Here is a 57,671-nt window from a genome sequence, read left to right as displayed (position 1 = left end):
GGCCTCATGGAGCTTCTCGCGATGGCCCTGGGCCGTGAGGTTCCCCAGCTCAAAAAGGATGGCGTGCAGTTGCACTTTGTCGGCAGCCGCGAAGGTCTGTCTGCCAAAGTGAGTGAGGGCCTGGCCCAGGCGGAGGCGGCCACGGCTGACAACCACCGCCTCATCCTGAACGTGTGCTTCAACTACGGTGGCCGCTGGGACATCGCGCAAGCAGCAGCTGGCTTGGCCGCGAAGGGTATGCCGATTACCGAAGCAAGCCTGCACGCCGCCATGGGCATGTCCCACGTGCCTGACCCTGATCTGATCATCCGTACCGGCGGCGAGATGCGCATCAGCAATTTTCTGCTGTGGCAGGCCGCATACTCCGAGCTGTTTTTCAGTGACCGTCTGTGGCCCGACTTCGATGAAGCCGCCTTGGACGAGGCATTGGACTCCTTCCAATCGCGTGAGCGCCGTTTTGGCAAAACCTCTGAACAAATAGCGTCCGCGCATCGTGATCCGATGCCGGGCTGAAAGGCCCCATGCTGCTACAGCGCGTCATCACTGCCCTGGTCCTGCTGGCCATCCTGCTGCCAGCGTTGTTCTATCCCTCCATCACCCCCTTTGCCCTGGTGGTTCTGGTCTTCATGGCGGCTGGCGCCTGGGAGTGGGGGCGATTGAATGGGCGCGGCAATGCAGCCGCCTTGAGCTTGTCGGCTGTGTGCTTGGTCCTGTGTGCTGGCAGTTGGTGGGCTGGCTGGCTGGATCGCCCGTTGCCGCTGTTGTGGACGCTGGGCGGCGGGCTTTGGGTGGCATGCACCGCTTGGTTGTTGCGCGCCGGTGTACCCGGCTGGCCGCTCATTCCGGCGCCTGTGCGCATCGTTTTGGGTGTGCTGGCGCTATGGCTGGCGTGGCTTGCCGTGGTGCAGGCACGCATCCTCGGTATCAATTTCTTGTTGTCGGTGCTCACCCTGGTGTGGGTGGCTGACATCTTTGCGTATTTTGCCGGCCGGGCTTTTGGCCTGCGCTTTACCCGCAACAAGCTGGCACCCTCCATCAGTCCTGGCAAAAGCTGGGAGGGGGTTTGGGGCGGTCTGGCGGGGGTGTTGTGCCTGGCCGTGGCCTGGGTTGCGGCTGACCGTTACTTCCAGGCAGACGTCGCCAGTTTTTATACCCGCCTGTATTCCGCGGGCTGGTGGTTCTTGGCCATCGCCGTGGTGTTCATGGTGGCCATGAGTGTGGCGGGTGATCTGGTCGAATCGCTGATCAAGCGCAGCGCGGGCGTGAAGGACAGCAGCGGGCTGCTGCCCGGCCATGGGGGCGTGCTTGACCGGGTTGACGCGTTGCTGCCAACGCTTCCCCTGGCGCTGATGCTCACCCGACTTATTTCTGTATGAAGCAAAAAATCACGGTTCTGGGCTCCACAGGGTCCATCGGAAAAAACACGCTCGACGTGGTGGCGAGGCATCCGGATCGCTACGAGGTCTTTGCGCTCAGCGCGGCGACCCAGGTCGATTTGATGCTGCAGCAGTGCGCCCAATTCAAGCCCCGCTTCGCTGTCATGGCGAGCGCTCCCCATGCGCAGTTGCTGGCAGAAAAAATCAAGCAAAATAGGCTCCCAACGTCCGTCCTGCAAGCGCAAGGTGCTCTTGAAATCATAGCGTCGCACGAAGAGGTGGATGCCGTCATGGCTGCCATCGTGGGGGCTGCGGGCTTGTCGCCTTGCCTTGCTGCTGCCCGCGCGGGCAAGCGCCTGTTGCTGGCCAACAAAGAGGCGCTGGTGGTGGGGGGTAATGTGTTCATGCGCGCTGTGCGCGAGGGCGGCGCCACCCTGCTGCCCATCGACAGCGAGCATTCAGCCATTTTTCAGTGCCTGCCTGAAGATCCTGCGTGTTGGGCTGAGCGGGTGGACAGCATTTTGCTCACCGCTTCTGGCGGCCCGTTCCGTACCCGTGCGCCAGAGACCTTGGCACAGATCACCCCCGAACAGGCCTGTGCGCATCCCAATTTCTCCATGGGAAGAAAAATCTCGGTGGACTCCGCCACGATGATGAACAAGGCTTTGGAAGTCATCGAGGCCCGCTGGCTTTTTGATTTGGCGCCTGAGCAGATCAAGGTGGTGATCCATCCGCAGCAGATCATCCATTCCATGGTGCAGTTCAAAGATGCGTCCATCCTGGCGCAACTGGGCACGCCCGACATGCGTGTGCCTATCGCTTGCGGTCTGGCCTGGCCCGAACGAATCGAGAGTGGGGCCAGCCGACTGGACTTTGCAGCGCTGGCGGCCCTCACGTTTGAAGAAGCGGATGTCCGGCGCTTTCCTGGATTGCATCTGTCGTGGCAGGCATTGAACGCTCCGGAAGGCACCACGGCGGTGCTGAACGCCGCGAATGAGGTGGCGGTGGAAGCCTTCCTGACGGGCAAACTGCGTTTTGACCATATCCATGCGGTCAACCTTGCAACTTTGGACGCGGTGCAGCCCTCCAAGCCGGATTCGCTGGAGTCCTTGCTGGCGCTGGATGCCGCCGCTCGTGTGGCAGCGCAACGTGCGGCCGCTGCTCTGGCGCTTTGACTGACTGTTTCTTCAGGAGCGTCTCATGCTGACCGTTGTTGCTTTTTTCGTGGCTCTGGGGCTTCTCATCGCCATCCATGAATATGGGCATTACCGGGTGGCGGTTGCCTGCGGTGTCAAGGTGTTGCGCTTTTCTGTGGGGTTTGGCAAACCGCTGTTCACCTGGAAGGGCAAGGGCTCCGATACGGAGTTTGTCATTGGCCTGTTCCCTTTGGGGGGGTATGTCCGCATGCTGGACGAGCGTGAGGCCCCTGTGGATCCTCACGAGCGCCACCTGGCGTTCAATACCCAGCCGTTGCGCTCCCGCGCTGCGATTGTTGCTGCTGGTCCTCTGGCCAACCTGCTGCTGGCTGTGTTGCTGTATTCCATCGTCAATTGGGGTGGCGTGCAAGAGCCCAAAGCCGTGTTATCGAGCCCTGTTGCCGGCTCGGTGGCAGACAAGGCCGGTTTGGTGGGGGGTGAGCTGGTGCGCCGGGCTGCGACGGGCGATGACGAGCTGGTACCGATGCGTTCGTTTGAAGAGCTGCGCTGGGTATTGACCCAAGGCGCCCTGGACGGCGAGCGTGTGCGCCTGGAGCTGCAAAACACCCCCAACAGTTCCCCGCGCGAAGTGGTGATGGATCTGTCTGTGCTGGATGTGCGCGATGCCGATGCCCAGCTCTTTAGAAAAATTGGAGTGATGGCCCCATGGACGCGCCCATCCATCGGCGAAGTCATGCCAGGGGGAGCTGCTGAGCGTGCGGGGCTGCGCAACGGCGACGTGGTGCGCCGGGTAGGCAACACCAATGTGGTGGACGGAATGCAGCTGCGCGAGCTGATTCGCTCGTCGGTGCAAGAGGGCAAAGTGGCTCCACAGATCTGGATGGTGGAGCGCGGTGGGCAGATGCTGGAGTTGGAGGTGGTCCCAGATAACGTCACGGACGGCAGCGTCTCCGTGGGGCGGATCAATGCCTATGTGGGGGATAGCCCCGAGATGGTTGAGGTGGACTACGGGCTGTGGGAGGGGCTGGCCCGGGGCTTTGAGCGTACCTGGGATGTGTCAACTCTCACCTTGCGCATGATGGGGCGCATGCTGACTGGCGAGGCATCCCTCAAGAACCTCAGCGGCCCTTTGACCATTGCTGACTATGCAGGCCGCTCCGCCGAGATGGGATTGATGCAGTACCTTGCCTACCTCGCGCTCATCAGCGTGAGCCTGGGCGTGCTGAACCTGTTACCTCTGCCAGTGCTCGATGGAGGGCACCTGATGTATTATCTTTGGGAGGGAGTCACTGGCAAAAGTGTCTCCGACACCTGGATGGAATACCTCCAGCGTGGCGGCGTGGCAGTGCTTGCCTTGATGATGTCTATCGCTCTTTTTAACGATATCTCCCGATACCTCGCCAAACTTCTGGCCGTATTTGCCTAGCCATATCGGCTTCAGTTCCATTCATGAAAAAACACATCACTCGCCTTGGCGTGCGCACCGCCTCTGCCGTTGCAGCCATGGTATTTGTTGCCAACGCTGCGTGGGCCCTGGAGCCTTTCAAGGTTCAGGACATCCGCGTGGAAGGCCTGCAGCGCGTGGAACCGGGAACCATCTTCGCTTCCATGCCGCTGCGCGTGGGCGACGATTACAACGATGACAAGGGCGCTGCGGCCATCCGCGCGCTGTTTGCCCTGGGGCTTTTCAAGGACGTGCGCCTAGAAGCGTCCGGCAACGTTCTTGTGGTGGTGGTGGAAGAGCGTCCCACCATTGCCGACGTGGAGTTTGCGGGCACGCGTGAATTCGACAAGGAAGTCCTCAAGAAAGCCATGCGGGATGTGGGTCTGACCGAAGGTCGTCCATTCGACAAGGCGCTGGCCGACCGAGCGGAGCAGGAGCTCAAGCGCCAGTACATCAACCGCAGCCTGTACGGCGCTGAAGTCGTCACCACCGTCACGCCCATTGAGCGCAATCGGGTGAATCTGACATTCACGGTGGTGGAAGGCGAGCCCGCACGCATCAAGGAAGTTCGCGTCAACGGCAACAAGGCCTTCAGTGAGTCCACCCTGAAGGGTTTGTTTGACCAGGATACGGGCGGCTGGCTCAGCTGGTACACCAAGTCTGACCGCTACTCGCGCACCAAGCTCAATGCTGACCTGGAAACGCTGCGCTCCTACTACCTGCAGCGCGGCTATCTTGAGTTCCGCGTGGATTCCACACAGGTGGCGATTTCTCCCGACAAGCAGGACATTACCATCACCGTCAACGTCACGGAAGGTGAGCGGTTTGTGGTGGCTGGCGTCAAGCTCGAAGGCAATTACCTGGAGCGTGAAGACGAGTTCAAGTCGCTGGTTTCCATCCGTGCGGGCGAGCCTTACAACGCTGACCAGGTGGCAGAAACCACCAAGGCGTTTTCGGAGTACTTCGGCCGCTTCGGGTTTGCGTTTTCCCGTGTCGAGGCGGTGCCAGAAATTGACCGTGAAAACAACCGCGTGACGCTGGTGTTGCAGGCCGAGCCTTCACGCCGCGCCTATGTGCGCAAGATCAACGTGAGCGGCAACAACCGCACGCGTGATGAAGTGATTCGCCGTGAATTCCGCCAATATGAAGCAGCCTGGTATGACGGTGAGCGCATTCGCTTGTCCCGCGACCGCGTGGACCGCTTGGGCTTTTTCACCGAAGTGAATGTGGAGACCCAGGATGTACCAGGCGCTCCCGACCAGGTGGATCTCGTGGTCAATGTGACCGAGAAGCCCACCGGTTCGCTGCAATTGGGCGCAGGTTTCTCCAGTGCCGAAAAGGTTGCGTTGTCGTTCGGTATCAAGCAGGAAAATTTCTTTGGCTCGGGCAACTACCTGGGTATCGACGTCAACACCAGCAAGTACCGCCGTACCCTGGTGTTCAGCACCACCAACCCCTATTTCACCCAGGACGGCATTTCGCGCACGGTGGATTTGTACTACCGCACCGACAAGCCTTATGTAAACCAGGGCGGTAACTACGAGCTGGTGACCACGGGTGCGTCGATGCGCTTTGGTATCCCGTTCAGTGAGACAGACACGGTCTTCTTTGGTGGTGGCTTTGAGCAGACCCAGATCAAGGCAGGTACCAATATCCCAGCCACCTATCTGGCCTATGCCAATACGTATGGCGCTACCAGCAACTCCATTCCCCTGACCGTTGGCTGGTCGCGCGACGACCGTGACAGCGCCTTGGCGCCTAACTCCGGGCGTTACCAACGTCTGAACTCGGAGTGGTCCGTGGCGGGTGATGCGCGCTATGTGCGGGGCAACTACCAGTACCAGCAGTACATCCCGCTGAACAAGCGCTTCACCGTGGCGTTCAACGGGGAACTGGGCTACGGCAAGGGGCTGAATAGCCGTCCGTTCCCGGTGTTCAAGAACTTCTATTCGGGCGGCTTGGGCTCGGTGCGCGGCTTCGACCAGGGTACCCTGGGTCCGCGTGACGTGACCGGCGCTTCCTTGGGTGGCCCGAAGAAGGTGACCCTCAATGCCGAGGTGATCGCACCATTCCCAGGCGCTGGCAATGACCGTACGCTGCGTGTGTTCACTTTCGTGGACGTGGGCAATGTGTACGGTGAAAACCAGAAGGTGACTTTCAGCGACATGCGGGCCTCTGCAGGGCTCGGTTTGAGCTGGATCTCGCCCTTGGGGCCGCTGCGCCTTGCCTTTGCCCAGCCAGTGCGTAAGTTCGCTGGCGATAAAATCCAGAAACTGCAATTCCAGATTGGAACGTCTTTCTAATGAAATCCCTTTTCCGTCAGACATCTTTGGCCCTGTTGATCGGTACTGCTGCGTTGGCCACCTCGGTTCAGGCGCAAGAGTTCAAGGCAGGTTTTGTCAATACGGATCGCATCTTCCGTGAAGCCAACACAGCCAAGACAGCGCAAGCCAAGCTGGAGCAGGAATTCGCCCGCCGCGAGAAAGAACTGGTGGACATCGGCAATTCCCTGAAGTCCGCCACCGAGAAGTTCGAGCGCGAAGCCCCCACGATGGCTGAGAGCCAGCGCACGACACGCCAGCGCCAGCTGGTGGACCAAGACCGCGACTTTCAGCGCAAGCGCCGTGAGTTCCAGGAAGACCTGAGCGCCCGCAAGAATGAAGAGCTGGCACAGGTGCTGGAACGCGCCAACCGGGTTGTCAAGCAAGTGGCCGAGGCTGAGAAGTACGACGTCATCCTGCAGGAAGCCGTCTACATCAACCCCAAGCACGACATCACCGACAAGGTGATCAAGGCTTTGAATGCGGCCAAATAGTTGGACGCAGCAGGTGGTGGCGTGAGCTTGCTACTGGGGCACATCGTTGATGTGCTGGGGGGCTCGCTGGAGGGCGGTGCAAATGACACCCCCATCCACCGCATAGCGCCACTGGAGTTTGCGGGGCCGGGTGACATCAGTTTTCTGAGTCACCCGCGCTACCAACAACAACTGGCCGCCTCACAGGCGGCCTGTGTCATTGTGGCGCCCGCCATGCGCGATGCCGCCTTGGCGCGTGGCGCATGCATCGTGGTGGACAACCCCTACGTGTATTTCGCACGGGTCACGCAGCTTTGGAAGCAGCGGCACATGCCTGCGCGTAGCGCGGGGGTCCACCCCAGTGCGGTGGTAGATCCCTCGGCGCAGATTCACCCTACGGCGACTGTCGGGCCTCTGTGCGTGGTCGAACGCGGCGCTGTGGTAGGTGAAGGCTCGGTGCTCACGTCCCGGGTCACGCTGGGCGAAAACTGCCAGGTCGGTGCGCGTTGCCTGCTGCATCCGGGGGTGGTCATCGGCGCAGACGGTTTTGGCTTTGCTCCCCACCAGGGGGCTTGGGTCAAGATCGAACAGCTGGGGGCCGTGCGCATTGGTGACGATGTGGAAATCGGCGCCAACACGTGCATCGATCGTGGAGCTCTGCAGGACACGGTGATTGAAGACGGTGTGAAGCTCGACAACCTCATTCAGATCGGGCACAACGTGCGCATCGGTCGCCACTCGGCCATGGCCGGGTGCGTGGGGGTGGCGGGCAGTGCAACGATTGGCGCCCATTGCACCGTGGGTGGGGGTGCCATCGTGCTGGGTCATCTGGAGCTGGCGGACAACGTGCACGTGTCGGCGGCAACGGTGGTGACCCGCTCGCTCACGCGGGCAGGCCAGTACACGGGCATGTTCCCCATCGACGACAATGCGAAGTGGGAAAAGAACGCTGCAACACTGAAACAACTGCACAGTCTGCGCGAGCGCATCAAGGCGCTTGAGCAGGCTCTTAAAGCAGCATGAACGGAAGAACAACTCGATGATGGATATTCACGCAATTCTCAAGCAACTGCCCCACCGCTACCCGTTTTTGCTGGTGGACCGTGTGCTTGAGCTCCAGCGCAATGAGCGCATTCTGGCCATCAAGAATGTGACCTTCAACGAGCCATATTTCATGGGCCATTTCCCAGGCCGCCCTGTGATGCCCGGGGTGCTGATTCTGGAAGCCCTGGCCCAGGCTGCGGGCCTGCTGGCGTTTGATGCCATGGGCCAGGTGCCGGATGAGAACAACATCTACTACTTCGTTGGCATTGATGGTGCGCGCTTCAAGCGGCCCGTGGAGCCCGGTGATCAACTGCACCTGGAGATCACGATCGATCGCGTGCGCGCCGGTATCTGGAAGTTCAAGGGCGTGGCCCGCGTGGGCGACGAAGTGGCTTGCGAAGCCGAGCTGATGTGCACCATGCGTGCCGTGGGTTGATGTTGACCGACCGTGAGCAATATCCACGCAACCGCCATCGTTGACCCTGCCGCCCGCATTGACCCGACGGCGACGATTGGGCCCTATGCGGTGATCGGCCCTGAGGTTTCCATTGGTGCGCGCACTACGGTGGGCGCCCACTGTGTGATCGAGGGGCGCACCACCATCGGCGAGGACAACCGGATCTTCCAGTTCGCTTCGCTGGGCGCTCAACCTCAAGACAAGAAATATGCAGGTGAGCCGACCGAACTGGTCATCGGCCACCGCAACACCATTCGCGAGTTCTGCACGTTCAATACCGGCACTGTGCAAGACCGTGCGGTCACGCGGGTGGGAGACGACAACTGGATCATGGCCTACGTGCACATTGCGCACGATTGCCAGGTGGGGAACCAGACCACCTTGGCCAACAACACGACCTTGGCAGGCCATGTGGACGTGGGCGACTGGGCCACGGTGGGCGGCCTCACGGGCGTGCTGCAACGCATGCGCATTGGCGCCCACACCATGATTGGCTTTGCAAGCCATGTGGGCAAAGATGTGCCGCCCTTCATGGTGGTGGACGGCAACCCGCTGGCTGTGCGCGGTGTCAACTTGGTGGGTTTGCGCCGCCGCGCTTTCTCCGATGAGCGCATTGCGGCCATCCGCGAAATGCACAAGCTGCTGTACCGCCAGGGGCTGACGCTGGAGCAGGCGCGCGCCGCCATCATGGCGCTGCCCGAGAAGATGCCGCAGGCGCGGGACGATGTGGCGTTGATGGACGCCTTCATCGCGGGCTCCAGCGCAGGCATTGCCCGCTGAGGGAGTGTTGATGGCATCCCATCCTTGCATCGCAATGGTGGCGGGCGAGGCCTCTGGCGATTTGCTGGCAGGCCTGCTGCTCGATGGCCTACAGGCCCGCTGGCCCGAATTACAAGCCAAAGGTATTGGCGGCCCTCAGATGGCCCGCCGGGGCTTTGAATGCCTGTGGCCCAGCGAAAAGCTGGCCGTGCATGGCTACAGCATGGAAGTGCTGCGCCGCCTGCGCGAGTTGCTGGGCATTCGCAAACAACTGCGCGAGCGATTGCTGCGTGAACGCCCTGGAGTGTTCATTGGCGTAGACGCCCCGGATTTCAACCTGGGGCTGGAGGCAGACCTGCGCGCTGCGGGCATCAAAACGGTGCACTTTGTGTGCCCCTCGATCTGGGCCTGGCGCGCCGAGCGCGTGGAGAAAATCCGGCGCAGCGCCGACCATGTCTTGTGCATCTTCCCGTTCGAGCCTGAATTGTTGGCCAGGCACGGTATTGCGGCGACTTACGTGGGGCATCCGCTGGCCAATGTCATCCCCCGGGTGCCAGACCGCGCTGGTGCGCGCGCCGCGCTGGGCTTTGCCCCTGAAGACGAGGTGCTGGCCATTTTGCCGGGCAGCCGCTCGGCCGAGGTGCAGTACATTGCTCCACCCTTCTTTTCGGCTGCAGCGCTTATCCATCAAGCGCGGCCAGCTACAAAATTCATAGTACCTGCCGTTCCGTTGTTGCAGGCGCGTATCGAGGAATTGGTGCGCTCTGCCGGGCTGGAGGGGGCCGTGCGCGTAGTCACCGGGCAGTCCCACACGGTGCTGGCGGCATGCGATGCGACCCTGATTGCCAGCGGCACGGCCACGCTGGAGGCCGCGCTGTTCAAGCGCCCCATGGTGATTGGCTACCACATGCACCCGTTGAGCTGGTGGCTCATGCGCCGCAAGCAACTGCAGCCGTGGGTGGGCTTGCCCAATATCCTGTGCGGTGAATTCGTGGTGCCCGAGCTGATCCAGGACGCTGCTACCCCCGAGGCCCTGTGCGCGGCCACCCTGCAATGGCTGCAGGCCCGTGAACAACAGCCCGAAAAAATCCAGGCCCTGGAGCAGCGCTTTGATGCCCTGCACGAAAGCCTGCAACGCAACACCTCCCAACTAGCCGCCCATGCGATCGAAAAAGTCCTCGCTGCCTGAGCAGGTCAGTTTGCCCTGGCACCCGCCCGGCTTGGTTGCGGGTGTGGACGAGGCTGGGCGTGGTCCGCTGGTGGGCCCCGTGGTCGCGGCGGCCGTCATCCTGGACGATCTGCGTCCGATTGCCGGCTTGGCGGATTCGAAAAAGCTCACCGAAGCCCGGCGCGAAAAGCTGTTTGATGAAATCCGTGCCAAGGCCTTGTGCTGCAGCATTGCCGAGGCCAGCGTGGAAGAAATCGACCAGCTCAACATCCTTCAAGCCACCATGCTGGCCATGCGCCGTGCGGTGCAGGGCCTGCGCCTGAAACCCGTGATGGTGCTGGTCGATGGCAACCGCATTCCCCCCCTCGATATTCCGGCCGAGGCCATCGTCAAAGGCGATGCGTTGGTGCAGTCCATTTCTGCGGCGTCCATCTTGGCCAAGGTGCACCGTGACCGCTGGTGCCGCCAGGTGCACGAGCAGTACCCGCAATATGGTTTTGCCGGACACAAAGGTTACGGCACCGCGGCCCACATGGCGGCGCTGCAGGCCCATGGGGCTTCGATCTATCACCGTCGCTCCTTTGCGCCAGTGGCCAAGGTGCTGGCTTCGGCCGCAGAAAGAACGCCTGCATGACATCCTCCGCCGTCACCCTGATCCAGTCGCGCGACAACGCGTTGGTCAAAGACCTGCGCCGCCTGGCGCAAGACACCACGGCTTACCGCAAGCATGGCCGGGTCTGGCTGGAGGGTGACCACCTCTGCCGCGCCGCGCTGGAGCGTTCCGTGCGCCCGGCCATGGCCGTTTTTTCAGAGTCTTATTGGCCGCAATGGCAGCACGAGAAAGCGCTGACAGCTATCAAAATCGTAGTGATGCCAGATGCGCTTTTCAAGGACATCAGCGGGCTGGAATCGCCGGCGGGCATGGGCTTTCTTTGGGATCTGCCTGCTGCGCAGCCGCTGGACGCGATGGCCGCCACGGTCGTGCTGGATCGCGTGCAGGATGCGGGCAATGTGGGCTCCATCTTGCGCAGCGCCTCTGCGTTTGGCTTTCGGCAGGTGCTGGCCGTCAAAGGCAGTGCGGCCCTGTGGTCGCCCAAGGTGTTGCGCGCCGGCATGGGGGCCCACTTTGCACTGAACCTGGTCGAAGGCGTGAGCGAGGAAGACCTGGCTGCGCTGCAGGTGCCACTGGTGGTGACCAGCTCCCACGGCGGCAGCTACCTGCACCAGGCCGATCTGCCCTGGCCCTGTGCCTGGGTCATGGGGCACGAAGGGCAGGGCGTGGCCCCGTCGCTGGAAGCCCGCTCATCCTTGCGCATCCGCATCGCGCAACCTGGCGGTGAAGAGTCTTTGAACGTGGCGGCTGCGGCAGCCATCTGCCTGCACGCCAGCGGGGCTGCGCGTTGAGGTAACCGCCCTTGCCCAGGCAGCCCGTGGGGCAAATCACGGTTTTGTTACCGGAAATCCATGTTGCGGCGCATCATTTTGCATCGTGGTTTAGAGGTGTGCGGGTATAATCGGGGGCTTTTCTCGCAACAGCGTCGCCCGACCGCACCCAAAGCAATAACCCATCTGAGAGCAGCCATTGGCACTCGCCCTGCGAGTGGCTAGCAGGCGCCGGGCGACCGTAACCATCCGGAGAACCCAGTGCTTTTGTCTATCCAGGGAACCTTCCCGCCCGCCATCCTGGCGCTCGCAGACGGCACGGTCTTTATCGGCAATTCGATCGGTGCCACCGGCACCACCGTCGGCGAAGTGGTTTTCAACACCGCTATCACCGGCTACCAGGAAATCCTCACTGACCCCAGCTACTGCCAGCAGATCGTCACCCTGACGTACCCGCACATCGGCAATTACGGGGTCAACGCAGAGGACGTCGAAGCTGACAAGGTCCACGCCGCAGGCCTCATCATCAAAGATCTGCCATTGCTGGCCAGCAACTTCCGCCAGACGGAAACGCTGTCGCAGTACTTGGTGCGCGAGAACACCGTTGCCATCGCCAACATCGACACCCGCAAGCTCACCCGCTTGCTGCGCAGCAAAGGCGCGCAAAACGGCGCGATTGTTGGCCTGGCTGCCGGTCAGGCGGTCACGCAGGCGCTGATCGACGACGCGGTTGCCAAAGCCAAGGCTGCTCCCAACATGGCGGGCCTGGACTTGGCCAAGGTGGTCACTACTGCCCAGCGTTACGAGTGGACGCAGACCGAGTGGAAGCTCGGCTCGGGCTACGGTGAGTTGACAGCCCCGCAGTTCCACGTGGTCGCATACGACTTCGGCGTGAAGAAGAACATCTTGCGCATGCTGGCCGAACGTGGCTGCAAGGTCACTGTGGTGCCTGCAAAGACGCCCGCTGCCGATGTGTTGGCGCTGAACCCCGATGGCGTGTTCCTCTCCAACGGCCCCGGCGACCCAGCGCCTTGCGACTACGCCATTGAAGCTGCTCGTACGCTGATGGACAGCGGAGTGCCCACCTTCGGTATCTGCCTGGGCCACCAGATCATGGCCCTTGCCTCCGGCGCCAAGACCTTCAAGATGGCCAATAGCCACCATGGTGCCAACCACCCTGTGAAGGATCTGGATACTGGCCGTGTCAGCATCACCAGCCAGAACCACGGTTTTGCGGTGGACATGGATTCGCTGCCCGCCACGCTGCGCCCCACCCACATCAGCCTGTTTGACGGCACGCTGCAAGGCCTGGAGCGCACCGACAAGCCTGCCTTCTGCTTCCAGGGTCACCCCGAAGCATCGCCCGGCCCGCACGATATCGCCTACCTGTTTGACCGCTTCACCCGCGCGATGCAGGCTGCAAAAGCCGCGTAAGCGGATCGCTCCGAGAAGGTCCTGTTCTATGAAGTTGTTCAGTTTTCCGGCGGCTTCGCTTGAAAAAGCGATCCACAAGCGCGTTCTGACCTTGCCCTCTCCTCACAAGGAGTGGTTCACCGAACGCTGGGCGCAAAAGCCCTACAAAAAGGCGTTTGTGGAAAACAAGGCGATGCCGCTCGTGACCTTGGTGGCCAAAGGCAAAACCTGGGACGACGCCACGTTTGCCGAAGCCATGCAGGACTGGGACGTCACCTTTTATGAGGCCGAAACCGAGGTGCTGCGCCCGCTGATTCAGGGCGACGGTCTTCTGCAGTTGATGCAAAAGAACCTGCCGCCCGAGCGCGTACAGGCCCTTCTCGACAAGCTGACACTGCGGCGCGACGCGATTGCCGCCGCCTCCACCACCAGCCCGGAGGCCCCTGCCTCCCAGGGCCAATGAACACCGCACCATGCCAAAACGTACCGACATAAAAAGCATTCTCATCATCGGCGCTGGCCCGATCATCATCGGCCAGGCCTGTGAGTTCGACTACTCCGGCGTGCAGGCCTGCAAGGCCCTGCGCGAAGAAGGCTACAAGGTCATTCTGATCAACAGCAACCCCGCGACGATCATGACCGACCCGGCCACGGCCGACGTCACCTACATCGAGCCCATCACCTGGCAGACGGTCGAGAAGATCATCGCCAAGGAACGCCCCGATGCCATCCTGCCTACCATGGGCGGCCAGACCGCGCTGAACTGCGCGCTGGACCTGTGGCGCAACGGCGTGCTCGACAAATACAAGGTCGAGCTGATCGGCGCCACGCCCGAAGCCATCGACAAGGCCGAAGACCGCCTGAAGTTCAAGGACGCCATGACCAAGATTGGTCTGGGCTCTGCACGTTCAGGCATTGCGCACAGCATGGAAGAAGCCTGGGCGGTGCAGAAGAACGTGGGTTTCCCCACGGTGATCCGTCCCAGCTTCACGCTGGGTGGCACAGGCGGCGGTATTGCCTACAACCCCGAAGAGTTTGAGACCATCTGCAAGCGCGGCCTGGAAGCCTCGCCCACCAACGAGCTGCTGATCGAAGAGTCGCTGCTCGGCTGGAAGGAGTACGAGATGGAAGTGGTGCGCGACAAGGCGGACAACTGCATCATCATCTGCTCCATCGAGAACTTGGACCCGATGGGCGTGCACACGGGCGACTCGATCACCGTGGCCCCAGCGCAGACGCTGACCGATAAGGAATACCAGATCATGCGCAACGCCTCTTTGGCGGTGCTGCGTGAAATTGGTGTGGACACCGGCGGCTCCAACGTGCAGTTCTCGGTGAACCCGAAGGACGGCCGCATGATCGTCATCGAGATGAACCCACGCGTGTCGCGTTCGTCGGCGCTGGCTTCCAAGGCCACGGGCTTCCCGATTGCCAAGGTCGCGGCCAAGCTGGCCGTGGGCTACACGCTCGATGAACTCAAGAACGAAATCACGGGCGGCGCAACGCCTGCATCGTTCGAGCCATCGATCGACTACGTGGTGACCAAGATTCCACGTTTTGCGTTCGAAAAATTCCCTACTGCCGACAGCCGCCTGACCACACAGATGAAGTCTGTGGGCGAGGTCATGGCCATGGGCCGCACCTTCCAGGAATCCTTCCAGAAAGCCCTGCGCGGCCTGGAAGTGGGCGTGGACGGCATGAACGAAAAGACCCAAGACCGCGAGACGCTAGAAAAAGAGCTGGGCGAGCCTGGCCCCGAGCGTATCTGGTACGTGGGTGACGCGTTTGCCATGGGCCTGTCGGTGGACGAGGTGCATGACCTCACCAAGATCGACAAGTGGTTCCTGGTGCAGATCGAGCAGATCGTGAAGATCGAACTCGACATCGACAAGCTCGTCGCCGAGAAGGGTGAGGGCGCCCTGGCTGCGCTGGACGCTGCCACGCTGCTCACCCTCAAGCAAAAGGGCTTCTCGGATCGCCGCTTGGCCAAGCTGCTCAAGACCACCGAAAAAGCGGTGCGCGAAGCACGCCGTGCACACCAGGTGCGCCCTGTGTACAAGCGCGTGGACACCTGTGCCGCAGAGTTCGCCACCAACACGGCATACCTGTACTCGACCTACGAGGCTGCGCCTTACGGCGCCGCCGCGGAATGCGAAGCCGCACCTACCGGCAACAAGAAGATCATGGTGCTGGGCGGTGGCCCGAACCGCATCGGTCAGGGCATCGAGTTCGATTACTGCTGCGTTCATGCCGCGCTTGCCATGCGCGAAGACGGCTATGAAACCATCATGGTCAACTGCAACCCTGAGACCGTGTCCACCGACTACGACACCTCCGACCGCCTGTACTTCGAGCCCGTCACGCTCGAAGACGTGCTGGAGATCGTGGACAAGGAAAAGCCGGTCGGCGTGATCGTGCAGTACGGCGGCCAGACGCCGCTCAAGCTTGCTTTGGGGCTCGAAGCCGAAGGCGTACCAATCATCGGCACCACGCCCGACATGATTGACGCCGCCGAAGACCGCGAGCGCTTCCAGAAGCTGCTGGGCGACCTGGGCCTGCGCCAGCCGCCCAACGCTACTGCACGCACTGAAGCCGAAGCACTGGAAAAAGCCGCCGCCCTGGGCTACCCCCTGGTGGTGCGCCCCAGCTACGTGCTGGGTGGCCGCGCGATGGAAATCGTGCACGAGCAGCGCGACCTGGAGCGCTATATGCGCGAAGCCGTCAAGGTGAGCAACGACTCGCCCGTGCTGCTGGACCGCTTCTTGTCTAACGCCATCGAGTGCGATGTGGACTGCGTGCGTGACTCCGCTGGTGTCACCTTCATTGGTGGCGTGATGGAGCACATCGAGCAGGCAGGGGTGCACAGCGGTGACTCCGCCTGCTCGCTGCCCCCGTACTACCTGTCGCAGCCGACCATCGACGAGATCAAGCGCCAGACTGCGGCTATGGCGGCCGGCCTGAATGTGGTGGGTCTGATGAACGTGCAGTTCGCCATCCAGGAAGTGGACGGCAAGGACGTGATCTACGTGCTGGAAGTGAACCCCCGCGCCTCGCGCACGGTGCCGTTCGTTTCCAAGGCCACTGGCATCCAGTTGGCCAAGGTGGCGGCACGTTGCATGGCCGGCCAAACCCTGGCTTCGCAAGGCATCACCAAGGAAGTCACACCGCCGTACTTCAGCGTGAAGGAAGCCGTGTTCCCGTTCGTCAAGTTCCCTGGCGTGGACACCATCCTCGGCCCCGAGATGAAGTCCACCGGTGAAGTGATGGGCGTGGGCAAGACCTTTGGCGAAGCCTTCGTGAAGAGCCAGCTGGGCGCGGGCACCAAGCTGCCTACCTCAGGCAAGGTGTTCCTCACGGTGAAGAACAGCGACAAGCCACGCGCGGTGGACATCGCCCGCCAGCTGGTGGCTCTGGGCTTTGAACTGGTGGCCACCAAGGGTACTGCAGCCGCGATTGCCGAGGCTGGCGTGCCTGTGGCAGTGGTGAACAAGGTGACTGAAGGCCGTCCGCACATCGTGGACATGATCAAGAACAACGAGATTGTCATGGTCATCAACACGGTGGAAGAGCGCCGCAACGCGATTGCTGATTCGCGCGCGATCCGTACCTCTTCGCTGCTGGCCCGCGTGACTACCTTCACCACCATTTTTGGTGCCGAGGCGGCTGTCGAGGGCATGAAGTACCTGGACAAACTCGACGTGTATTCGGTGCAGGAACTGCACGCCCAGCTGGCAGCCTGACCGGGTTTTCGCGGTGGCTTTTGCTGCCGCAAACACGGCATAATCGCCGCTGAACAAACACCGCCGCGCGGCAACGTGCGGCGGTTTCCTTTTTAGGGTCGTCCATGTCTGCAGGCTGTTGGGCCTTGCGGGCGGAACCTATTGCTGCAGCCCATTCAATTGGGCTGCATTTGACTTATGGAGAGTGACAAGAATGGCCACCATTCCAATTACCAAGCGCGGCGCTGAAAAGCTCAAGGAAGAGCTGCACCGCCTCAAGACCATCGAGCGTCCCGCCGTGATCACGGCCATTGCCGAAGCCCGTGCGCAAGGCGATTTGAGCGAAAACGCCGACTACGATGCCGCCAAGGATCGCCAAGGCTTCATTGAAGGCCGCATTCAGGAGATTGAAGGCAAGCTCTCCGTCGCCCAGGTGATCGACCCCAGTGCCGTGGATGGCGGCGGCAAGGTGGTGTTTGGTGCCACGGTCGAGCTGGAGGATGAAGATACGGGCGACCTGGTGAAGTACCAGATCGTGGGGGAAGATGAGGCGGATCTGAAGCAGGGCCTCATCAACATTTCCAGCCCCATTGCCCGCGCGTTGATCGGCAAGGAAGAGGGCGACACCGCTGAAGTGCAGGCGCCCGGCGGTATCCGCCGCTACGAGGTCGTCGCGGTCAGCTACGTGTGAGGCCAGGGCTGTGACAGGGCGCCTTTCATTCTTGGCTGCCGCCTTGTGGTGGGGCAGCCTCACCACCGTGGGGCTGCTGGTGGTGCCCATGTTGTTTGCACACCTGCCCACGCCTGCCACGGCAGGAACCATGGCTGCCAAGCTGTTTGCGGCGCAGACCTGGGTGTCTGTCTGCTGCGCTTTGCTCCTGTTACTGCTTTCAAGACCAAAAGGGGCTGTAGCGCTCTATCCATGGGCGCAAGCAGCTATGCTTTTCATAGTAGGCGGCATGCTGCTCGCCTTGGTGTCGCAATACGGCGTAGCCCCCCGCATCGTGGCGAGGCAGGATTTGCGGCTTTGGCACACCGTTGGTTCGGTGCTGTATGGCTTGCAGTGGCTGTGTGCTTTGGTGGTGCTACTGAAGATGCGACTGCTGGGTGCGGTATTGCACGACAGTGCCCTGCTGCCGTCGGGCAGCCCCGATGACCCGGCTGGTGCTTGATACACCTTTGCACCAGTAGGCTTGGAGCCATAAAAAAACCGCCGTTCAGGCGGTTTTTTTGGTGAGTTTCATCAACTCATTCTTTCCAGTGCTCTGCAACCCAGGTGGCAGGCTTGATGTAACGGAACCTGCGGTTGCGTCGCCCTGCCAGTGCGTCAGGCGGGTTGCATTCACCATGAAAAATCACGATGCGCGCATCCGGTGGCACAAACGGCGCCTTCCAATAATTGGTGGGCCAGGCAGGAATACCGTGGTATTTGAAGCTGGGACACCAGCTTGCAGGCCAGTACTGCAACTTGCCTTGCTTGTGCAAAAAGTCCGACAGGTAGGCCTGCTCATTGCGGAACTTCTGGCGAATTTCGGCAAAGTGGCCGCGAAAGTATTCAAGCACGTCGGGGTGCGCGCCCAATTCAAAACGGTACACCGACGAATTGCCGGTAATGCGCCATGGGCGCTTGTAATCGTGAATGATCAGGAACTCGCCCGGCTGGGTAAAAAAGTCATCCAGGCTTCCGGTGACGACCACGTCCACGTCCAGGAACAGGGCGGTGCCTCGCAGGCCGTAAAGGTCTGCGCTGAAGGTGACGAGTTTGGTCCAGCCACGCTCTGGAATGCCGGGGGGCAAATCCAGAGGAGGAATGGGCTTGCATTCCACTTCGCTGCGAATGCCGCTGGCATCATCGGTCAGGCATACAAACCGGAAGTCGCCGCTCAGGTGGCGGCGAACCATGGCGTACAGCCGGTTGACGTATTCGGGGCCGTACTTCTTGCCCCACTTCATGCAGATGATGTGGCGCTCGTGACCCGCTTGTCCGTGTCCTGGCATGGGGTCAGTCGGCTTGGCGCTTTTTGATGGACTTTTGCTTGGGCTTCGCGCGCTTGATCTGGCCGCCGGAGGTCAGGCGTTGGTTGCCCAGCACGCGCAGCTGCTTGATCTCGGGGCGCTGGCCACCACGTTTGCTGAACTTGAGCACCTTCACATCGCGGGGGCCGGGCATGCGGTCTTCGTCCACGGTGCGTTCCTTGGGAGGAATGGGGCGCCACAACACCAGCAGCTTGCCGATATGCTGGATGGGGGCGGCATTGAGTTCAGCGGCCAGTTCCTGGTACATCAGTTCGCGGGCGGCGCGGTCATCACCAAACACGCGAACCTTGATCAAACCATGCGCATTCAGGGCTGCATCGATTTCTTTTTTGACCGCAGGGGTCAGGCCATCTCCACCGACAAGGACCACAGGGTCCAGATGGTGGGCATTGGCGCGGTGTTCCCGGCGCTCTGCGGGAGTCAATTGAATTTGGGGCATGGCCGTATTATCGAGGCAGGAAGAAAAATGCAATGAAAGTAAAAACCCAAAGCAAGAAGGTCAACAAGGCATGGCTCAACGACCATGTCAACGACACCTATGTCAAATTGGCCCAGAAAGAGGGTTACCGTGCCCGCGCAGCCTACAAACTCAAGGAAATTGACGAGCAGCTGGGCCTGATCAAACCCGGTTACACCGTGGTCGATCTGGGTTCTACCCCCGGGGCATGGAGTCAATATGTGCGCCGCCGCTTGTCTCCCTCAGGTGCGGCGGCGGGGCAACTCAATGGGTGCATCATCTCCCTGGACATCTTGCCCATGGAGCCCATCGAAGGCGTCACATTCCTGAACGGCGATTTTCGTGAGCCCGAAGTCCTAGAAAGGCTGGAACAGGCGCTGGCTGGGCGCGTGGTGGATGTGGTGGTGTCTGACATGGCCCCTAATCTGTCCGGCATCGATTCGGCAGACGCGGCGCGCATTGCGCATCTGGTGGAACTGGCGGTGGATTTTGCCTGTGCCCACCTCAAGCCCGATGGCGCTTTGGTGGTGAAGCTGTTTCATGGCAGTGGATACAGCGACCTGGTGAATTTGTTCAAGCAGACCTTCAAGGTGGTGAAGCCCTTGAAGCCGAAGGCATCGCGGGATAAATCTTCCGAAACTTTCCTGGTGGGCATGGGGCTCAAAGCCCAGTCATAGCATTTGGTGCGTTTCCGGCCTTGGAGCATGGGGCTTGGGAACAAAATCGAGCTCCAGCTTGCCTCAGGTCAATTCAGTGCGCAGACTTCACCCAATTTCCACACGGCGCCCATGGGTCCAGGGGGGGATAAACAGGTGGCCGCGCCTTGAAAGACCTAAAATCACCCAAAGCTACTGCCGTACTGGCAACTGGCCATTCTTCTCCCTTGTAATTGGAGTTCCGCTTGAACAATCAGTGGTTTTCGAAATTTGCCGTGTGGCTGGTCATCGCCATGGTGTTGTTCACGGTATTCAAACAGTTTGATACCCGAGGCAGCGCCGGTGCGACGACGGTGGGCTATTCCGAATTTCTGGATGAAGTTCGCAATAACCGCATCAAGAGCGCCGTCATCCCGGAGGGACTGAGCGGCGGCGAAATCATCGCCACCACCACCGATGATCGAAAGATCCGCACCAATGCTTCCGTGCTGGATCGCGGACTCGTGGGTGATCTCATTGAGCACAAGGTCAAGTTCGACGTGAAGCCTCGCGAAGAGGGTTCTCTCTTGATGACGTTGCTGGTCAGCTGGGGGCCGATGCTGTTGTTGATCGGCGTATGGATTTACTTCATGCGCCAGATGCAAGGCGGTGGCAAGGGTGGTGCGTTCAGTTTTGGCAAAAGCAAAGCCCGCATGCTCGACGAAAACACCAACCAGGTCACCTTCGCGGATGTGGCTGGCTGCGACGAGGCTAAGGAAGAAGTTAAAGAAGTTGTGGACTTCTTGAAAGACCCGCAAAAATTCCAAAAGTTGGGTGGTCGTATTCCACGCGGTTTGCTGCTGGTGGGCCCTCCGGGCACCGGTAAGACTTTGCTCGCCAAGTCCATCGCTGGTGAAGCCAAAGTGCCGTTCTTCAGTATCTCGGGCTCTGATTTCGTGGAAATGTTCGTCGGTGTGGGGGCTGCCCGCGTACGCGACATGTTTGAAAACGCCAAGAAGAATGCGCCCTGCATCATCTTCATCGATGAAATCGATGCCGTAGGTCGCCAGCGTGGTGCAGGCCTGGGTGGCGGTAATGATGAGCGTGAGCAGACTCTGAACCAGATGCTGGTCGAGATGGACGGTTTCGAAACCAACCTCGGCGTGATCGTCGTGGCTGCGACCAACCGCCCCGATATTCTCGATGCTGCATTGCTGCGCCCAGGCCGTTTTGACCGCCAGGTCTATGTCACGCTGCCTGACATTCGGGGTCGTGAGCAGATCTTGAACGTGCACATGCGCAAGATTCCAGTGGGCCAAGATGTGGCTCCTGCCATCATCGCCCGTGGCACGCCTGGTATGAGCGGAGCCGATTTGGCCAATCTCTGCAACGAAGCTGCTCTCATGGCTGCGCGTCGCAACGCGCGCACTGTGGAAATGCAAGACTTTGAAAAGGCCAAGGACAAGATCCTCATGGGGCCAGAGCGCAAGAGCATGGTCATGCCAGAGGAAGAGCGTCGCAATACGGCTTACCACGAGGCGGGCCACGCGCTGATCGGCAAGTTGCTGCCCAAGTGCGACCCCGTGCACAAGGTCACCATCATTCCCCGTGGTCGCGCGCTGGGCGTGACGATGAGCCTGCCAGCCCAGGACCGCTACAGCTATGACCGCGAGTACATGCTCAACCAGATCAGCATGCTGTTTGGTGGTCGTATCGCCGAAGAAGTGTTCATGAACCAGATGACCACTGGTGCCAGTAACGACTTCGAGCGAGCCACCCACATTGCGCGTGACATGGTGACCCGTTACGGTATGACGGAAGCGCTGGGCCCCATGGTCTATGCCGAGAACGAAGGCGAAGTGTTTCTGGGTCGCTCGGTAACCAAGACCACCAGCATGAGTGAGCAGACCATGGAAAAGGTTGATAGCGAGGTGCGTCGCATCATTGACGAGCAATACAACCTTGCCCGTCGTCTCATTGAAGAGCACAGCGACAAGATGCATGCCATGGCCAAGGCCCTGTTGGATTGGGAAACCATCGACAGCGAACAACTGGACGACATCATGGCTGGCAAAGAGCCACGTCCGCCGAAAGACTGGACGCCCCGAACTCCCTCCTCGGGCGGTGATGGGTCTGGAGGCGGAACTCCTGCCGTAGCGACAGACACGGCACCCACCGTAGCCTGACGGGCTACTGAATCCACGAACGGGGCTTTTGCCCCGTTTCTTTTTTGGTTGTTACATCACAGTCGTGAACGAATGAACTGGCAAACTTCCCGCTTCTCCATTGCTCTGGATCGCCCCTTGGTCATGGGTATCGTCAACGCGACGCCTGACTCTTTTTCGGACGGGGGGCGTTACGCGCAGTCCGCTCGGGCGTTGCTGCATTGCGAGCAATTGATCAAGGACGGCGCTGATATCTTGGATATCGGAGGCGAGTCCACGCGCCCCGGCAGTCCAGCAGTGGGTTTGGAAGAAGAGTTGTCGCGGGTATTGCCTGTGGTGCGCGGTGCGGTCTCGATGGGCGTTCCCGTTTCCGTTGATACCTACAAGCCTGAGGTGATGCAGGCGGTGCTGGACCTGGGCGCCGACATCATCAACGACATCTGGGCGCTGCGTCAGCCAGGTGCACAGGCGGTCGTGGCTTCGCACCCTGCTTGCGGTGTCTGCCTGATGCACATGCACCGCGATCCCCAAACCATGCAAGCCTCGCCCATGGATGGCGATATTGTTCTTCAGGTGCGGCGCTTCCTGCGGGACTCTGCGGAGTCACTGTGCGCGATGGGCGTACAGCCAAGTCGCATCGTGCTGGACCCTGGAGTGGGTTTCGGTAAAACAGTGGAGCAAAACTTCTCGCTGCTGGCTCACCAGGCGGAGTTTTTGGTTGACGGTTACCCCTTGCTGGCAGGGTGGTCACGCAAATCTTCGTTGGGTGCCGTGACTGGCCTGGAGGTTGATCAGAGAATGGTGCCCAGCGTTGCCGCAGCCCTGCTGGCGGTAGAGCGTGGCGCGCACATTGTTCGCGTGCATGATGTTCGGGAGACTGTCGCTGCCCTGTCTGTATGGTCGGCCGCGCGTCCGTCAGCGAGTTTGGTGAGGTGAGGGGAAGGCATTGCACAATGCCTTCAAGCACAAGGAAAGCAAAAAATGACACGCAAGTATTTCGGCACTGACGGTATTCGTGGAACAGTGGGCCAGTACCCGATCACCCCAGATTTTGTATTGCGGCTCGCCCACGCTGTGGGCCGTGTACTGCGCCGCACGGAAGAGCGCCCAACGGTGCTGATCGGAAAAGACACCCGTATTTCTGGCTACATGCTGGAAAGTGCTTTGGAGTCTGGATTCAACTCCGCTGGCGTTGACGTCGTGTTGCTGGGGCCGTTGCCGACCCCTGGAGTTGCTTACTTGACGCGTGCGCAGCGTGCAAGCCTGGGTGTGGTCATCAGTGCCAGCCACAACGCTTATCCCGACAACGGCATCAAGTTCTTCAGTGCCCAAGGCACCAAGTTGCCTGACGCCTGGGAGCTGGATGTAGAGGCTGCGCTGGATGAGGCACCTGTGTGGGCAGATTCTTCCAGCCTGGGCAAAGCGCGCCGACTGGACGATGCAGCAGGGCGATATATCGAGTTCTGCAAAAGCACGTTTCCTCAAGACCTCACCCTGAAGGGTCTCAAAATTGTGGTGGATGCCGCGCATGGCGCCGCGTACCAAGTGGCTCCCAAGGTGTTCCACGAGTTGGGTGCCGAGGTGATCTCCATCGGCTGTGCACCCGATGGCTTGAACATCAACCACGAAGTCGGCGCCACCCACCCTGATGCACTCGTACGCTCTGTGCGCGCGAACCATGCCGATTACGGTGTGGCACTTGACGGCGATGCCGACCGGCTGCAGATGGTGGACGCCTCGGGGCGGCTTTACAACGGTGACGAACTGCTCTACTTGATGGCTGCTGACCGTATGGGGCGTGACGAGCATGTGCCAGGAGTGGTCGGTACATTGATGACGAACATGGCGGTTGAGGTCGCGTTAAAGCAACGTGGCGTTCGTCTGGAACGAGCCAAGGTGGGTGACCGCTACGTTTTGGAAGAATTGGCTAAACACCGTTGGATTCTGGGCGGCGAAGGCTCGGGCCATTTGCTGGCGCTGGACAAGCACACCACCGGAGACGGTTTGGTGAGTGCTTTGCAGGTACTGCAGGCCTGCGTTCGTAGCGGCAGCAGCCTGCCCCAGCTTTTGCGGGAGGTTGTCCTTTTTCCGCAAGTGCTTCTCAACGTTCGACTTTTGCCTGGGCAGGACTGGAAGAGCAACCCATTGTTATCCGCTGCCATTCGCGAAGTGGAAAACGAATTGGGCGAATCAGGGCGGGTTCTGATTCGCGCCAGTGGAACCGAGCCCCTGCTGCGCGTAATGGTTGAGGCGCGTGATGCGGACCAGGCCAACCGCTGCGCCCAGAAACTGGCCGATGCGGCGAAGGCCGGGTGAGTGAGTTGGACTGGGATACGCACTGAGTGTGCGCTGCTAGATGCTTGGACGTGGCGGCCGCGCTCGCGAAGCAAATAGAGACCATCCACCGCTAATCGCAGGTCAGTCTGTCATCATTCCGCCTCGATATTGCAACAGCGATGTCACGAGGCTCTTTCACACTCAAGTTTAGACATGTCAGGTTGGTACTCCAGCCTGGCTTCAGATTCTCGGGTTGAACGAAGGAGCCTACTCATGCAAGAGCCCTCACTCAAAGGCTTATTGTCTATTTCAGATACAGCCACCAGTGGCTCCGTTTCTTCCTCTGGATCCAGTAGTGCCACATGGGGTATTGCAAAACCGGCGTCTGCAGGTATACAGGTCCGGTGGGCCCGTCACCTTGATGAGGTGAGGCAGGCCCAAAAGCTGCGTTTTGAGGTCTTCGGACTGGAAATGGGCGCCCGGTTGTCCACCACTGTCCCGGGGCATGACATTGATTTGTTTGATGACTTTTGTGAGCATCTGCTGGTGCTTGATGAAGCCAGCCAGGCGGTGATTGGAACCTACCGCGTCTTGACTCCAGCGCAGGCTCAGCGGGTAGGCAGCACTTACAGCGACACCGAGTTTGATCTGACACGCTTGCGCAGTCTACGTTCCCGGATGGTAGAGCTCGGGCGTAGCTGTGTGCATCCAGACCATCGCCATGGGGGTGTCATCATGGCTTTGTGGGGTGCGCTGGCTGACTTTATGGTCCGCAACCAACTGGACACCATGATTGGGTGCGCCAGCATTCCCATGCTGCACAACGGTGTGGTCAGCGGGGATGTGGCCGCTAGCATCTGGCACCAATTACGCCAAACCCATCTGGCCCCCATCGAATACCACGTTCGGCCTCGCCTGCCGCTGCCGGTGGAGCGGCTTGACAGCTCCATTGCCACAGAACCTCCCGCATTGATCAAAGGGTACCTGCGTCTAGGCGCTCGTGTGCTGGGTGCTCCTGCCTGGGACCCCGATTTCAACACCGCCGATTTGCCCATGCTCATGCGCTTGGGCGATCTGCATCCCCGGTATCGCAAGCACTTTCTGGGTGCCTGATGCGTGCGCCCTGGGATTTGCAGGGTGGCTGGGATTCGGGTATGGCATTTCGGCAGCGCCCGCTTCCGGACGAGTCAAGCAAAGAGTGCGAACCGGGTCCCCGATATCGGGCCGTGTTCATCTCAGACTTGCACTTGGGAACGCCCGGCTGTCAGGCGGCAGCGTTGCTGGAGTTTTTGCGCCACCACACTTGTGATTCTCTGTACTTGGTGGGAGATATCGTGGATGGCTGGCAGTTGCGCCGTCGCTGGTTTTGGCCGCAGTTGCACAACGATGTCGTACAAAAGTTGCTCAGGCAAGCCAGAAAAGGCTGTCGCATCGTATTTGTGCCCGGAAACCACGACGAGTTTGCGCGTGCGTTCGAGGGGCACTCCTTTGGGGGCATCCAGGTGGTGAACGAAGCAGTACACACCACTGCCGATGGGCGCAGCCTGTGGGTCATCCATGGCGATTATTTCGACGGGGTGATTCAGTGCGCGAAGTGGCTGGCCTATCTCGGTGACAACCTTTACGAGTTTTCTCTCAAGCTCAACCGTTATCTCAATAGCTTGCGAGCAAGGGCGGGCTTGCCTTACTGGTCCTTGTCTGCGTACCTCAAAGGCAAGGTAAAGAAGGCGTTGAACTACGTGACCGATTTTGAGGAAGTCGTCGCTGCCGAAGCGCTTCGCCGAGGGCACCAGGGTGTCGTTTGCGGCCATATTCACCGCGCGGAGATGCGCGAAATTGGGGGGGTGCTCTATTGCAATGATGGCGACTGGGTCGAAAGCTGTACGGCTTTGGTAGAGCACCGTGATGGACGCCTGGAGTTGGTGCATTGGCACAAGCAACTGGCTGGCGGATTCACAGCCCCTGTGGGGCAAGGGGTGTCGGCATGAAAATCGCCTTGGTCACAGACGCATGGATGCCCCAGGTCAACGGCGTGGTGACCACGCTGGTGGAGTTGGTGCGACAGCTACAGCAGCGTGGGCATGAGGTGCTGGTCATTCATCCGGGTCTCTTTCGTACGCGCCCATGCCCAGGCTACGCGGGAATTGATCTTGCCGTGCGACCGTTCAAAAAATTGGCAATCCAATTGGAGGAATGGCGCCCTGATTCCATCCACCTTGCCACAGAAGGCCCCTTGGGGTGGGCCGGGCGCAAGTACTGCATACGCAACGGGCTTTCGTTCACCACGGCTTTTCACACCCGATTCCCCGAAATTTTGCACGCCGCTTTGCGGATTCCGCTTGCCTGGGGCTATGCGTTATTTCGACACTTTCACCGCCCGTCTGCAGGGGTTATGGTTCCCACACGGGAGGTACTGAGCATGCTGGCGCGGCGCGGCTTTCGCCACTTGCGTTCATGGACGCATGGGGTAGATACCCAGTTGTTTCCTTTTGAGCCAGCCCCTAAGGTGTCTACGTTGACTGGCCCGCTCGCACATCCGGTCTGCTTGTATGTTGGGCGGGTTTCGTACGAAAAGAACATTGAAGCTTTTTTGCAAATGGAGATGCCCGGTACGAAGGTGGTGTGTGGTGTGGGGCCGCTCGAAGCAGGGTTGCGTGCCCGATACCCGCACGTGCGGTGGCTGGGAATTCTTGATCGGACAGCGCTGGCTGAGGTGTACGCGAGCGCCGATGTCTTTGTCTTTCCGAGTCGGTCTGAAACCTTCGGCTTGGTGATGCTGGAGGCCATGGCCTGCGGAACGCCAGTGGCAGCTTTTCCCGTAGAAGGGCCCAGGGAAGTCCTTGGTGCTCACGAAGGCACCAAGCCTCAGGGTGGGGTGTTAGACGAAGACCTGCTTCAAGCATGTCAACAAGCGCTGCGAGTACCGCGCCATGAAGCCCGTCAGCGTGCCATGCATTTCACCTGGGAGACTGCGGCAGAGCAGTTTTTGGATCATCTCGTGCCAGCAAATGGTTTTGTGACATCTAAAAAATTCGTCACAAAACCTGTCACACCTTTGTCATCTGAATAGCCTATGCTGCACTGGATTGACTGCTTTCGATTACCTTCGCCATGCTTCCTCTGCCCTTGGACAAGCCCTTGAATAAACCCAGAGACACAGGTGAGGTGGAAGCAGGGGTGTCGAGCGATGGAGGTATGCCAGCGGCCAGCCGTAAAGCTTCCGATCTTTTGCCTGTGCTTTTGGATCGGGATCAGAGCATTCTGGCGTTCAATGAACGTGTCTTCGATTGGGCAGCGCGTGCCGACGTACCGCTTTTGGAGCGGCTGCGTTATCTGTGCATAGTTTCATCTAACTTGGATGAGTTTTTTGAGGTGCGGATGGCCCCGCATGTCACGGCGGCCAAGACCGGTGACACCAAAGGCATCTACAGCCCGGCTTCTCTGGAGTCGCTTTCGGCAGCTGTCCACCAACTGGTCATGCGTCAATATGCGCTGTACAACGACGTGCTTAGCCCGTCGTTTGCAGCCCAGGGAATTCGCATCGTGCCCCACGGGGAGCGCAGCGCAGTGCAGCGGCGGTGGGTGCAGGAGTACTTTCAAAAAGAGGTACGTCCTCTGCTGATTCCAGTGGGGCTGGATCCCGCCCATCCTTTCCCGCAGGTTGCCAACAAGTCCTTGAATTTCATCGTGCGCCTGCGAGGCCCTGATGCTTTTGGGCGCGAGAACGAGGTCGCCATTGTGAAAGTGCCTCGCTCCCTGCCGCGGCTGGTTCGTCTGCCTGACAAGGTGACACCCACTGGCATGGGCTTTGTCAGTCTGTCCAGCATCGTGCGCGCCCATCTGGATGATTTGTTCCCTGGTCGTGAAGTGACCGAGTTTTCACAGTTCCGTGTGACCCGTCATTCAGACATGGCGCTGGACGAAGAAGACGTGCGCAACCTGCGAACCGCCTTGCGGCAAGGGCTGCAGCAACGGCACTACGGTCAGGCCGTGCGCCTGGAAGTGTCGGCAGGCTGCTCCGCCTTTTTGTCAGACTTTTTGCTAGAGCAATTTGCGCTGCCACCAGCTACTCTGTTTCGCGTCCCTGGGCCTGTCAATCTGGTGCGGCTGAGTCAGTTGGTGGATTTGGTCAACGATCCAGCATTGCTGTTCCCACCCTGGAGCGCCTCATGGCCTCGCCAATTGCAATCGGGCGTGTCTATTCTGGAGCAATTGCGTCAGCGGGACGTGCTTATCCACCAGCCCTTCGAGAGCTTTGACGGGGTGCTGGCGTTCCTGCGCGAGGCGGTGAACGACCCCCATGTGCTGGTGATCAAGCAGACGATCTACAGAACGGGCGCTGATTCCGAACTGATGGAGTTGCTGGCGGAAGCGGTGCGCAGGGGCAAGGAAGTCATGGCGGTGGTGGAGCTGAAGGCGCGTTTTGATGAGGAAGCCAACATCAACTGGGCGGAGGCGTTGGAGTCGGTTGGCGCCCAGGTGGTCTACGGTGTTGTCGGGTTGAAGACGCACGCCAAGATGCTGCTGGTGACCCGCCGCGAGGGCAACCGTTTGCGCAGGTATGGGCACCTATCTACCGGCAACTACAACGTGCGCACGGCGCGTCTGTATACGGATCTGAGCTATTTGACGGCCGATGAGGAAATCACTGCGGACATGGATGGCGTCTTCAGCCATCTGGCCAGTCAGAATCGCCCGCCCAAGTTGCGCCAGCTGATCTTGGCGCCTTTTCATCTGCAGCGGCGCATGCTGGAGAAAATTGACCAAGTGGCCCAGGCAGCCAGCCGTGGCGAGGATGCGCGCATTGTCGTCAAGATGAACGCCTTGACGGACGAGGCCTTGATCCGTGCTTTGGTGAAGGCGGGGCAATGCGGGGTCCGCATTGATCTCATTGTGCGGGGGGCCTGCATGCTGGCGGCCCAGGTTCCGGGCCTGACCGAAAACATCCGCGTGCGATCCGTGATTGGCCGCTTTCTTGAGCATACCCGGGTGTTCTATTTCAGGGTGGCTCAGCAAGAAGACCTGTACCTCTCCAGTGCTGACTGGATGAACCGCAACATGATGCGGCGGGTGGAGCTGGCGTGGCCTGTCAACGATCCGGCGTTACGCCAGCAGATCATTGACGAGTGTTTGGTGGCCTATTTGCACGATGACCGCGATGCCTGGACCCAGGCGGCCAATGGTGTGTACCAACGGGCGCCACATCCCACGACAGGGCGCGGGGCGCAGAACGCGCTGATGGGGCGCTATGGCCCTGCAGCGTCTGCTGCCGCATGAAGGAGCGCGAATGGACCTGATTTTGTGGCGCCATGCCGAAGCGGAAGAACTGGGTGAGGGAATGGATGACCTGACCCGTGCGTTGACCCCTCGCGGTGAAAAGCAGGCGGCGAAGGTGGCGGCTTGGCTGGATCGGCAGTTGCCAGAAGGCCTGAGGGTCATTGCAAGCCCTGCACGCCGTACGGAGCAAACCGCGGCCGCACTAGGCCGTAAATTCAAAATGCGTGCAGAACTGTTGCCAGGTGGCACCGCGCAAGACCTGCTCGATCTGGCCCAATGGCCCAACGCCCGGGGCTCGATTCTCATCGTGGGCCATCAGCCTATGCTGGGGCAGGTGATTGCGCAGTTGCTGGGCATGCAAGCGCCAGAATGCGCTGTGCGAAAGGGGGCGGTGTGGTGGCTGCGCCAGCGGCAGCGCCTGGAGCAGAGCCAGACCGTGCTGATGACAGTGCAGTCGCCAGAGTATCTTTGAGTGCAAAGGGCCTGGAAAGACCTCAAAGGCCGGTGAGTCCTCTTTTTCGCCCAACGCCCGTCAGTGCGTGAACAGGACTGGAGTGCCGGGCCAGCTTTTTAACTGACCCAGTCCAGCACTTGTTACTTCGAGCGCGCTTTGGATGGCGCCTTGGCTTTGGCGGCTGCCTTGCCAGGCTTGACTTGCTCTATGGCCTCTGGCTCTTTGGTGGGGCGACCGGTCTTGATGGATGGCACAGACTCCAGTGCGGTAAACAGCGCTGTGTCTGAAAGACCTGCCAGCAGCTTGAGTCCAGCGCGAAGCAGTTCGCTTTTTTTGACGGGGCGGGAAAGACGCACTGCGCGCTCTTTCAAAGCATCGATGACCGCGTATTCGTCTTTGGGAATGGTGAAGCTGTCCCGCACTAGCTTGGGCTTCTTGGCTTTCACATCTTTAGCGGGGCTTGGCTTGGGGGTAACCGCAGGCTTCTTGACGGGAGTCACTTTGCTGCCTTCTGCCTTGACCACCTTGGGCGTCGTCGTGGCCGGTGGAGTGTTCTTGGACTTGGCAGCAGCGACGGGCTTTGCCGCCTTGACGGGCTCCTTGTCAGCAACAGTTGGCGTTGTAGCGGGTGCAGTGGTCATTAGGTTCTCCTTAAACGGTATAAACAGTTTATACCGTTTAAAGCTTCGCATCAATCAGCCTGCACGCGCAGCTCCCACGGCGTTTTTTGCCAGGCCACCATTTCTTCCTGCAACAAATGCGCTGACTGCGGGAATGCCTGGGGCCATCGCGAAGGTATCTTCAGGGTGAAGGTCCCTGGCTCCATGCGCAACTGCATCTCTGTGATGTCGGGCGCGCGCCTGGCGTGGCACAGCGCTACTGCCAGTCGCAGGCAGATCAATTGCAAAGCAAAGGAGGCGTCCGAAAGATCTGCTTCCAGCTTGCGCACCTTGCCGCGCTGCCCCAGCACCAGGATGCCCAAACGGTGCAGTTCCGGCAAGGCAAAGCCTGCCGCATCGGTGTTGTCCAGGATGTAAGCGCCGTGCCGGTGGTAGTCGCTGTGCGAAATACGACACCCCACTTCGTGGAGCTTGGCTGCCCACTCCAGTTTTCTTTCGGCCCTTTCGCTGTCTGGGGCGGCGGCTTGCCTGAACAGCGCGCAGGCCGTGGCTGCCACGCGCTCGGCATGGGCGGTATCTACTGCGAATCTCTGCATGAGCGCATTCACGGTGGCGGTGCGCAGGTCTGTTTCCGGCTGCTCACGATCTAACAAGTCGTAGAGTGCGCCTTGGCGCAATGCTCCTTGAGCCACTTGCATTTCTTCGATTTCGAGCAAATCAAACACGGCGCGGAGCACACTGATACCCCCTCCAATCACCGCACGTCGATCGTCTTTTAGCCCTTCCATGCGCACGCGGTCGGCACTTTGGGCGCGCAGCAGCTTTTCGTACAGAGCATTCAAACCCGCACGGGTGATCAGTCCTTTAGGGCCTCCCATGGCCGTCAGGATGTCCCCAACCGCGCCTGCTGTGCCCGAAGATCCATAAGCAACCTCCCAGGCATTTCTTTGGAAAACGGAAAGTGCTTCGTCCATTACCGCCTTGGCAGCAATTTCTGCAGCCAGGAAGGCCTGCGGCGTGAATGCTCCGTCAGGAAAATACCGCGAGGACCATGCCACGCTGCCCACCCGGTAGGATGCAACGGCATTGGCTGAGAACTGCTGTCCCAGAATGAACTCCGTGGAGCGTCCCCCGATGTCCACCACCAGACGGCGTTCGTCTGACTGGGGCAGCATGTGGGCCACCCCTTGGTAGATCAGGCGTGCTTCCTCCACACCCGAAACCACATCAATCGGGTAGCCCAGAAGGGCGCTGCCGCGTGTCAAAAATTCCTCGCGATTGCGTGCTTCGCGCAGGGTTTGCGTGGCCACGGCCCGGACATGCTCTCGGGGAAAGCCTGCCAGTCGCTCCGCGAACCTTGCGAGGCATGCCCATCCACGCTCCATGGCTTCTTGCGTCAGATTGCGGTTTTCATCCAGTCCGTTGCCCTGGCGAACGGTTTCCTTGAGGTATTCCACACGTTGTATGTGGCCGTGCTCAAAGCGGCCAATTTCCAGGCGAAAGCTGTTGGATCCAAGATCCACAGCGGCGAGCAGTGTTCCGTTTTGCATGGGGTGGCGCAGTGCGCGAAGTCTCTCTGGCGTTGATGTCAGCCAGCATAGCACCTGGGTCGTACGAGCGTCCCTGGCTCAGCCTACGATGCGGCCGTCAGACGACAGCATGCTTTGGGTGACAAATGCTGTCGAGCGTTTTTTGTCTTGGTAAGGGGGTATCCACCCGCCCACATTGAGTGGCTTACGTTGCTGCAAGGCAGCCAGAACATTCGCTCTGGTAAGAGGTGCTGTCATTTGTTGCAGCACCTCCGCCGTGTACCGCGCTGCAATGAAACCTGCCAAGCCTTGGGGCGAGGGGGGTTCGTCGTACAACTTGGCCAGCGCTTCGCGGTAGGCGCGTACCACGGGCAGGCTGGCCGAGACCAGAGGAACGGCTTGTGTGGCGATGATTGACACCCGCTTTGGCAGGTTGCCCATCTGCGCCAGCACCTGCAGATTGACGTCGGCCAGCGCAATCACGTAACACTGCCGCCCTGCTGGCAATTTCAGTTGCCCTACAAAAGCATGCAGTTCTGGGGTCCCTCCGACAAAGAGCACGATGGGCTGCGTCAGCTGAGCAGCGCTGTGGACGCGCTGGACCTTGACAGACTGCTCCGCTGCCTGCCGAACGGCTGCCTGCGCCAGGGCTGTGTCCTGGCCTGTCGCATAGGCCACGCCCAGTTCTGGTACGCCCATGGATGCCAGAGACTTCAATGCATGGGTGATTTGGGCCCTCAGGTCGGCAAAGACATCGAAAACAGTGTCTGTCGATTTTTCCTCCACGGCCTGGTGCAGCCACGGGGCAACCAAGGGCAGTGGGGTGGCTGTTTCGCTCGCGAGTTGGTAGCGTGCCAACGTCTGCGCCGCTGCGTTACCCACGCAGCCCGACAAGGCAACGCATGAGGCTTGCTGGTGTGCCGTTTTCCATGCCGATTGCAGTTGGGCTGTGGTGCCGTCGGTTTCTAGCACCAGATGCTGCACGGGCTTGCCCTGTACCCCGCCTCGGGCATTGAGGTCCACCCACGCCGCACGCGAACCCGTCAGAAAGTCACGACTGATGTCCTGCTGGGCGGCAGACATATCCACCACCTGCGCCACGGTAATACTGCGGGTGCTCTCGCTTTGGCTCCAGGCACGGCTGCCAAAAGTGGTGGTTCCTATCGCTAAAGTGCTGCGCAGCCAGTCTCGTCGTCCCCAAAGGGGTGCGCGGGTGCCTGCGTCTTTTCCCTTGGGTGCGGGGGTGTTCCGGTCGTTCAAGGGTTTTTGCGATGCAGTGTTCTGCGCGGCGGCGCAAGGAAGAGGGCGCTCAACGTGGGGCATGGGGTGGCGTGCTTTGGAAGAGCCGAAGGAGGGTTGGGGGTTTTTGATGGGCAGCACAACGCCTTCCGCTGCGGGAGGGCTTGGCTATATGCGGCAGGTTAGTGAGGTTTTGTGTCAGTAGCGTGACGCCTGCCGTGGCTGTGGAGGAGGACTGACGGTGCGCGGTTGAGTGGGATGCCAGCTTTCGACCGATGGGGCTGCCGGGCAATACACAGCAGCGAAAGTGTGTGACATCCATTTTTTATGTCACAACACTGTCATAGAGCGCACCTAGAGTACGGATATCCCAACTTACCTACTCTAGAGGTTTATCCATGAAACTGTCCGCGATTCGAGTTCTGGTTGCCGGTGTGGTTGCTGCAGGTGCTTTTTCCAGCGCATTCGCGCAACAAGAGGCAACAGGCGCGGGAGCCAGCTTTCCTGCCCCTCTGTATTCCAAGTGGGCTTCTGATTACAACAAGGCCACCGGTGTGAAGATCAACTACCAATCGGTGGGCTCTGGTGCTGGTCTGCGTCAAATCGAGGCGAAGACTGTGGACTTTGGCGCCTCTGACGCTCCTCTGAAGGATGAAGACCTGAACAAGAAGGGCCTGGTTCAGTTCCCTACGGTGATCGGTGGTGTCGTGCCCGTGGTCAACATCAAGGGCATTGCTCCTGGCCAGATCAAGCTCAGCGGCCAAGTGCTGGGTGACATTTACCTGGGCAAGATCAGCAACTGGAGTGATCCTGCTATCAAGGCGCTCAACCCTGGCGTGGCTCTGCCAGACGCTTCGATCGCTCCGGTTCGCCGCGCTGACGGTTCCGGCACCAGCTTCATCTTCACGAACTACCTGAGCAAGGTGAACGCCGAGTGGAAGTCCAAAGTGGGTGAGGGCACGGCTGTGAACTGGCCTACCGGCGCGGGTGGCAAGGGCAACGAAGGCGTGGCTGCATTTGTGGGCCGTCTTCCCAACTCCATTGGCTATGTGGAGTACGCATACGTCAAGCAGAACAAGATGACTTACGTGCAGATGCAAAATGCTGAAGGCCAGTTTGTTTCGCCTGATGACTCCGCATTCAAGGCTGCCGCTGCGGGCGCTGATTGGGCCAAGAGCTTCTATCAGATCCTGACCAACCAGCCTGGCAAGGAATCGTGGCCCATCACTGGTGCTACGTTCATTCTGATGCAGAAGTCACAAGAAAAGCCTGTGCAAGCCGCTACATCGTTGAAGTTCTTTGAATGGGCTTACAAGACAGGTGACAAGACCGCTTCTGACCTGGACTATGTGCCCATGCCTGACAGCGTGAAGGAAACCATCCTGAAGTCTTGGACAGCTATCCAGGATACTTCTGGCAAGGCTATCGCTTACAAGTGATCTGTGCGGGCTGGCTGGGCATTGAGTTCAGCCAGTCCCTTGATTGCGTTCACAGAAGGCTCTCAACGTGTCCACTATCTTGCCGGTCCCGCAAACCCCCCCGTCTCAGGCGGAACGTGGTGCTCAACGGACCACTCCACCCCGCCCACGCCCCCTGATTTCCGGCATGCTGGCCGACCGCATTTTTGGCTGGTTGGCCCGTGGCGCTGCCGTGCTGACCCTGTTGTTGCTGATTGGCATTCTTGTCTCGTTGGTGCTTGGGGCCTGGCCATCGATTGAAAAATATGGTCTGAGCTTTTTGACCCGAAGCGTCTGGGACCCCGTACAAAATGAGTACGGCGGCCTGGTGATGATTTACGGCACCCTGGCCACCTCGGCCATTGCTTTGCTGATTGCGGTGCCGGTGAGTTTCGGTATCGCGCTTTTCTTGACAGAACTCTCGCCCGCCTGGCTCAAGCGCCCCTTGGGCACAGCCATTGAATTACTGGCTGCGGTGCCCTCCATCGTGTATGGCATGTGGGGGCTCATGGTGTTTGGTCCGATTTTGGCGCGCTTTGTGCAGCAGCCATTGCAAGCCGCTTTCAGCGGCATTCCGTATTTGGGTGCTTTTGTGTCTGGCCCACCTGTGGGCATCGGCATTTTGTCGGCCGGCATCATCCTGGCCATCATGATCATCCCCTTCATTGCGTCAGTGATGCGTGATGTGTTCGAGGTCACGCCTGCGCTTCTCAAAGAATCTGCCTACGGCCTGGGTGCTACCACCTGGGAAGTGGTGTGGAAGGTGGTGCTTCCCTTCACGAAGACTGGCGTGCTCGGCGGCATCATGCTGGGGCTGGGGCGCGCATTGGGTGAGACCATGGCCGTGACGTTCGTCATCGGCAATATGAACCAGCTCGATTCCTTGTCGGTGTTTGAAGCCGCCAACAGCATCACGTCCGCACTGGCCAATGAGTTTGCAGAAGCTGGCGAGGGCCTCCACCAAGCCTCGCTCATTTATCTGGGTCTGGTCCTTTTCTTCATCACTTTCGTGGTGCTGTCTTTGTCAAAAGTGTTGCTCTCGCAGCTCAAGAAGGGTGAAGGGGCGCGCTCATGAGTACTTCTCAACGCCTGATTTCTGCGGCAGAACTGTCGCAAACGCGCTTGGCTCGCTACAACAGCCGCAAGCGTGTCAACCAGATCGCCTTGACCTTGTCGCTGGCTGCCATGCTGTTCGGCGTGTTCTGGCTGGTGTGGATTTTGTGGGAGACGATTCGCCTGGGCCTGGGCGGCCTGAGCGTGGCGCTGTTCACGCAGATGACGCCGCCCCCCAATGAGGTCGGCGGTATCTCCAATGCGATCTTCGGCTCCGTGGTCATGGTGTTGCTGGCCACATTCGTGGGCACGCCCATCGGCATCATGGCCGGCATCTACTTGGCCGAGTACGAGTCGCGCAGCTGGCTGGCGGCCACGACCCGGTTTGTGAACGACATTCTGCTGTCTGCTCCCAGCATCGTGATCGGTCTGTTCGTCTACGCCGTGGTGGTAGCCCGTTTCAAGAGCTTCTCAGGCTACGCGGGCGTTCTCGCCTTGGCGCTGATCGTGATTCCGGTGGTCATCCGCACCACCGAGAACATGCTGCTGTTGGTGCCTGCCAGCCTGCGCGAAGCGGCTTACGCCCTGGGCACACCCAAGTGGCGCGTCATCACCATGGTCACCTTGCGCGCTGCCCGCGCTGGTGTGATCACCGGGGTGTTGCTGGCTGTGGCGCGCATTGCGGGCGAGACAGCGCCTTTGCTGTTTACTGCCCTCAACAACCAGTTCTGGAATGCTGACCTGTCCAAACCCATGGCCAGCTTGCCGGTCACGATTTTTAAATTTGCAATGAGCCCGTATGAGAACTGGCAGGAGCTGGCATGGGCCGGCGTGTTCCTGATCACGGTTGCGGTTCTCGGTCTCAACATCCTGGCGCGCGTCTTGACCCGCCAGAAATAAACAAGGAAGACATTCATGCCCTCCACCATCCAAGCATCCACTCCCGCCAACGCCAAGATCACGGTACGCGATCTGAATTTCTATTACGGCAAGTTCCACGCCCTCAAGGGCATCAACCTGGACATCCCCGAAAACAAGGTCACGGCTTTCATTGGCCCATCGGGCTGCGGCAAGTCCACCTTGCTGCGTACCTTCAACCGCATGTTCGAGCTGTACCCCGAGCAGCGCGCTGAAGGCCAGATCGTGCTGGACGGCGAAAACCTGCTCACCAGCAAGCAAGACGTGGCTTTGGTGCGCGCCAAGGTGGGCATGGTGTTTCAGAAGCCCACGCCGTTCCCCATGTCCATCTACGACAACATTGCCTTTGGTGTGAAGCTGTTCGAAAGCCTCAACGCCACCGACATGGATGACCGCGTGGAGTGGGCCCTGCGCAAGGCGGCACTGTGGAATGAAGTGAAGGACAAGCTCAACCAGAGCGGCTCCAGCCTCTCGGGCGGCCAACAGCAGCGCCTGTGCATTGCGCGCGGCATTGCCATCAAGCCCGAAGTGTTGCTGCTCGACGAGCCTTGCTCGGCGCTGGACCCGATCTCTACCGCCAAGGTGGAAGAGCTGATTGCCGAGCTGAAGAACGACTACACCGTGGTCATCGTGACGCACAACATGCAGCAAGCAGCCCGTTGCAGTGACTACACCGCCTATATGTACCTGGGCGATCTGGTGGAGTTTGGAGAAACAGAGCAGATGTTCTTCAAGCCCCAGCGCAAGGAAACCGAAGACTACATCACCGGCCGTTTCGGCTGAGGAGACACCATGCCAGAAAAACATCTCTCCACCCAGTTTGACAGCGAACTCAACAGCGTTTCTTCCCGCGTGATGGAGCTGGGCGGCCTGGTGGAGTCGCAAATTCGCCAGGCGATTTACGCCTTGTCCCAATTCAGCATGGAAGCCGTGGAACAAGTGGCCACCATGGAGCAGCGTGTGAACGCGATGGAAGTGGAGATCGACCACGAGCTCTCCTCCATCATCGCCCGCCGCCAGCCCACAGCGCGCGATCTGCGTTTGCTGATTGCCTTCTCCAAGGCCACGGCCAACCTGGAGCGCATGGGCGACGAGGCGCACAAGATGGCCCGCATGGTCAAGTCCATCATCGAAAGCGGTGCAGCCCGTTCGTTGCCCTTCAGCGACCTGCGCATGGCAGCTGATCTTGCCTCCGGCCTGCTGCGCAAGGCACTCGATGCCTTTGCTCGCCTCGACACCAAGGCGGCGCTGGACATCCTGAAAGAAGATGACCTCATCGACAAGGAGTTCGACGGGTTTGTGCGCAAGCTGGTCACCTACATGATGGAAGACCCCCGCACCATCTCGGCCAGCCTGGACCTGCTCTTTTTGGCCAAGGCCATTGAGCGCATTGGTGACCACTCGAAAAATGTGGCCGAACTCATCATTTATCTGGTCAAGGGCAAGGACGTGCGCCACGCCGCGATGAACGATATTGAATCGGCTGTGCTGCAGTAAGGGAAGGGCAGAGCCATGAAGAAAATGCCCCGGGTCTTGATCGTTGAGGATGAACCCGCCATTGCCGAGTTGATTGCCGTGAACCTGCGGCACAACGGGTTCCAGCCCATCTGGTCAGAAGATGGCGAATCGGCCCAGCGTGAGCTGGACGCCGTGCTGCCCGACGTCATCCTGCTCGACTGGATGCTGCCCGGCCAAAGCGGGTTGCAACTGGCCCGCAAGTGGCGTGCTGACAGCCGTCTCAAGCCCATTCCCATCCTGATGCTCACCGCGTGCGGCGATGAACCCGACAAGGTGGCTGGGCTCGATGCGGGTGCGGACGACTACATCACCAAGCCGTTTTCCACGCAGGAACTGCTCGCCCGCATTCGCGCCGTGCTGCGCCGCCGTGCGCCTGAGCAGGTCAACGACAGTGTGACGATTGGTGAGCTGGTGCTGGACGCGACCACCTACCGCGTGACTTACCAGGGACAGCCCCTCAAGGTGGGCCCCACGGAGTTCAAACTGCTGCACTTTCTGATGAAGCACTCTGAGCGTGTGCACAGCCGTTCACAGTTGCTCGATAAGGTGTGGGGTGACCACGTTTTCATTGAAGAGCGCACGGTGGACGTTCACGTCAAGCGTCTGCGCGAGGCCCTGGGCGCCGCAGGGGCCATGGTGGAGACAGTTCGGGGCGCGGGTTACCGCCTGACCGCCCAACCCCAGGCGTTATTGCGCGCCTGAGCAGGCCCAGCGGCCTTTGTTGGGGTGCTTCATCACCACGGTTGGGCGCATGGCTTGCCAGGGGCATGGCCTCTCGGCGCGGTGGTGCTTGCGGGCCTGAGTATTGGACGGTGGAAGCGCCCCTCTCGAGGTTGTGCGTATTTTTGAGAAAGCTGTGCGTCCCACATGTTCTGGCGTTTTGTATTTTTTCTGACTTGGCAGCTGGCAGGTGGTGCTTTGGGCTGGTGGCGCGCGGGGCCTTGGGGTGCGGCACTGGGGGCTGCCGTGGCCGCATGGGCCTGGTTTGTGTGGGACTTGTCGCGCGGCGCCCGGGTGCTGCGGTGGTTGCGTACGGGTGACTTGGCTACGGCGCCCTCCATGCGCGGCATGTGGGGCGAGGCGGCAGACCGCGCTCGCCGCTTGCTGCGCCAGAGCGAGGCCAAGGAGCAAGACAGCCACAGCCGCTTGCAGGAGATTCTGGCGGCCCTGCAGGCCACGCCCAACGGGGTGGTGCTGCTCGACAGCGAAGGCCACATCGAGTGGTGCAACCAGATTGCTGCCAGCCAGTTTGGCATCGACGCGCAGCGCGATGTGATGCAGTCCATTGGCAATCTGGTGCGCGATCCTGACTTCAGCGCCTACTACGCGGCGCATGATTTTTCTCATGACGTGGTGCTGCAGGGGCGCGACAGCAAGCCTTCCAGGCCCGTGCGCATTTCGGTGCACCTGCATCCGTATGGCGACGGGCGCAAGCTGCTGCTCTCACGCGACGTCACTGCACTGGAGCAGGCCGATGCCATGCGCCGCGATTTCGTGGCCAACGTGTCGCACGAGATTCGCACCCCTCTGACGGTGCTCATCGGCTTCATCGAAACCCTGCAGACGCTGCCGCTCTCTCCGCAGGAGCGGACCCGCTACCTGGGCATGATGTCGCAGCAAGCCTCGCGCATGCAAAGCGTGGTGCAGGACTTGCTCACACTCTCCCGGCTGGAGGGCAGCCCGTTGCCGGGCATGACTGAATGGACGCCCGTGCAGGCGCTGATGCAGCGCTGCGAGGACGAGGCGCGTGGGCTGTCTGCATTGCTCACACAGAGCCAGGCGCGCCCGCATGTGTTGGAATTCCCACCCGCCGAACAGTTGCGTGCGCTGGGAGAGATCGCTGGCGTTCCAACAGAGCTGCAAAGTGCGCTGTCCAATCTCATCAGCAACGCCCTTCGCTACACACCTGCGGGTGGCACCATCACCGTGGCCTGGGAGCGGGTCCATGACGGAGCGGTGCGGTTTTCCGTGCGCGACACGGGCCCGGGCATTGCGCCAGAGCACATTCCGCGTTTGACGGAGCGCTTCTATCGCGTGGACCGCAGCCGCTCCCGCGAAACGGGTGGCACTGGCCTGGGGCTGGCCATCGTGAAGCACGTACTGCAACGCCATGGCGCATCGCTCGATATCACCAGCGAGCTGGGCAAAGGCTCCACCTTTTCGGTCACCTTCCCGGCCAACCGCCTACGCTGATGCATGGTGCGTTGAACGCGCTGCTGCCTTGGCCAGCATCACCATAAACGCCGCTGCGGTGACGAGCAGTGCCAAGGCGCTGCACGCCCAAAACGCAGCGGGTGATGCTGCCATGCTGCTCCACACCCCCGTGTCGCTGTAGGCCACCAGGTAGCCGCCGCCCAGCCCCAGCCCCCACAGCAATACGCAATACACCGCCAAGGGGGCGACGGTGATGCGATAGCTTCGCAGCACGAAGACGCACAGCGTTTGCGATGCATCCGCCAGGTGATAGGCCGCCACCCACAGCAGCAGCCCTGACGCCACACCTGCCACGGCGGGGCTGTCGGAATAAACAGACGCAACTTCTTGGTTTGCTATAAATAATATAGCTGCTGGCGCAATTCCAGTAAGCGCTGCAAGCCTAAAACCTATATAAACCACGCGCTGCGCACGCAGAGCCTGGCCAGCGCCCAGCCAGTAACTCACGCGGGTGCTGGTGGCGATGGCCAGCGACAGCGGCACCATGTACAGCAATGCGGCCATGTTGGCTGCAATCTGGTGTGCTGCGGCGGCCGTGGTGCCCTGGCGTGCAATGAACAAGGCCATCAGCGTGAAGGAAGTGACTTCCACCATGATGGCCAGCCCTGCGGGCACGCCCAGTTGCAAAAAGCCGGACAGGGTTGGGGCATGGGGCCGCTCCAGCGGGCGCCAGAGCTGCAAGGGGGGGTAGATGCTTTGGGTGCGCAGCAGCCATACCGCCAACGCCAGCATGGTGTAGTTGACCAACAGCGTGGCCCAGGCGCAGCCCACTACGCCCTGTGCGGGCAAGCCTGCGCCGCCCAGCGTGAACCAGATGGACAAAGGGACCTTGATGAACAGCGATGCGACCTGCAGCCAGGTCACCAGCTGGGGTTTGCCCAGCGCCTGGTTGAGCGTGCTGTAGACCCGAAACAGCAGTGCTGCGGGCAGCGCAAAGGCCAGTACGGCCAGGTATTGCTCCACCTCGGCACGCAGGGCAGGAGGGATTTCCGTCCAGCGCAGCAGCGGTGCGGGAAACAGCAGTACCGCCATGCCCAGTGCCGACGCCGCCATGCACAGGTAGAGTGACTGCCGCACCGAAAAACCCATGCCCTGCAGATCCCCTGCACCCCGTTGTTGGGCCCACACGGGCATCAGCGCCTGCAAGACACCCATCAGCCCGACATAGATGCTGATGAAGATGGCCGAGCCCACCGAAAGCGCCGCCAGCGAGGCTTCTCCATCGCGGCCTGCCACCAAGGTGTCCGTCACGCCAAAGGCCATCACCGCCAACTGGCCTGCCAGCACGGTGGCCGCATGGCGCGCAATGCTGGGCAGATCGGCAGACTGGTCGGTGAGGTGCGGATGGGGCGTGGTCATGCGTTGGTTCAATGGCTGCGCTGGCAGCCCCTTGGGCAGCGGAAAGGTGCGCGTTGGTTGTGTTCTCAATGGCGAATGGCAGCGGCTGATTTTCAGCGCAATGTCGGTGCAGGCTCGCCCATGGGGCTACCGCAATTACTGATCGGCAGCTGCCCCGGCTTATTGCGGGGCCTGCGCGCGGCGCAGCAGCACAAGCTGGTCGTTCTTGTCCGTGGGGCGCGGCACGATGGCCACTTCTGCCCAGTCGCTGGTCTTGGCAATGCCTGGGGGCGCGGGCCAGGCGTTCAAATCCACCAGAAGCCAGTCGCAGCGGCCCTGGGGGTCTGCTGCTTGCAGATTCATGCCACCGTGGTACTGGAAAGCCGCGATCTGTCCACGGCTCAGGCCGTAGGTTTGTACGCAGCCTTGGGGCGCGTTGTTCATCAAGCGCACCACGTTTTGCACCTGCGGTGCGTAGCTGCGCGCGTAATTGAGCAGGGGTAGCCACAACGTCAGCAGCAGCAGCCAACCCAGGGTAGCGCCGCTGGCGGGCAGCACCAGGCTCTTCCAGATGGGGGCACGGTCGCGCGATGCACGCCACCACACCAAACTGCACCACGCTACCGAGGCTGCCAGCGCCACCAGCAGTGCGAACAGCGAGAACGATGGGCTGAACCCAGGCGCCAGCTTGGCCACGTTGGCCGCAGGCTTGGCCGGTACACCGGTCTGCATGGCGATCCAGATGACCCAGATGGCCAAGGTGGAGATGCTGAAAAACAGCAGGGTGAACCAGTCAATCAGCGCAGCCACCGCCCGGCTCAGTGTAGGCAGTGCAAAAGCTGCCAGCGTGGCCATGGCGGGCAGGCCCAGCAGCAAAGCCCGGTCTGCCGGTGCTGTGCTGATGGTGGCGCCCACCGATACCAGCGAGAACCACAGTGGCAACCACAGGTGGCGGTGCCACTGGGTGCTGGCAATCTGCTTGCGCCAGCGCCACAGTGTCCAGATGGCCAGGGGCCACGCAGGCCAGCCAAACCACAGCAGCAGCCGGGCCAGGCTAGCCCACTCTTTGCCGCCCGCATCCGTGCCCACCAGTCGCCAGCGCCACAGGTCGAGCTGCCACGCCATCAGCGCCGCAGCTGCCACCAGAATCAAAGTTGCCGCAACCCATCTGCGCTGGTGGGCAATGTCCACACTGGCACTGCGCCATACCAGCCAGGCGCCGCCCAGGCCCAGCATGGCCGCCAGGGCAGGGGCACCCGCCAGGGTCAGCCCGGCCAGCCCGGCGGCCAGCGCCAGGGCGGGGGCTACGGTATGGAAGCCCAGCGCGGCAAATCCGAAGAACACCAGCGTGGTGCAGCACAGTTGCACCAGGTAGCTGGTGGCTTCGTGCGACAGCTGGGCCAGCCCCAGGCAGGCCAGCAGGGCCAGCAGCCCCCCGTCGGCCATGGCGCGGGCATAGTCAGTAGGCTGGGCCTCGCCGCCAAAAGCAAACGCCACGGGCTGCGCCGCAGGGCTTCGGGCCAGGTAATACACCCCGTACCAGGTGGCTATGAGCGTGAGGACGAGCATCCCTGCGAAGGGCAGCCGTGCCGCCATGTCGGGGGTGAGCCCCGCAGGCGCCCATTGGATTGCCAGCGCTCCCAGCCAATAGGGCAGCAGCCCGTCTGTTTCTGGAGCCATGCCGCCCAGCAGAGGGTTCCACCAGGAGGTCTTGCCCTGGGCCAGCTCCAGCATGTAGCCGAACGCGGTGACGTCCGCGCTTTTCCACGGGTCACGCCCCACAAAACCGGGCACCACATACGCCAGGCACAGCAGCAACAGCGCCCAGCGAGGCAATGCCTGTACGGCTTTTTGGCTGACGATGGCAGGGTTGGGTGGAGTCACGGGGAGGGCGGGGCAACGGGCAGAGCGGCTGCCAAGAATATAGGGAAAACCAAAGAAAAAGGCAGCGCGGTCGCCCGGGCTGCCTTTTTGGCGGATTGCGGCGAATTACTTCGCTGCGGTCTTGCCGAAACGGTTGCGGAAGCGCTCCACGCGGCCACCCATGTTGTCCACCGACTTTTGTGTGCCAGTGTAGAAGGGGTGCGATTCAGAGGAGGTATCCAGCTTGAACAGAGGATATTCCTTGCCTTCGAAGGTTTCGGTTTCTTTGGTGTTCACGCAGGAACGGGTCACGAACTTGAAGCCGTTGGACAGGTCCACGAACAGCACTTCGCGGTAATTGGGGTGAATGCCTTCTTTCATGATCTTCCTTGAGTCAGCTGCGGGAGCCGCATCGGCCAGTCCGATGTACTTTCCGCAAGAAAAAGCCCGCCATTATTGCACAGACTGTTGTTTGCCTTGTTTTCAGATGGCCCCGTTCATTGCTTTGAAGCCAGTTAGGGGCAAGGCGGGGCGCCAAAAATCAGCCGCCGCGACGCATCATGTCGAAGAAGTCCACATTCGTTTTTGTGGCCTTCATGTTCTTGATCATCAGCTCCATCGACTCGATTTCGTCCATGTTGTACATGAACTGGCGCAGGATGCGGGTCTTCTGCAAGATCTCGGGCGCAAGCAGCAACTCTTCGCGGCGTGTGCCGCTCTTGTTCAGCTCGATGGCGGGGAACACGCGCTTTTCGTACAGGCGGCGGTTCAGGTGGATTTCGCAGTTGCCGGTGCCCTTGAACTCTTCAAAGATCACTTCGTCCATGCGGCTGCCGGTATCGACCAGCGCCGTGGCAATGATGGTGAGCGAGCCGCCTTCTTCCACCTTGCGGGCGGCGCCAAAGAAGCGCTTGGGACGCTGCAGAGCAGCGGCGTCCACACCGCCCGACAGCACCTTGCCGCTCGACGGCACGACGTTGTTGTAGGCGCGGGCCAGGCGGGTGATGGAGTCCAGCAGGATCACGACGTCCTTCTTCAGCTCGACCAGGCGTTTGGCGCGCTCGATCACCATTTCGGCCACATGCACGTGGCGGGCGGCGGGCTCGTCGAAGGTCGAGGCAATGATTTCGCCCTTCACCGTGCGCTGCATTTCCGTCACTTCTTCAGGGCGCTCGTCCACCAGCAGCACCATCAGGTGCACGTCGGGGTTGTTCGCCGTGATGGCGTGGGCGATGTGCTGCATCATCACCGTCTTGCCGCTCTTGGGCGGCGCCACGATCAGTGCGCGCTGGCCACGACCGATGGGGGCGATGATGTCGATGATGCGGCCGGTGATGTTCTCGTCGCCCTTGATGTCGCGTTCCAGGCGCATCTGTTCCTTGGGGAACAGGGGCGTCAGGTTTTCGAACATCACCTTGTGCTTGTTCTGCTCGGGTGGGCCGCCGTTGACCTTGTCCAGCTTGGTCAGGGCAAAGTACCGCTCGCCGTCCTTGGGCGTGCGCACTTCACCTTCAATCATGTCGCCGGTGTGCAGGTTGAAGCGGCGTACCTGGCTCGGGCTGATGTAGATGTCGTCCGTGCTCGCGGTGAAGCTGGTGTCAGGGCTGCGCAGAAAGCCGAAGCCATCGGGCAGGATTTCCAGCACGCCATCCGCAAACACCTGTTCGCCCGCCTTGGCGCGCTTCTTGATGATGGCAAACATCAACTCCTGTTTGCGCATCCGGCCTGTGTTTTCGATTTCGAGTTCTTCGGCCTGCTTCAGGACTTCAGACACGTGCAGTGCCTTGAGTTCGTTTAAGTGCATGGAAAGACTCCTTGGCGGAGTAAGTAGGTATCTTGGGGGAGTGGGGCTGGTGCCACGGGAGCTGCTGTTGACAGTCCGGGCGCGCCTGGGAGATCTCGGGCCGGTTGCCAATGCGTGCAAACCGGTGATCTGGCGAAATTATGACAGGAAAAAAATGCGGGGATCCTGGGCTGTTGCGCAATGCCTGCCATGGATTGCGCTCGCACAAAAAGAGCGGACGCCGACCGAGCCTTCGGGCGGCGTCTGCGCATCAAGCCAATTGTTGGTCGATGAAGGCTGTCAGCTGGGCCTTGCTCATGGCGCCCACCTTGGTGGCTGCCAGCTGGCCGTTCTTGAACAGCATCAGGGTGGGGATGCCGCGAATGCCGTACTTGGCGGGGATTTCGCGGTTTTCGTCCACGTTCATTTTTGCGATTTGCAGCTTGCCCTGGTAGGCGCCTGCGACTTCGTCGAGGATGGGGGCAATCATCTTGCAGGGGCCGCACCATTCGGCCCAGTAGTCCACCAGCACCGGGGTGCCGGGTTGCAGCACGTCGGCTTCAAAGCTGGCGTCGGAGACATGTTTGATGAGTTCGCTGGCCATGGCGGATTCCTTGTTTTTCAGCGGGTTGGGACCGGTGTACGTTTAAAGTTCAGGCATTGTGACAGAAACCAATTCCACGTTCACCGGTGTGGCCGGGTCTCGCGATGCTATGACTGTCATAGCGAAAAGTGATCGGTACACCGCTCCGTGCGCTGCTGTATGGCACCGCGCTCTGGCCCAGGTGGCGGCCCATGCGCAGGCCCAGGGCGCGCATCTGGCGCGCACCGTGGTGCTGGTGCCCTACGCCCAGTTGATGCCTTGGGCCCAGCGTTTCTGGGCGCAGCAGTTTCCGCAGGGGTTTGCCCCGCGTTTTGAAACCACGCGCAACTGGGCCGGGCAGCTGCAAGGCTCTGAGCCCACGGGTGATGACTTTGCGGGCGACGTGGCGCGTGACACCCTGACGGCACGGGCGTTGCTCGAGCGTGTGGGGCAGGGCGCCCTGCGTGATGTGCTGGCCACCCCTTTGCAAGAGGCCGCAGCCCAGCTGGCCCCGGTGGTGGCTGCTGTGCAGCCCGAGCGCCGCGCCGCTTGGGGCGATGAGGCCCGTGCCCTGCTGGCCACCACCGACGAAGGCAGTGCCCTGCACTATGAAGCCCTGGTAGCCCGCCTGGCACTGGAATGGGTGCTGGCATCGCGCCACGCCACTGATGTGCTGTTTGAGCCCGGTGTGCGCGCCGCAGTGGATGCGCTGGTGGTGCTGGAGGGGTTTCAGTCCGACGCCCTCAACCTCGCCCTGGTGCAGCACTGGGGTGCCAGCGCCTGCTGCGTAGGGCTGTGGGATGCGGAGTCTGCCTCTGCACAACCCCCATCGCAGATGGCCCTGCACGCGGCGGCAGACGCCGAAGACGAAGCCCACCGTGCAGCCGCCTGCGTACTGCGCCACATCGAGCAGGGCCGCATCCCCGTGGCGCTGGCCGCCACCGACCGGGCCCTGATCCGTCGCGTGCTGGCCCATCTGGACAGCCAGGGCGTGCTGGTGCGCGATGAAAGCGGCTGGATTCTCTCCACCACCCGTTCGGCCGCAAGGCTGATGGCCGCGCTGGAGGCGGCTGCGTGGAACGCATCGTCCAACGCCGTGCTCGACTGGCTCAAGCACACGCCCGCGCTGCCACCTGCCGATGTCAACCGTCTGGAGCAATGGCTGCGCCGCAACGTGGTGCCGCAGTGGAGCGCCGCCGCAGCGCGTGATTTCAGCGCCCAGCCCGCCCTGGCCCGCACCGTGGCCACGGTGGAAGGCTGGCGGGATGCCCTGCGCACCGCACGGCCCCTGCCGCAGTGGCTGTTGGCGTTGCGCTCGGTGCTGGAGCAAGCGGGGCAATGGCAGGGCCTGCAGGCCGACCCTGCAGGCATGCGTGTGTTGGCGGCGCTGCGCCTGCAAGACGGCCAGCAAGCGGAGCTGCAAAGCTGGGGTGACAGTGCGGGCCGCCGCATGACGCTCGCGGAGTTCACCCGCTGGGTGAAGGATGTGCTGGAGGCCGGGCGCTACGTGGCAGCGCAGTCGGCTGAGGCGCCCGTGGTGGTCTTGCCCATGCCCCAGCTGCTGGGCCGCCCGTTTGCCGCCGCTGTGCTGCCCGGCAGCGATGAAAAGCGCCTGCAACCCGCGCCCGAACCCTCGGGCGACTGGTCCCAGGCCCAGCGCGAGGCCTGGGGCCTGCCCACCCGCCAGACGCTGGAGGCTGCCCAGCGCGCCGCCTGGGCCAACGCCCTGCGCACACCCGTGGTCGATGTGCTGTGGCGCACCAGCGATGAGGGCGGGGAGCCATTGCTGGCCAGCGCCCTGGTGCTGGCCCTGCAACTGCAAGGCGACGCAGCCCAGGGTGCTGACGCCCGCCCGCCCCGCACCGTGCAGGCCGCCCCCACGCTGCGCCCCTTGCCTGTGGGCCAGGCGCTGCCCGTGCAGCAGCTCTCGTCCACCGCGTATTCCGACCTGCGCCACTGCCCCTACCGCTTCTTTGCCCAGCGCCAGCTCGGCCTGCGCGAGGCCGACGAGTTGGACGCCGCCGTGGACAAGCGCGACTTTGGCAACTGGCTGCATGCGGTGCTGCAGCGTTTTCATGAAGACCTGCGCGACCAGCCCACCGATGACGCGGACGAGCGCAGCGCCCGCATGGACGCTGCCGCCGAGGCCGTCACCCGCGAGCAGCGCCTGCAAGAAGGCGACTTTCTGCCCTTTGCCGCAGGCTGGGCGCAACTGCGCGATGGCTATTTGCACTGGCTGGCCGGGCACGAACAGCAAGGCGCGATGTTCCGCCAGGCCGAGGTCAAGGCCAAGCAACCGCTGGGCGACCTGGAGCTGATCGGCACCATCGACCGCATCGACGGCGTCTCCAGCACGGGCGAGCCCACGGTGCTGGTGATTGACTACAAAACCGAAAGCGACAGCGTCACCCGCCAGCGCATCCAAAGCGGCGCGGAAGACACGCAGCTGCCGTTCTACGCCGCCCTGCTGCACCACGACACGCTGCGCGCCGCCTACGTCAACGTGGGCGAGCGCGGCGAGACGCAATTGCACGAGCAGGACGAAGTGGTGCACCTGCGCGATGTGCTCATCGAAGGCATTCAGCACGACATGGCCCGCATCGCCGCCGGGGCGCCGCTGCCCGCGCTGGGCGAGGGCTCGGTGTGCGATTTTTGCGCCGTGCGGGGGCTGTGCCGCAAAGACTATTGGGCAGATGCTGAACAGGTGCTGCCCGCGCCAGAGACGCCATGACCAAGAGCCATTCCTCAACCGTGCAGGCCGCCTACGAACACAACGGCCGCCCCGTCTCGCGCGAGGCCTTCTACGCCATTGCCTGCGACCCCGCCCGCAGCGTGGCGGTGGAGGCCTGCGCAGGCGCTGGCAAGACCTGGATGCTGGTCTCGCGCATGCTGCGCGCGCTGCTCGATGGCTGCGCGCCGCACGAGATATTGGCCATCACCTTCACGAAAAAGGCCGCGGGCGAGATGCGCCAGCGCCTGCAAGAGTGGCTGGAGCAGTTCAGCCACAAGCCGCTCGATGAACTCACTGCCGAGCTGATTGCACGCGGAATCAGCCCCCAAGGCGCACTGGAAAAGCGCGAGGCGCTACAAAATCTATACCGCCAGTTGCTGGAGGCGGGCCGCCCGGTGCAGATCCGCACCTTCCACAGCTGGTTTGCCGCGCTGCTGGGCACGGCCCCGCTGGCGCTGCTGCAGCAGCAAGGGCTGCCCGCGCACTTTGAGTTGCTGGAGGACGATGCCGAGGCCGTGCGCGAGGTGTGGCCCCCGTTTTTGCAGGCCGTGGCCGACAGCGCCAGCCTGCGCGCCGACTACGAAGCCGTGGTGGCCCGCCATGGCCGATCGCAAACGCACAAGGCGCTGGCGGCGGCACTGGCCAAGCGGGTGGAGTTTGATCTGGCCGACGACGCGGGCGTAGTCGATGCCTCGGTGCCACCGTTCCAGCAGGCCTACCCTGAACTGGCCGCGTGGGCCGAGCCTGCCGAGGCCTTGCAGGATGCAGCCTGCCTGCAGCGCTGGCGCAACCGTGCCAGCGCTTTGGGCGCTGAGTCCAACAAGACCCCGCAAAAGGCGGCGGACGCCATCATCGACGCGCTGGCCTGCCCCGACCTGAACCAGCGCCTGGACATGCTGCGCAAAGCGATGTTCGTGGCCAAGGAAGACCGCCTGTCGAAGAACCTGGAGAAGTTCCCCGCCGCGCAAGAGGCCGAGCCCGAGCTGCAGCGCCTGCTCACCGCCCGCCGCCAGCATGAGGCCTGGCAGCACCAGCAGCGCATGGCCCGGCTGGCGCGCTGCCTGATTGCGCAGTTTGCCGCCGTCAAGCAGCAGCACGGCTGGGTGGACATGAACGATGTGGAGCGCACGGCCTTGGTCATGCTGGCCGACCCCATCCTTTCTGGCTGGGTGCAAGAGCGGCTGGATGCGCGCATTCGCCACCTGCTGGTCGATGAGTTTCAGGACACCAACCCGCTGCAGTGGCAGGCGCTGCACGCGTGGCTGGCGGGCTATGCGGGCTCGGGCGGTGGCTCGGCTGCGCCCAGCGTGTTCATCGTGGGCGACCCCAAGCAGAGCATCTACCGCTTTCGCCGGGCCGAGCCGCAGGTGTTCATCGCCGCGCAGGCCTTTGTGCGCGATGGGCTGGGCGGCGACCTGCTCAGCTGCGACCACACGCGCCGCAACGCGCAGGGCGTGATTGCCGCCGTCAACGCCGTCATGGGGCAAGCCCAGGCGCAGCACGAGACCACAGGCTTCCGCGACCACACCACCGAATCGAAACACCCAGGCCAGTTGCTGCGCCTGCCCGCCATCACCGATGACGACGATGCGAGCGATGGAAGCAGCACCGCCCGCGACCCGCTGGCCTGGCGCGACAGCCTGACCGAACCCCGCCACGAGGCCGAAGAAACCCAGCGCATGCGCGAATGCGCACAGGCCGCTGCCTGGGTGGCTGCACAGATTGCCAGCGGCACCCCGCCCAAAGAGGTGCTGGTGCTGGCCCGCAAGCGCGACCGCCTGGCCAGCATGCAAGACGCCCTGCGCGCCCTACACCTGCCCTGCGTGCAGCCTGAAAAGTCCGACCTGTTCGACGCACCCGAGGTGCAGGACATGGTGGCGCTGCTCGATGCGCTGGTCTCGCCCACGCACGACCTGTCGCTGGCCCGTGCGCTCAAGTCGCCGCTGTTTGGTTTGGGTGACGATGCGCTGGTGGCCCTGGCCGTGCTGCGCCGCCAGCCCGAGCATGCGGGCTGCAGCTGGTTTGATTTGCTATTGAAAAGTGAGCTGCTTGCGACCGATTTACAAGCGCTGGGGCCTGTTTTGGTTCAATACCAGGGCTGGGTGCAGCGCCTGCCGCCGCACGATGCGTTGCACGCCATCTACGAGCACGGCGACGTGCTGGCCCGCTTTGCCGCCGCCGCGCCCGTCACCCAGCGCCAGGCCGTGCAGGCCAACCTGCGGGCGTTGCTGGCCGCCGCGCTGCAGCACGACGGGGGCCGCTACCTCACGCCCTATGCGTTTGTGCGCGCCATGAAAAAGGGCGGCGTGCGCGCCCCCGGCCGGGCCGATGCGCAGGCCATCCGCCTGCTGACGGTGCACGGTGCCAAGGGGCTGGAGGCCGACTGCGTGCTGCTGCTGGACACCGACACCCGCCCGCAGAAGGCTGAAACCATGGGTGTGCTGGTGGACTGGCCCGGCGAGCAGCCCGCGCCCTCGGCCTTCATCTTTTTGGCCAGCGAATCCAACCCACCCCCCAGCGCCGAGTCCACCCTGGCCGCCGAGCAGCAGGCCCGCAGCCGCGAGGAGCTGAACATGCTCTACGTGGCCATGACGCGCGCCAAGCACTGCCTGGCGCTGTCGTCGGTGCAGCCCGGCAACTTGGCCCCCGGCAGCTGGTGGAATCGGCTCGCTCCGCTGGTTACCGAGGTTGATCCGCAAGCCCAGGCCCCGGCGGCGCATGGCGCAGAAGCCGCTGCCCCTGCTGATGTAGCGGAAACCTTCACCATCCCCAGCCTGCCCGCGCTGCCCGAGGCGCTGCAAACCGCCCGCGTGCACACCGCCGCCGGGCTGGAGGGCGAGGTCCCCGTGGCCATGCCGGGCGATGCGGATTCGACCCCGCTGTCGCGCCAGGGCGATGCCATGCACCAGCTATTGGCGCAGGCGGGCGTGGCCGGTGCCCCGCTGGCTGAGTTGCGCGCCCACGGCTGGCCCGCCGCCCGCCTGGCCCGCTTGGCGATTGACCACGACATCACCCCCACCGCTGCCGAGCAGGCCGCCCGCATGGCGCAGGCCATTCTGGCGGGTGAGGGCGCCTGGGCGTGGGGTGCGGCACTGGTCCAGACCGCCATCAACGAAGCCCCGCTGCACTACCAGGGCCAGAGCCTGCGCATTGACCGGCTGGTGCAGCGCCGCGCCGTGCAGGCTGGTGACCCCTTGGCGGGCTGGTGGGTGCTGGACTACAAAAGCGCCACCCAGCCCCAGCGCCAACAGGCCCTGGTGGCGCAGCTGCAGCGCTACCGTGAGGCCGTGTCTGTGCTGATGCCCGGCGAGGTGGTGCATGCCGCGTTCCTGACGGGCGATGGGCGCATGGTGATGGTCGGTGGCACCGATGCGTCTGCCGCCTCCGCCATGGGGCATACTCCCGCCCCCGGCGCTGCGGCGCTGGATGTGCCCGCGCTGCCCGCAGCGCCTGCCGCTCGTCCTGGTGCCGCCAAAGCTGCACCAACGGTGCCCGATTCCAGGCAGGGTTCCCTGTTCTGATCCGCGCGTTCTCTTGCCATCCTCTTGACCTTGACCCAAAGGCCTCCCGTGTCCCAAGCCCCATCCTCCGCCCCCGCCACTTCTGCCGTTGCCGCAATCTCTTGCGATGTGGCCATCATTGGCGGTGGCCCTGCCGGGCTCATGGCGGCAGAAGTGCTGGCCCAAAGCGGGGTGGCCGCGCACCTGTTTGATGCCATGCCCTCGGTGGGCCGCAAGTTTCTGCTGGCGGGCAAGGGCGGGCTCAACCTCACGCACTCTGAGCCGCACGAGCCTTTTGCCAGCCGCTATGCCGCGCGCCAGCCGCAGATCGAGCCGTTGATCCGCGCCTTCGGCAGCCCCGAGGTGCGCGCCTGGGCGCAGGGCCTGGGGGTGGAGACTTTTGTGGGCACGTCGGGCCGTGTCTTCCCCACCGACATGAAGGCCGCCCCCTTGCTACGCGCCTGGCTGCACCGCCTGCGCGGGCAGGGTGTGCAGCTGCACATGCGCCACCGCTGGCTGGGCTGGGCCAACGGCCACGATGCTGCGCAAGCCGCGCAGCCTGCGCAGCAAGCGCTCGATTTCACGCCCTCGTCAGCCCATGTGCTGCGCTTTGCCACACCTGCAGGCGAGTGCCAGGTGACCTGCCGCGCTGTGGTGCTGGCCCTGGGCGGCGGCAGCTGGGCGCGGCTCGGTTCCGACGGAGCCTGGGTACCCTTGCTGGCCGAGCGCGGCGTGGCCGTGGCCCCGCTGCGCCCCTCCAACTGCGGCTTTGATGTGGCGGGCATGCACGCCCCCGCGGGCGAAACGCGGCGCGCCTTCTTGCAAGAGCTGCTGGGCCGCACGCCCACCGTGCCTGTGGGCTGGACGCCGCATTTTGCAGAGCGCTTTGCAGGCCAGCCGTTCAAATCCGTGGCGCTGAGCTTCACCAGCAGCACCGGCCAGCACTTTCAACGCCGGGGCGAGTTTGTGGCTACTGCCACGGGGGTGGAGGGCAGCCTGGTGTACGCCGTGTCACATCTGTTGCGCGATGAGATTGAGGTGCACGGCCACGCCACCTTTCATCTTGACCTGCTGCCCGACCACAGCCCGGAGCGCGTGCTGGTCGAGGTGCGTCATCCGCGCGGCTCGCGCTCGCTCTCCAGCCACCTCAAAAGCCGCCTGGGGCTCGATGGCATCAAGGCGGGCGTGCTGTACGAACACCTGGGCAAAGACGGCATGAACGACCCCGTGGCCCTGGCCCACGCCATCAAGGCGCTGCCCATCACCGTGGTGGCGACACGTCCCATCGACGAGGCCATCAGCACAGCGGGCGGCGTCACTTTCGAAGCGCTGGACGAACACCTCATGGCGCAGGCGCTGCCCGGTCTGTTCTGTGCGGGCGAAATGCTGGACTGGGAGGCCCCGACTGGTGGCTACCTGCTGACGGCCTGCTTGGCCAGCGGCGTGCGCGCAGGGCAGGGTGTTTTGGCATTTTTAGGGTACAGCGCCAGTCCATAAAGCGCAGGCAGCTATCGATTTGGTAGCAATTACCGCGGGTCAACATTTCTCGTGGGTGACGCAGGGCGACTGCTGAGTCTGGGGGCGCGGGTACGATGTGGACCTGTCCTTGCGTTGTTGAAAGAAGCCATGACCTCTTCCCACGGCCCCGCCATTGCAGACCTGCAGACGCAGATTGCAGCGCTGCGGGAACAGATCCGCACGCACGAAGCCGCCCTGGCCGAGCTGCGCGAGAAAGAGAGTGAACTCCAGACCATCGTCTCCACGCTGGAAGAGATGGAAAGATTCATGCGCGAATCCGGCAAAGGCGTGCGTCGCTGAGACAGTCGGTCAACGACTCTACCGAAGGTGTCGAAGAATATTTTTGAGGGGAATGACAGCGGTTGAAAAACCGCCCTGAGGCATGAGAAGAAGTTGACGAGCCTTACCCCCGGCACTGACTCTACAGTTAGGGCTGCTTGGTTCCCCACCTGACCCGGTTGGCTGCTTTGCCATGCGGGGAGGCCCGTCAGCGCGCATTGTACTGCGGATGCCGGGCCCCATCGACCAGCGCGGGGATTTATCGCTGCCGTGAAAAGGGCGACCCCTGCCCAGCCCGTAGAATCCGGCCCCATGTCCTATCTCGTGCTCGCCCGCAAGTACCGCCCCCGCAATTTCACCGAAATGGTGGGGCAGGAGCATGTGGTCCAGGCCCTGTCGAATGCGCTGACCCAGCAGCGCCTGCACCACGCCTACCTGTTCACGGGTACGCGCGGCGTGGGCAAGACCACGGTGTCGCGCATTCTGGCCAAGTCGCTCAACTGCCAGGGGCCTGATGGCAACGGCGGCATCACCGCCACGCCCTGCGGCGTGTGCCAGGCGTGCACCGACATCGACAGCGGCCGTTTTGTGGACTACACCGAGCTGGACGCGGCCTCCAACCGCGGCGTGGACGAGGTGCAAAGCCTGCTGGAGCAGGCTGTCTACAAGCCGGTGCAGGGGCGCTTCAAGGTCTTCATGATCGACGAGGTGCACATGCTCACGAATACGGCGTTCAACGCCATGCTCAAGACGCTGGAAGAGCCGCCCGAATACCTCAAATTTGTGCTGGCAACGACCGACCCGCAGAAGGTGCCGGTCACGGTGCTGAGCCGCTGCCTGCAGTTCAACCTGCGCCCCATGGCCCCCGAGACGGTGTTGGACCACCTCACCCGCGTGCTGGCCAACGAAAACGTGCCTGCCGAGCCGCAGGCACTGCGCCTGCTCTCGCGCGCTGCGCGGGGCTCCATGCGCGATGCGCTCTCGCTCACCGACCAGGCCATCGCCTTTGGTAGCGGCCAGTTGCAGGAAGCGGGCGTGCGCCAGATGCTAGGAGCAGTGGATCGCTCCTACGTGTTCCGCCTCATCGATGCGCTGGCCCAGGGCGATGGCAAAACCGTGGTAGAAACGGCCGATGCCTTGCGCATGAATGGCCTTTCTGCCGCATCGACCCTGGAAGAAATGAGCGCTGTGCTGCAACGCATGGCCGTGTACCAGGCCGTGCCGCAGATGGCGCAGGCCGCGGATGCCAATGACCCCGAGGCGGTAGAGACCGCGCGGCTCGCAGCCCAGATGCCCGCCGACGAAACCCAGTTGCTCTACAGCCTGTGCCTGCATGGCCGCGCCGAGCTGGGCCTGGCGCCTGACGAATACGCCGCGCTCACCATGGTGCTGCTGCGCCTGCTGGCCTTCAAAGCCCCCGCAGACCCGGCTGAAAAAAAAACTCTGACGCGGCCTGAAACGGCACCCACTCCGACCCCGGTGGCTGCAGCGCAGCCTGCAGCGGCCCCCTTGCCAGTGGCCCCCTTGCCAGCGGCACCGCTGCCAGCGCCTTCCCTGGCGCCTGCTCCCTCTGCTGCTGCGGCCCCGGTGGCCTCTGTGGCCCCGGCCGTCGCGCAGCCACCCGAACCTGCTCCCCCGGCACCTGTGCAGCCCGCTGCAGCACCCGCCCCGGTGGCAGAGTCTGTGCCTCCTTGGGAAGAAGACAGCAGCAACGAACCGCCTCCATGGCCCGACGCGGACGATGGATCGGTGCCCACCACCCCGGCTGTAGCGCCCGTGCGTACGGCTGAAAAGGTAGATCGAAATCTGCCTCCAGCGCAAGAAGTACAAGCGCAGGCAGCTCCTGAATTCGTAGCAATTCCGGTGCGTGAGGCATCCGAGCCCAGCGAGCGTCTGCAGCCCTTGCCCCTGTCGGCGCCCACACCGGTTTCCGCGCGCTACACGCCCACGGAAGAGGGCGATGTGTGGCACGCCACGGTGCAGCAACTGGTGGCGGCCGAGGCCATTACTGCCCTGGTGCGCGAGCTGGCCTTGCAGTCCCAACTGGTGGCGCGCGATGGCGCCCATTGGCTGCTGCGGGTGGAGCGCGAATCGCTGAACCAGCCCACCGCCCGCGAACGCCTGCGCGCCGCACTGGAAGCTGCTGGCCACGCCACGCAGATCAGCGTGGAGGTGGGCCGAGTCATCGACAGCCCCGCCCGCCGCAACGCAGCCGCTGCTGCCGAGCGCCAGCGACTGGCCGAAGAAACCGTGATGAACGACCCCTATGTGCAGACGCTGATGCGTGAGCACGGCGCGAAGATCGTGCCGGGCAGCATCAAGCCCGCGTGAGATGAAACACCCCCTGAGTCGCCTTCGGCGCCTTCCCCCTCTCTCGCTTCGCGGGAGGGGGACGCTCCCAGCGCACGGAGCCTTAGCGACACAACGGTGTCTTGGCGGCCCTTGCGCGGGAGCACTGGTCTGGGCAGCGGCGGTTTCGATGGCCGCTAACGGCGCAAAGCACAATACCGTGAATTTCGGATACTGAATTTCCGTCCCTACGTGGGAATCGATCAACCAGAAAGAAAGCAAAGGAAACCAACATGTTCAACAAAGGACAACTCGCCGGCCTGATGAAGCAAGCCCAGGCCATGCAAGACAACCTCAAGAAGGCCCAGGACGAGCTCGCTTTCATCGAAGTGGAAGGCGAATCGGGTGCGGGCCTGGTCAAGGTGGTGATGACCTGCAAGCACGACGTCAAGCGCATCACCATCGACCCCAGCCTGCTGGCCGAAGACAAGGACATGCTGGAAGACCTGGTGGCAGCTGCGTTCAATGCGGCGGTGCGCAAGGCTGAAGAGACTTCGGCGGAGAAGATGGGCAAACTCACCGCAGGGATGCCAGGCCTCCCCGGCGGCATGAAATTCCCTTTCTGAGGGGGTTGGCTACCGAGCGGGCGATCTGCGTCGTTGGGCGGTGCTCGCAATCCTCACGTACTTCAAGTACGTTCCGGTTGCTGTGCTCCGGCCGCCTAGCAGCTCATCCCGCTCGCTACGCCCTTGAGGGCGGGGTGTGAAAGCCAGTAAAGCCGGGGTTGCTGCCTCTCGGGCTGCGCCTGCTGAAGGTGGTTCGTTCACTGCTTCGACTTTTTTCTCAAATCCTTTCTCCTGGCTGCCCCCAGCGCCACGGAGGTCTTGGCCCAGACGCTGCGCCGGTTGCCGGGGGTGGGGGTGAAGTCTGCGCAGCGCATGGCGTTTCATCTGTTGCAGCACGATCGCGAAGGGGCGCTGACCCTGTCGCGGGCGCTCTCGGAAGCGGTGGGCACGGTGCAGCACTGTGCACGTTGTCATACGTTCACCGAGGCTGAGGTGTGCAGCACCTGCCTGGACCCGGACCGCGATGCCACGCGGCTGTGCGTGGTCGAAACACCCGCTGACCAGTCTGCGCTGGAGCGCACGGGGGCCTTCAAGGGGTTGTACTTCGTGTTGATGGGGCGGCTCAGCCCGCTCGATGGTGTCGGTCCCAAGGAGATC

At 62.0% G+C, this 57,671-nt stretch carries 50 protein-coding genes and 1 other RNA gene (1 of these 51 running past the window's edge); 40 read left to right on the top strand and 11 right to left on the bottom strand.

The genetic code is table 11. The annotated features are described in order from the left end of the window. The 17 genes from uppS to AADJ04_RS01615 all read left to right on the top strand — a co-directional run. Window positions 1-513, top strand: the 3' portion of a protein-coding gene (gene uppS / locus AADJ04_RS01695) for a polyprenyl diphosphate synthase (RefSeq protein ID WP_142081505.1). 219 nt of this gene lie to the left of the window's left edge; 513 of the gene's 732 nt are visible here — the last part of the coding sequence; its start codon lies off the left edge, out of view; its stop codon occupies window positions 511-513. A gap of 8 nt (window positions 514-521) precedes the next feature. Then, entirely contained in the window at window positions 522-1,376 is an 855-nt protein-coding gene (locus AADJ04_RS01690) for a phosphatidate cytidylyltransferase (protein WP_198847414.1), read from the top strand. Further along, window positions 1,373-2,551 (top strand): 1-deoxy-D-xylulose-5-phosphate reductoisomerase, encoded by a 1,179-nt coding sequence (gene ispC, locus AADJ04_RS01685; RefSeq protein WP_341238531.1) that lies wholly within the window; start codon window positions 1,373-1,375, stop codon window positions 2,549-2,551. The genes AADJ04_RS01690 and ispC overlap by 4 nt, the downstream gene beginning before the upstream one ends. A gap of 25 nt (window positions 2,552-2,576) precedes the next feature. Next, the gene (rseP, locus tag AADJ04_RS01680) at window positions 2,577-3,959 is read left to right on the top strand and encodes an RIP metalloprotease RseP (RefSeq protein ID WP_341238530.1); all 1,383 of its coding nucleotides are present in this window, start codon (window positions 2,577-2,579) and stop codon (window positions 3,957-3,959) included. 23 nt (window positions 3,960-3,982) lie between these two features. After that, window positions 3,983-6,280 carry an outer membrane protein assembly factor BamA gene (gene bamA, locus AADJ04_RS01675; protein WP_341238529.1) on the top strand — a complete coding sequence of 766 codons (2,298 nt, stop codon included), beginning with the start codon at window positions 3,983-3,985 and terminating at the stop codon, window positions 6,278-6,280. After that, a complete protein-coding gene (locus AADJ04_RS01670) occupies window positions 6,280-6,792 on the top strand; it encodes an OmpH family outer membrane protein (RefSeq protein ID WP_198847418.1) in 513 nt (170 codons plus the stop codon). Before bamA ends, AADJ04_RS01670 begins: the two co-directional genes overlap by 1 nt. A 21-nt stretch (window positions 6,793-6,813) precedes the next feature. Then, window positions 6,814-7,794, top strand: coding sequence for a UDP-3-O-(3-hydroxymyristoyl)glucosamine N-acyltransferase (lpxD, locus tag AADJ04_RS01665; protein WP_066695209.1), 981 nt, complete (start codon window positions 6,814-6,816; stop codon window positions 7,792-7,794). A 16-nt stretch (window positions 7,795-7,810) separates the two neighbouring features. Beyond that, window positions 7,811-8,251 carry a 3-hydroxyacyl-ACP dehydratase FabZ gene (gene fabZ / locus AADJ04_RS01660; protein WP_044396868.1) on the top strand — a complete coding sequence of 147 codons (441 nt, stop codon included), beginning with the start codon at window positions 7,811-7,813 and terminating at the stop codon, window positions 8,249-8,251. Window positions 8,252-8,263: 12 nt separating this feature from the next. After that, entirely contained in the window at window positions 8,264-9,052 is a 789-nt protein-coding gene (lpxA, locus tag AADJ04_RS01655; RefSeq protein ID WP_044396866.1) for an acyl-ACP--UDP-N-acetylglucosamine O-acyltransferase, read from the top strand. Between the two features lie 10 nt (window positions 9,053-9,062). Continuing rightward, the gene (lpxB, locus tag AADJ04_RS01650) at window positions 9,063-10,220 is read left to right on the top strand and encodes a lipid-A-disaccharide synthase (protein ID WP_341238528.1); all 1,158 of its coding nucleotides are present in this window, start codon (window positions 9,063-9,065) and stop codon (window positions 10,218-10,220) included. Next, window positions 10,192-10,833: a ribonuclease HII gene (gene rnhB, locus AADJ04_RS01645; protein WP_341238527.1), complete on the top strand. Its 642-nt coding sequence runs from the start codon at window positions 10,192-10,194 to the stop codon at window positions 10,831-10,833. The genes lpxB and rnhB overlap by 29 nt, the downstream gene beginning before the upstream one ends. Further along, window positions 10,830-11,603, top strand: coding sequence for an RNA methyltransferase (locus tag AADJ04_RS01640; protein ID WP_341238526.1), 774 nt, complete (start codon window positions 10,830-10,832; stop codon window positions 11,601-11,603). Before rnhB ends, AADJ04_RS01640 begins: the two co-directional genes overlap by 4 nt. Window positions 11,604-11,843: 240 nt before the next feature. Next, entirely contained in the window at window positions 11,844-13,016 is a 1,173-nt protein-coding gene (carA, locus tag AADJ04_RS01635) for a glutamine-hydrolyzing carbamoyl-phosphate synthase small subunit (protein ID WP_341238525.1), read from the top strand. A 28-nt stretch (window positions 13,017-13,044) separates the two neighbouring features. Further along, window positions 13,045-13,458, top strand: a complete 414-nt coding sequence (locus AADJ04_RS01630; protein WP_207373267.1) for a hypothetical protein — start codon at window positions 13,045-13,047, stop codon at window positions 13,456-13,458. A 10-nt stretch (window positions 13,459-13,468) separates the two neighbouring features. Further along, a complete protein-coding gene (carB, locus tag AADJ04_RS01625) occupies window positions 13,469-16,735 on the top strand; it encodes a carbamoyl-phosphate synthase large subunit (protein WP_341238524.1) in 3,267 nt (1,088 codons plus the stop codon). A gap of 193 nt (window positions 16,736-16,928) precedes the next feature. Continuing rightward, window positions 16,929-17,405, top strand: a complete 477-nt coding sequence (gene greA / locus AADJ04_RS01620; protein WP_044396857.1) for a transcription elongation factor GreA — start codon at window positions 16,929-16,931, stop codon at window positions 17,403-17,405. 10 nt (window positions 17,406-17,415) lie between these two features. Further along, window positions 17,416-17,886, top strand: a complete 471-nt coding sequence (locus tag AADJ04_RS01615) for a DUF4149 domain-containing protein (protein ID WP_341238523.1) — start codon at window positions 17,416-17,418, stop codon at window positions 17,884-17,886. 76 nt (window positions 17,887-17,962) lie between these two features. Here AADJ04_RS01615 and AADJ04_RS01610 read toward each other — a convergent pair whose 3' ends face one another. Both AADJ04_RS01610 and AADJ04_RS01605 read right to left on the bottom strand, forming a co-directional pair. Next, on the bottom strand, window positions 17,963-18,712 hold the full coding sequence (locus tag AADJ04_RS01610; protein WP_066695193.1) for a glycosyltransferase: 750 nt from the start codon (window positions 18,710-18,712) through the stop codon (window positions 17,963-17,965). Between the two features lie 4 nt (window positions 18,713-18,716). After that, complete coding sequence (locus AADJ04_RS01605; protein ID WP_312784248.1) at window positions 18,717-19,190, bottom strand: YhbY family RNA-binding protein; 474 nt, start codon at window positions 19,188-19,190, stop codon at window positions 18,717-18,719. Window positions 19,191-19,222: 32 nt separating this feature from the next. Here AADJ04_RS01605 and AADJ04_RS01600 point away from each other — a divergent pair, with 32 nt between their 5' ends. The 9 genes from AADJ04_RS01600 to AADJ04_RS01560 all read left to right on the top strand — a co-directional run bounded on the left by AADJ04_RS01600 (window position 19,223) and on the right by AADJ04_RS01560 (window position 30,034). Beyond that, window positions 19,223-19,885 carry an RlmE family RNA methyltransferase gene (locus tag AADJ04_RS01600; RefSeq protein ID WP_341238522.1) on the top strand — a complete coding sequence of 221 codons (663 nt, stop codon included), beginning with the start codon at window positions 19,223-19,225 and terminating at the stop codon, window positions 19,883-19,885. A gap of 224 nt (window positions 19,886-20,109) precedes the next feature. Further along, window positions 20,110-22,029, top strand: coding sequence for an ATP-dependent zinc metalloprotease FtsH (gene ftsH / locus AADJ04_RS01595; protein ID WP_066695197.1), 1,920 nt, complete (start codon window positions 20,110-20,112; stop codon window positions 22,027-22,029). A 72-nt stretch (window positions 22,030-22,101) separates the two neighbouring features. Then, window positions 22,102-22,944, top strand: a complete 843-nt coding sequence (gene folP / locus AADJ04_RS01590; protein WP_341238521.1) for a dihydropteroate synthase — start codon at window positions 22,102-22,104, stop codon at window positions 22,942-22,944. 45 nt (window positions 22,945-22,989) lie between these two features. Beyond that, window positions 22,990-24,324 (top strand): phosphoglucosamine mutase, encoded by a 1,335-nt coding sequence (gene glmM / locus AADJ04_RS01585; RefSeq protein WP_341238520.1) that lies wholly within the window; start codon window positions 22,990-22,992, stop codon window positions 24,322-24,324. A 234-nt stretch (window positions 24,325-24,558) separates the two neighbouring features. Continuing rightward, window positions 24,559-25,398, top strand: coding sequence for a GNAT family N-acyltransferase (locus tag AADJ04_RS01580; protein ID WP_082759243.1), 840 nt, complete (start codon window positions 24,559-24,561; stop codon window positions 25,396-25,398). 41 nt (window positions 25,399-25,439) lie between these two features. Then, on the top strand, window positions 25,440-26,273 hold the full coding sequence (locus AADJ04_RS01575; RefSeq protein ID WP_341238546.1) for a UDP-2,3-diacylglucosamine diphosphatase: 834 nt from the start codon (window positions 25,440-25,442) through the stop codon (window positions 26,271-26,273). Beyond that, a complete protein-coding gene (locus AADJ04_RS01570) occupies window positions 26,270-27,355 on the top strand; it encodes a glycosyltransferase family 1 protein (protein WP_341238519.1) in 1,086 nt (361 codons plus the stop codon). The genes AADJ04_RS01575 and AADJ04_RS01570 overlap by 4 nt, the downstream gene beginning before the upstream one ends. Before the next feature lie 125 nt (window positions 27,356-27,480). Further along, on the top strand, window positions 27,481-29,562 hold the full coding sequence (gene ppk1 / locus AADJ04_RS01565; protein WP_341238545.1) for a polyphosphate kinase 1: 2,082 nt from the start codon (window positions 27,481-27,483) through the stop codon (window positions 29,560-29,562). A gap of 10 nt (window positions 29,563-29,572) precedes the next feature. Beyond that, complete coding sequence (locus AADJ04_RS01560; protein WP_066695212.1) at window positions 29,573-30,034, top strand: histidine phosphatase family protein; 462 nt, start codon at window positions 29,573-29,575, stop codon at window positions 30,032-30,034. A 122-nt stretch (window positions 30,035-30,156) separates the two neighbouring features. On the opposite strand, the gene AADJ04_RS01555 is transcribed toward AADJ04_RS01560, so the two are convergent. From AADJ04_RS01555 to AADJ04_RS01545, 3 genes are all read right to left on the bottom strand, one after another. Further along, window positions 30,157-30,657, bottom strand: a complete 501-nt coding sequence (locus AADJ04_RS01555; protein WP_288481948.1) for a hypothetical protein — start codon at window positions 30,655-30,657, stop codon at window positions 30,157-30,159. Window positions 30,658-30,707: 50 nt separating this feature from the next. After that, window positions 30,708-32,186: a Ppx/GppA phosphatase family protein gene (locus AADJ04_RS01550; protein WP_288481946.1), complete on the bottom strand. Its 1,479-nt coding sequence runs from the start codon at window positions 32,184-32,186 to the stop codon at window positions 30,708-30,710. A gap of 78 nt (window positions 32,187-32,264) precedes the next feature. Then, window positions 32,265-33,488, bottom strand: a complete 1,224-nt coding sequence (locus AADJ04_RS01545) for an ABC transporter substrate-binding protein (RefSeq protein ID WP_341238518.1) — start codon at window positions 33,486-33,488, stop codon at window positions 32,265-32,267. 314 nt (window positions 33,489-33,802) lie between these two features. On the opposite strand from AADJ04_RS01545, the gene pstS reads away from it, so the two are divergent. The 7 genes from pstS to phoR all read left to right on the top strand — a co-directional run bounded on the left by pstS (window position 33,803) and on the right by phoR (window position 40,543). Beyond that, window positions 33,803-34,843: a phosphate ABC transporter substrate-binding protein PstS gene (pstS, locus tag AADJ04_RS01540; protein WP_066788412.1), complete on the top strand. Its 1,041-nt coding sequence runs from the start codon at window positions 33,803-33,805 to the stop codon at window positions 34,841-34,843. 166 nt (window positions 34,844-35,009) lie between these two features. Continuing rightward, the gene (gene pstC, locus AADJ04_RS01535; protein WP_341238517.1) at window positions 35,010-35,936 is read left to right on the top strand and encodes a phosphate ABC transporter permease subunit PstC; all 927 of its coding nucleotides are present in this window, start codon (window positions 35,010-35,012) and stop codon (window positions 35,934-35,936) included. After that, entirely contained in the window at window positions 35,933-36,814 is an 882-nt protein-coding gene (gene pstA / locus AADJ04_RS01530) for a phosphate ABC transporter permease PstA (protein WP_044396838.1), read from the top strand. The genes pstC and pstA overlap by 4 nt, the downstream gene beginning before the upstream one ends. Before the next feature lie 15 nt (window positions 36,815-36,829). Beyond that, window positions 36,830-37,615 carry a phosphate ABC transporter ATP-binding protein PstB gene (gene pstB / locus AADJ04_RS01525; RefSeq protein ID WP_341238516.1) on the top strand — a complete coding sequence of 262 codons (786 nt, stop codon included), beginning with the start codon at window positions 36,830-36,832 and terminating at the stop codon, window positions 37,613-37,615. Between the two features lie 9 nt (window positions 37,616-37,624). Further along, complete coding sequence (gene phoU / locus AADJ04_RS01520; RefSeq protein ID WP_341238515.1) at window positions 37,625-38,329, top strand: phosphate signaling complex protein PhoU; 705 nt, start codon at window positions 37,625-37,627, stop codon at window positions 38,327-38,329. 15 nt (window positions 38,330-38,344) lie between these two features. After that, window positions 38,345-39,052 (top strand): phosphate regulon transcriptional regulator PhoB, encoded by a 708-nt coding sequence (phoB, locus tag AADJ04_RS01515; RefSeq protein WP_066694841.1) that lies wholly within the window; start codon window positions 38,345-38,347, stop codon window positions 39,050-39,052. Between the two features lie 165 nt (window positions 39,053-39,217). Beyond that, on the top strand, window positions 39,218-40,543 hold the full coding sequence (phoR, locus tag AADJ04_RS01510) for a phosphate regulon sensor histidine kinase PhoR (RefSeq protein ID WP_066694847.1): 1,326 nt from the start codon (window positions 39,218-39,220) through the stop codon (window positions 40,541-40,543). Here phoR and AADJ04_RS01505 read toward each other — a convergent pair. The 5 genes from AADJ04_RS01505 to trxA form a co-directional block, all read right to left on the bottom strand. Further along, window positions 40,535-41,923, bottom strand: a complete 1,389-nt coding sequence (locus AADJ04_RS01505) for an MATE family efflux transporter (protein WP_341238514.1) — start codon at window positions 41,921-41,923, stop codon at window positions 40,535-40,537. The two genes, phoR and AADJ04_RS01505, sit on opposite strands and share 9 nt — an antisense overlap. A gap of 159 nt (window positions 41,924-42,082) precedes the next feature. Beyond that, the gene (locus AADJ04_RS01500; protein WP_341238513.1) at window positions 42,083-43,786 is read right to left on the bottom strand and encodes a hypothetical protein; all 1,704 of its coding nucleotides are present in this window, start codon (window positions 43,784-43,786) and stop codon (window positions 42,083-42,085) included. A gap of 105 nt (window positions 43,787-43,891) precedes the next feature. Beyond that, window positions 43,892-44,146 (bottom strand): type B 50S ribosomal protein L31, encoded by a 255-nt coding sequence (locus AADJ04_RS01495; RefSeq protein ID WP_044396829.1) that lies wholly within the window; start codon window positions 44,144-44,146, stop codon window positions 43,892-43,894. Window positions 44,147-44,306: 160 nt separating this feature from the next. Beyond that, a complete protein-coding gene (gene rho / locus AADJ04_RS01490) occupies window positions 44,307-45,569 on the bottom strand; it encodes a transcription termination factor Rho (RefSeq protein ID WP_044396828.1) in 1,263 nt (420 codons plus the stop codon). A 250-nt stretch (window positions 45,570-45,819) separates the two neighbouring features. Further along, window positions 45,820-46,152, bottom strand: a complete 333-nt coding sequence (trxA, locus tag AADJ04_RS01485) for a thioredoxin TrxA (protein ID WP_066694851.1) — start codon at window positions 46,150-46,152, stop codon at window positions 45,820-45,822. A gap of 109 nt (window positions 46,153-46,261) precedes the next feature. On the opposite strand from trxA, the gene AADJ04_RS01480 reads away from it, so the two are divergent. From AADJ04_RS01480 to AADJ04_RS01465, 4 genes are all read left to right on the top strand, one after another. Then, window positions 46,262-48,862: a PD-(D/E)XK nuclease family protein gene (locus tag AADJ04_RS01480; protein ID WP_341238512.1), complete on the top strand. Its 2,601-nt coding sequence runs from the start codon at window positions 46,262-46,264 to the stop codon at window positions 48,860-48,862. Further along, window positions 48,859-52,383, top strand: coding sequence for a UvrD-helicase domain-containing protein (locus AADJ04_RS01475; protein ID WP_341238511.1), 3,525 nt, complete (start codon window positions 48,859-48,861; stop codon window positions 52,381-52,383). Before AADJ04_RS01480 ends, AADJ04_RS01475 begins: the two co-directional genes overlap by 4 nt. 48 nt (window positions 52,384-52,431) lie before the next feature. Beyond that, window positions 52,432-53,859, top strand: a complete 1,428-nt coding sequence (locus tag AADJ04_RS01470; protein WP_341238510.1) for a TIGR03862 family flavoprotein — start codon at window positions 52,432-52,434, stop codon at window positions 53,857-53,859. Between the two features lie 129 nt (window positions 53,860-53,988). Next, window positions 53,989-54,180: a hypothetical protein gene (locus tag AADJ04_RS01465; RefSeq protein ID WP_341238509.1), complete on the top strand. Its 192-nt coding sequence runs from the start codon at window positions 53,989-53,991 to the stop codon at window positions 54,178-54,180. 92 nt (window positions 54,181-54,272) lie between these two features. On the opposite strand, the gene ffs is transcribed toward AADJ04_RS01465, so the two are convergent. After that, an RNA gene (ffs, locus tag AADJ04_RS01460) (signal recognition particle sRNA small type) lies at window positions 54,273-54,369 on the bottom strand. Between the two features lie 102 nt (window positions 54,370-54,471). On the opposite strand from ffs, the gene dnaX reads away from it, so the two are divergent. From dnaX to AADJ04_RS01445, 3 genes are all read left to right on the top strand, one after another. Beyond that, window positions 54,472-56,490: a DNA polymerase III subunit gamma/tau gene (gene dnaX / locus AADJ04_RS01455; RefSeq protein WP_341238508.1), complete on the top strand. Its 2,019-nt coding sequence runs from the start codon at window positions 54,472-54,474 to the stop codon at window positions 56,488-56,490. 251 nt (window positions 56,491-56,741) lie between these two features. Beyond that, the gene (locus tag AADJ04_RS01450; protein ID WP_015013601.1) at window positions 56,742-57,074 is read left to right on the top strand and encodes a YbaB/EbfC family nucleoid-associated protein; all 333 of its coding nucleotides are present in this window, start codon (window positions 56,742-56,744) and stop codon (window positions 57,072-57,074) included. Window positions 57,075-57,305: 231 nt separating this feature from the next. After that, window positions 57,306-57,671 (top strand): toprim domain-containing protein (locus AADJ04_RS01445; protein ID WP_341238544.1); only part of this gene is annotated, 366 nt, incomplete at its 3' end.

The sequence above is a fragment of the uncultured Acidovorax sp. genome (genome assembly GCF_964021665.1).
GTDB classification, from domain to species: Bacteria; Pseudomonadota; Gammaproteobacteria; order Burkholderiales; family Burkholderiaceae_C; genus Acidovorax; species Acidovorax temperans.
Note: the sequence above shows the minus strand (reverse complement) of the source record. Positions and strands in the feature narration are given on the sequence as shown.

Bases quoted from the DNA above. Each gene is read 5' to 3' on its own strand.
- AADJ04_RS01605 (WP_312784248.1), bottom strand. From the start codon at position 19,190: ATGCCCCAAATTCAATTGACTCCCGCAGAGCGCCGGGAACACCGCGCC.
- greA (WP_044396857.1), top strand. From the start codon at position 16,929: ATGGCCACCATTCCAATTACCAAGCGCGGCGCTGAAAAGCTCAAGGAA.
- rseP (WP_341238530.1), top strand. From the start codon at position 2,577: ATGCTGACCGTTGTTGCTTTTTTCGTGGCTCTGGGGCTTCTCATCGCC.
- pstS (WP_066788412.1), top strand. From the start codon at position 33,803: ATGAAACTGTCCGCGATTCGAGTTCTGGTTGCCGGTGTGGTTGCTGCA.
- fabZ (WP_044396868.1), top strand. From the start codon at position 7,811: ATGATGGATATTCACGCAATTCTCAAGCAACTGCCCCACCGCTACCCG.
- AADJ04_RS01505 (WP_341238514.1), bottom strand. From the start codon at position 41,923: ATGACCACGCCCCATCCGCACCTCACCGACCAGTCTGCCGATCTGCCC.
- AADJ04_RS01630 (WP_207373267.1), top strand. From the start codon at position 13,045: ATGAAGTTGTTCAGTTTTCCGGCGGCTTCGCTTGAAAAAGCGATCCAC.
- ppk1 (WP_341238545.1), top strand. From the start codon at position 27,481: ATGCCAGCGGCCAGCCGTAAAGCTTCCGATCTTTTGCCTGTGCTTTTG.
- AADJ04_RS01575 (WP_341238546.1), top strand. From the start codon at position 25,440: ATGGCATTTCGGCAGCGCCCGCTTCCGGACGAGTCAAGCAAAGAGTGC.
- AADJ04_RS01670 (WP_198847418.1), top strand. From the start codon at position 6,280: ATGAAATCCCTTTTCCGTCAGACATCTTTGGCCCTGTTGATCGGTACT.
- AADJ04_RS01560 (WP_066695212.1), top strand. From the start codon at position 29,573: ATGGACCTGATTTTGTGGCGCCATGCCGAAGCGGAAGAACTGGGTGAG.
- AADJ04_RS01580 (WP_082759243.1), top strand. From the start codon at position 24,559: ATGCAAGAGCCCTCACTCAAAGGCTTATTGTCTATTTCAGATACAGCC.
- AADJ04_RS01450 (WP_015013601.1), top strand. From the start codon at position 56,742: ATGTTCAACAAAGGACAACTCGCCGGCCTGATGAAGCAAGCCCAGGCC.
- AADJ04_RS01465 (WP_341238509.1), top strand. From the start codon at position 53,989: ATGACCTCTTCCCACGGCCCCGCCATTGCAGACCTGCAGACGCAGATT.
- pstA (WP_044396838.1), top strand. From the start codon at position 35,933: ATGAGTACTTCTCAACGCCTGATTTCTGCGGCAGAACTGTCGCAAACG.
- phoR (WP_066694847.1), top strand. From the start codon at position 39,218: ATGTTCTGGCGTTTTGTATTTTTTCTGACTTGGCAGCTGGCAGGTGGT.
- AADJ04_RS01475 (WP_341238511.1), top strand. From the start codon at position 48,859: ATGACCAAGAGCCATTCCTCAACCGTGCAGGCCGCCTACGAACACAAC.
- AADJ04_RS01550 (WP_288481946.1), bottom strand. From the start codon at position 32,186: ATGCAAAACGGAACACTGCTCGCCGCTGTGGATCTTGGATCCAACAGC.
- phoB (WP_066694841.1), top strand. From the start codon at position 38,345: ATGAAGAAAATGCCCCGGGTCTTGATCGTTGAGGATGAACCCGCCATT.
- AADJ04_RS01600 (WP_341238522.1), top strand. From the start codon at position 19,223: ATGAAAGTAAAAACCCAAAGCAAGAAGGTCAACAAGGCATGGCTCAAC.
- AADJ04_RS01480 (WP_341238512.1), top strand. From the start codon at position 46,262: ATGACTGTCATAGCGAAAAGTGATCGGTACACCGCTCCGTGCGCTGCT.
- AADJ04_RS01640 (WP_341238526.1), top strand. From the start codon at position 10,830: ATGACATCCTCCGCCGTCACCCTGATCCAGTCGCGCGACAACGCGTTG.
- AADJ04_RS01545 (WP_341238518.1), bottom strand. From the start codon at position 33,488: ATGCCCCACGTTGAGCGCCCTCTTCCTTGCGCCGCCGCGCAGAACACT.
- folP (WP_341238521.1), top strand. From the start codon at position 22,102: ATGAACTGGCAAACTTCCCGCTTCTCCATTGCTCTGGATCGCCCCTTG.
- trxA (WP_066694851.1), bottom strand. From the start codon at position 46,152: ATGGCCAGCGAACTCATCAAACATGTCTCCGACGCCAGCTTTGAAGCC.
- AADJ04_RS01570 (WP_341238519.1), top strand. From the start codon at position 26,270: ATGAAAATCGCCTTGGTCACAGACGCATGGATGCCCCAGGTCAACGGC.
- glmM (WP_341238520.1), top strand. From the start codon at position 22,990: ATGACACGCAAGTATTTCGGCACTGACGGTATTCGTGGAACAGTGGGC.
- AADJ04_RS01495 (WP_044396829.1), bottom strand. From the start codon at position 44,146: ATGAAAGAAGGCATTCACCCCAATTACCGCGAAGTGCTGTTCGTGGAC.
- ispC (WP_341238531.1), top strand. From the start codon at position 1,373: ATGAAGCAAAAAATCACGGTTCTGGGCTCCACAGGGTCCATCGGAAAA.
- carB (WP_341238524.1), top strand. From the start codon at position 13,469: ATGCCAAAACGTACCGACATAAAAAGCATTCTCATCATCGGCGCTGGC.
- pstC (WP_341238517.1), top strand. From the start codon at position 35,010: ATGCTGGCCGACCGCATTTTTGGCTGGTTGGCCCGTGGCGCTGCCGTG.
- lpxB (WP_341238528.1), top strand. From the start codon at position 9,063: ATGGCATCCCATCCTTGCATCGCAATGGTGGCGGGCGAGGCCTCTGGC.
- rho (WP_044396828.1), bottom strand. From the start codon at position 45,569: ATGCACTTAAACGAACTCAAGGCACTGCACGTGTCTGAAGTCCTGAAG.
- AADJ04_RS01610 (WP_066695193.1), bottom strand. From the start codon at position 18,712: ATGCCAGGACACGGACAAGCGGGTCACGAGCGCCACATCATCTGCATG.
- bamA (WP_341238529.1), top strand. From the start codon at position 3,983: ATGAAAAAACACATCACTCGCCTTGGCGTGCGCACCGCCTCTGCCGTT.
- rnhB (WP_341238527.1), top strand. From the start codon at position 10,192: ATGCGATCGAAAAAGTCCTCGCTGCCTGAGCAGGTCAGTTTGCCCTGG.
- pstB (WP_341238516.1), top strand. From the start codon at position 36,830: ATGCCCTCCACCATCCAAGCATCCACTCCCGCCAACGCCAAGATCACG.
- phoU (WP_341238515.1), top strand. From the start codon at position 37,625: ATGCCAGAAAAACATCTCTCCACCCAGTTTGACAGCGAACTCAACAGC.
- AADJ04_RS01690 (WP_198847414.1), top strand. From the start codon at position 522: ATGCTGCTACAGCGCGTCATCACTGCCCTGGTCCTGCTGGCCATCCTG.
- AADJ04_RS01555 (WP_288481948.1), bottom strand. From the start codon at position 30,657: ATGACCACTGCACCCGCTACAACGCCAACTGTTGCTGACAAGGAGCCC.
- dnaX (WP_341238508.1), top strand. From the start codon at position 54,472: ATGTCCTATCTCGTGCTCGCCCGCAAGTACCGCCCCCGCAATTTCACC.